This window comes from Roseibacillus persicicus (assembly GCF_014651675.1).
Lineage (GTDB): Bacteria > Verrucomicrobiota > Verrucomicrobiia > Verrucomicrobiales > Akkermansiaceae > Roseibacillus > Roseibacillus persicicus.
This window is the reverse complement of the sequence record NZ_BMXI01000011.1, coordinates 1-57,671: the sequence shown is the minus strand read 5'-3', so window position 1 is coordinate 57,671 and position 57,671 is coordinate 1. Positions and strand designations below refer to the sequence as shown.

Sequence of the window (57,671 nt, the reverse complement as noted above, 5' to 3'; positions counted from 1 at the left end):
CCCCTACCTGGTTCTCCCCAGCGAGCAGGCCAACGACAACGGCGAGCGCCCCGTCAATATGCATGAGAAAAACATCGTCTGGCTCAACGCCGCCGACAGCTCATGGCTCGACATTCCCGACAGTCTGAATCCGGAAGATGGACCGCAAATCACTTACACTTGGGGCAGCCCCAAGAAGGGTCAAATCAGCGGAGCTCTCGTGAAGCTTCCGGCGGGCTTCACTGGAACAATCCAGAATAGCGGCACGGTCTTTCGCGCGGTCGTCATCCAGGGAGCCCCCGATCTGCAGCTAGCGGATTCTGCTGAATCCGTAACCTTGCTCACCGGCAGCTACTTTGCTTCAGCGAAGGGTGCCACCCACCAAGTGACGGGCGAGAGCGAGAAAGAAACTCTGCTCTATATTCGAAGCAACGGTAGCTTCAAAGTGACTCAGAACGAGAACTAGGCGCTGGACCTAAGCCAAGGCTCCCAGCTGCGCGGCCCGCACTTTGGCTCGTTCGAGAAAGGTCGCCGCGATGGGCTTGAGTTGACCTTGCCAGAGCGCGCCCACCACCATGGGCTGAAAGTCGGGGAGGCTCATGGAGCGGACGCCCTTGGGCAGCTTGTCACCGGGAACCGCCACGCCCACCCCGGCTCCAAATCCGCGCCCGACGTAGTCAATGACGGTGTCAAGCGAACTGACCTCCACGGTGACGGGCCAGTCCACATTGCGCGAGTCGAACTCCTCCTGCATCATCTTGCTGAGCAGTTCGTGGGGCGGCAATCCAATGAGCGGCAGCTTGCCGATTTTCCCCTTTTTCCAATCATCATCCTCTAACAGCTCCTCGAATTTCTTTCCCTTCTCACTAGTCGGGAGGTGAAAGGCGAGGGGCAGCTTGAGAAGCTCCGCATAGCGCAATCCTTCTGCCAGGCGTCCATGCAAAACGGTCACCGCAATATCGACCTTTTGATTGGTCAGGAGATTGTGCACATCGGTTGGTTCGGACTCTAACAAGGTCAACTTCATACCCGGCATTTCCGCCCGCAACTCGCCTAACAGGTCAGGCAAATGATTGCGCAATACGGAAGCAGAAGCGGCAATGCGCAGGTGACGGCTCTGCTCCCCTTTCAACTGCTCTTCCACTTCATCAAGGCGGGAGAAGAACGGATAGGCAAAGTCATAGAGTCGCTCCCCCTCGGGCGTGAGGGCGAAAGGACGGCGGTTGAAGAGCTTCACCCCCAGCTCCTTTTCCAACTGTAGAATCTGTCCACTCACGGCAGGCTGCTGAATCCCGTAGGGCATCTTGCGCACGGCGGCGGTGATGCCTTCATACTTGGCAACGTAGAAGAAAAGCTCCAGATGATGAACATTCATCCATCGATTCAATCAATAATAGCCCCCTCGGGAAAGCCCAGAGAAAGGCACCCTGCTCCAATTGACTCCGGGCGCGCTCGGAGATTGCAACCCCATGCAAACTCGCTAAGGATAGCCCTCGCTTGAAAGTCGCACTCATCCACTATCATCTTCGAACAGGAGGAGTGACCCGGGTGATCAGCAATCAGTCGGCCGCACTCACCGCCCTGGGAATCGACCACCTCATTCTGTCGGCCGGGCCTGCGCCCGCCAATGTTCCCCATCGCCGGATTGAGGAACTGGACTACCAAATCTCGCCGGACCGAATTTCTAACAGCCTCTTCCACCTCCTTTTGGCCGCTTGTGAAAGGCACTTCGGCGGCCCACCCGACTTGTGGCATCTCCACAATCCGACCTTGGGAAAAAGCACTCACTTTCCCGCCCTCGTAAAGGACCTCGCCGAGAGCCAGACTCCCTTGATTCTCCAGCCCCACGACTTCGCCGAGGACAACCGGCCCTCCAACTATCCCAGGCTCACCGGCGATGATCTCTATCCCGTGGCACCGCAGATCCACTACGCCTTCATCAACAGTCGTGATCAAGGACTGCTCGAGAATGCGGGCCTGCCACCGACCAACAGTCACCTTCTCCCCAACGCGGTTGTTGGAGAGGGGTTGCCGAAGGATAGCGCGAATTCCCCCTCCGAGAACCTGGTCCTTTACCCCGTCCGAGGCATACGGCGGAAGAACTTGGGCGAGGTCGTTCTCCTCGCGGCCTTGGCTCCGGCGGGCACCCGTTTCGCGGTCTCGCTCGCGCCCGAGAATGAGGTTTGGCAAGATGTGCACGACCACTGGGAGCAGTTTTCCCAACAGAGAAATCTGCCAGTGGACTTCAACGTCACCGACCGTATTCCTCCTGTCGAGGGCGCGGGAGCGGACTACCAGACTTGGCTCGAGCATGCCTCACATCTGCTCACCACTTCCGTGGCGGAGGGCTTTGGTCTCGCGTTCTTGGAGCCGATTCTCAAAGGAAAGCCTCTTTTGGGTCGAGACCTCCCCGAGATCACCGACGACTTTCATCAGGAAGGAATTCAACCCGGCCGCCTCTATCAGAACATCCCCATCCCGCTCTCCGCCCTCGACCTCCCCACGCTGCGGAGACTGCTGCGAGAACGTCTGTTAGAGAGCTATCAGCAATATGGGCAAAGCTTCCACGATGACCAATTGGAGGAGGCTTGGCAGACTCTCACGGAGGGAGACTCGGTCGATTTCGGTAAACTTCCCGAGCCCTTTCAAGAAGAGATCATTCAGCAAGCCCTCGCCGGAAAGGCAGACTACCTCGACGACTTGCGCATCTGGCTGATGGAGACTCTCGCCGAGACCGAGCCCACCGCCCGACCCGAGCAATTGGGCAGCTATTCCTTGCAAAGGTCGCAAGCGGACCTTGAGGCACTCTATCAAACGGCGAGCTCAGCTCCCGCAGGACCGCCTTCGTGGTTGAACAAAGAGGAAGTCTTGAAACAATATCTCTCCCCCACCCGTTTTCACTTTTTGCGAAGTTAAGAACATTTCGACGCAAAAACTTCGTGCCCTTCGCGGGCTAAACGATTGAAATCCCAAAACCTATGAAACTCGATACCATTTGTCTTCACGGCGGACATACCCCTGATTCCGACACCCGCTCCCGCGCGGTGCCAGTCTATCGCACCTCGGCCTTCACCTTCGACTCCACCGAGCACGCGGCCAATCTCTTTGCCCTGCGCGAACTGGGCAACATCTACACCCGTCTGATGAACCCCACCAACGACGTGTTGGAGAAAAGGGTCTGTCTGTTAGAAGGCGCTCCCGAGATGGGGGGCCTGGCGCACGCCTCGGGCACGGCCGCCATTTTCAACACCATCATCAACCTCGCGGAGGCCGGTGACAACATCGTCTCCGCCCGCAATCTCTACGGCGGCAGCTACACCCAGTTCAAAGACATCCTGCCCAAGCTCGGCATCGAAGTGCGCCTGGTGGACTCTAACAACCCGGAAAACTTCAAGGCCGCAGCGGACGAGAAGACCCGCGCCTTTTTCACCGAAACCGTTTCCAACCCCGCACTGGAGGTCGCCGACATGCAGGCCATCGCAGACGCGGCTCACTCCGAGGGCGTGCCCCTCATCGTCGACAGCACCTTCACCACCCCCGCCTTGATGCGCCCGCTCGAACACGGTGCGGACATCGTGATCCACTCCCTCACCAAATGGATGGGCGGACATGGCACCGGAATCGGAGGCATCGTGGTCGACTCCGGGAAGTTCAACTGGGCTGCCGGCAAGCACCCGCTTTACGACAATCCCGACACCTCCTACCACGGCCTTCGATGGGGTCACGACCTGCCGGAGCCTTTGCTTCCCCTCGCCTTCATCCTGCGCATGCGCACCGTGCCGATGCGAAATCTCGGCGCTTGCCTCTCGCCCGACAACGCTTGGATGTTCCTGCAGGGAATCGAGACTCTCCCCCTACGCATGGAACGCCATTGCGAGAATGCAAACGCCGTTGCCAAGCACCTCGCCTCCCACGACCTCGTCGACTGGGTGCGCTTCCCGGGCTTGGAAGGCGACTCGCAGTTTGCCAAAAACGAGAAGTATCTCGACGGCAAGGGTGGCCCGATGGTGGTCTTCGGAATCAAAGGCGGCGCCGAAGCCGGCAAGAAATTCATCGAAGCGCTCGAGCTGCACTCGCACGTGGCGAACGTCGGTGATGCCAAGTCGCTGGCCATTCACCCCGCCACCACCACCCACAGCCAGCTCAGCGCCGAGCAACAACTCGAGGGTGGCATCGCCCCCGAACTCATTCGCTTGAGCGTCGGCATCGAGCATATCGACGACATCCTCGCCGATATCGATCAGGCTCTGACCAAGGCGACGGCCTAAGCTGAGACCTCTTTCGAAAGGCCCGGAATCTCATGATTCCGGGCCTTTTTTGTGGCTTGGTTGGAATAGAATGCGCCTTAGAATGCTCCCACTCTAATGGACACTTCGCGATTCACTTTTCTCTTGCTCCTTTGGGCGCTGGCCTCTTCCTGCGCCTTCGCCGCCGAGCCCTTACCAGCCATCCCGAAATCCGACCGTATTCTGAATCTGGAGGAGGTGCGCAACTTTTGGATCAACTCCCTCAAGAACAAGTCCATTCCCAAAAAGCCCACCAACCTGCATCCCGAGCGCAGGGCGAAGTGGGAAAAGGCTCTCAAACAACGGGACAACCAAATCCAGAGCATCCGGGACGGCCATTACGATACCGCCGCGCTGAAAGCCCAGTTAACTCACAATTTGGCGGCCTACCTGGCCAAAAAAGATGAGAAGAGCGCGACCATCACTCGCTCGCAATTGAACGAATTGAACCTACATCTCGAAAAACTGAAGACCCTCCGCTTGCAACAGGAAGCAGCCCGCAAGGCCATCGCCACCGCGGAAGAAGTCGAGACTCTACGAGCCAAAGTCTCCAGCCTGGAGTCCGAAATCTCGCAGCTCTCCAGCTCCTGCCAGCATTAGAGGGTCTTATTTCTAAACAAAAAAAACCGAAGTCCCGGGCCTATCCCAGAACTTCGGTGAAACCCTTGCGGGCAAAAATCGAGGGGCCTTTCGACCCCATGCTGTTAGAGCGATCCGTCGGTCACCGCACCTTGGCTGGCGGTGGCGGTCAGCTTGGCAAACTTGGCTAGGACACCACGCTTGTAGTGCGGCTCGGGCTGAACCCACCTGGCCTTGCGGGCAGCCATTTCTTCTTCGCTGACCTTCATGTCGATGCGATTACTGACGGCATCGATGGTGATCTCGTCCCCTTCTTCCAAAAGGCCAATGGGACCTCCGTCGAAGGCTTCGGGAGTGATGTGACCGGCAACGAATCCGTGGCTTCCACCCGAGAATCGTCCGTCAGTGATCAACGCTACGCTATCTCCCAATCCGCGGCCCATGACGGCAGCAGTGGGCCCCAGCATCTCGCGCATTCCGGGTCCGCCCTTGGGACCCTCGCGACGAATCACGATCACATCTCCAGCCACGATGGAACCATTCAAAATCGCGGTCATGGCATCTTCTTCGCACTCGAAGACCCGCGCCCGACCAGTGAAGGACTCCCCTTCTTTGCCAGAAATCTTGGCCACTGCACCACCGGGGGCGAGGTTGCCGTAGAGAATGCGCAAGTGACTGTCCTTCTTGATGGGATTGCTGAGCGGACGAACCACATCCTGCCCTTCGGGATACTCCAAAGGCGAGTTTGCCAGGTTCTCGGCAACGGTCTTTCCGGTCACGGTCAGACAGTCTCCATGGAGAAGTCCCGCCTCCAACAGCATCTTCATCAACGGCACGGTGCCACCAATTTTGACGAGCTCGGCCATCACATACTTTCCGCTCGGCTTCAGGTCCGCGAGAACTGGAACGCGCTTCCCAATTTCAGTGAAGTCGTCGATGGACAGCTCCACTTCGGCAGCGTGTGCCATCGCGAGAAGGTGAAGAACGGCATTGGTCGAACCGCCGAGAGCGATGACCACCGTGATGGCGTTCTCGAAAGCCTTGCGAGTCATGATGTCGCGCGGCTTGATGCCTTTTTCCAAAAGGTGCAGCACCGCCGCTCCGGCATCGAAGCAGTCGCGCATCTTGTCGTCGCTGACCGCCGCCTGCGCCGAGCTGTTCGGAAGACTCATACCGAGCGCCTCAATCGCGCTGGCCATGGTGTTGGCGGTATACATCCCGCCACAAGACCCGGCGCCGGGGATGGCGGATTCTTCCACCGCCTGCAACTCCTCATCGGAGTATTCACCGCTGGCGTGCTTGCCCACCGCCTCGAAAACCGAAACGATATCGAGCTCTTTTTCCTCACCTTTCAAGGTCGCGCAACCAGGCAAAATGGTGCCGCCATAGACAAAGACCGACGCGCGATTCATCCGCGCCATCGCCATCACGCAGCCGGGCATGTTCTTGTCACATCCGCCAATCGCCACGTAGCCGTCCATGCCTTCACAGCCCACTACGGTCTCGATGGAATCGGCAATCACCTCGCGGCTGACGAGAGAATACTTCATCCCCTCGGTGCCCATGGAGATGCCGTCGGAAATGGTGATGGTATTGAAAATCACAGACTTGCCGCCCGCCGCATCGACTCCCTTGGCCGATTCCTTGGCGAGCTTATCAATGTGAAAATTACAGGGCGTGACCTGACTCCAAGTCGACGCCACCCCAATCTTTGGCTTCGTGAAGTCGTCCTTCGTAAAACCAACCGGGTACAACATCGCCCGCGAAGGGGCTCGATCCGCACCATCCAATACTTGGGAAGAATACTTCCGCTTGTCCGAGTCGCTCATGAGGCGGGAGAATCCCTTCTTACCTCAATTTCGTCAAGCCAGCTCCTCAGGATGTCGAATCATGGGGAAATTCGCTTTTTCCAAACGAATTGGCTCCTCCACCCACGACACTCCTAAATCTCGCGGACCCTAGTCGTTCAAGTAAGTCTTTTCCCGATAGAAAAAGGCGAAAGGCACATAGGCGACGGCGGTGCCGAACATCAGCCAGGTGAAGAACATGAAGTAAGAAGCGCCTTCCAACTTGGTCTGCCCACCGGCGTAGTCGCTGCGACTCAAGGGGCTGGCGTTGGGGTCGGGCTCCTCTTCGATGATGCCGAGTTCGATTTTCCGCTTCGCCAGCCAGCTGCCCTCAGCATCACGGTTGATTTCTTTCACCCCCACGATGGTTCCCAAATCCCACTGGGTCTTGGATTCCTTATCAGGGCCGTCGGAAGAGATTCGAGCTTTGGACGAACTGAGCAAGGTGTAGCGCAAGGGAGCACCCCACGGATCCTTGATCTCCGCCAGAAGAGCCTTCCCTTCCTCGGCGCTGGGCAGTCTTTCGTTCTCCGCAAAGGCGGCCTCGATCTGAGCCAATCCTTCCCCCAGCTCCTCGGTCACGGGCGAACCGATCGATTCCTCGCCCATCACGAGATCATCGGCGGTTCCGACTTTGCCATCGAAGCCCGGGTGAGGCTTCTTATCGACCAGCTCGACCTCGTCGATGAGGATGAAGCTGTTGATCCATGAGGTCGCCTTGTTTCCGACAAAGACGGAAAGCAAGAAGACCGCCATCACCATGGACTTCATGGTCTTGGGAGCCTGGGTGTATGAGAATTCCAAAGCCACGATGGAGACCATCACCTCAGACGCGGTGATGATAACGAAGGCCAACAACTGCCAGGCAATGGACGGACGCTCGCCGGCGTCAATCCACGTCTGAATCAACGCCACCAAGCCAAATGAGGCAGCCATCACGAACAGGCCGATGCCGATTTTCCGCAAAGGAGTGAGCTTGAAGACCTTGTTCACCGCCGGATAGACCAGGAAGGTAAAGAGCGGGATGAAGGTCAGAATCAAAATCGGATTGAGCGCCTGAATCTGGGACTCCAGCCAAGTCACTCCCAAGAAATCGCGGTCCATCTGCGCGGCCTGAAAGACCCAGGACGAACCCGTCTGATCAAAGAGCGCCCAGAAAGCGGCGATGAAGATATAGAGCGGAATCAACTTTCCCAAAGCGGTGAGACCTTCCTTCGAGGTCAGCTCGCGGAAGAACTCTTTCCCCCCAGGAGGAACGTGGATGAACTTGTGGCGGCCCAGCCAGAAAAGCAGAGTCGCCAGCGCCATCAGGACCCCCGGGACGCCGAAGGCCCAGTGGGGACCATACCACTCTAACAGCCACGGCGTCATCAGGGTCGAAACGAAGGAGCCCAGATTGATTGAGAAGTAGAACCAGTTGTAAATCTTGGTCAGGAGATGGGAATTCGTTTTGCCGAACTGGTCGCCCACGTGAGCGGAGACACAGGGCTTAATCCCGCCCGAGCCAATCGTAATCAGAAGCAAACCCGCGAAGAGCCAAGTGGTAGAACTGCCCACCATCCCCATGCAGGCCAAGGCCGCATGACCGAGGCAGTAGACGATGGAGAGCAGAATGATGGTGCGGTATTTTCCCAAGAAGACATCGCTCAAGAGAGCACCTAACAAGGGGGTGAAGTAAACCCAGGCCACAAAGTCATGATAATGCGCAGTGGCCTCGGTTTGGCTCATCGGGGTTCCCCCATTCCCGTCCATGAGAAAGAGATACTTGGTCATGAAGATCACCAGAATGGTCCGCATGCCGTAAAACGAGAAACGTTCGGCAGCCTCGTTGCTGATGATGTAGGGAATACCCGGCGGCATTCCGACGTGGTCCCCGGGCTTGGTTTCGTACTTGGACATAATCGCTTGCGCAAAGTGAATCGCAAACACCCCGAAAACGCGATGGCTTTTTGCTCCAGTTGTTGTCCAGCCCGGAAAAGTTGACATTTCAGTCAGAATTCGAACTCTTGGGCAGTTACAATCTAACGATAATCCATGAAGCCCCCTATTCTCGCCCTCACCCTCGCGACCCTCCCGCTTTTTGCACAATTTCAGCCCACCGAAGAGGTTCGTCCTCTAACAGAAGAAGAGAGCGTGCTCGGTCACAATGGCCTCCGCTATCAAGTTGACCGCGATTGGGCGAAAGTGGATCGCGAGCAAGCGCCCGTAGTGAATGCCCACGCCATGGTCGCCAGTGACGACGGCTTTTTCTACCTCGTGACCGATCATCCCAAGAATGCGGTCCTGGTCTTTCAACCTGATGGCACCTACGTCCGCAGCTTTGGTGAAGGCCTCAAGGGCGGTCACGGCATCGACCTGGTGAAGGACGGCGACCGCGAGTTGATCATCCATGTCGATTGCGGCTGGGAATTCAGCGCGGAAGGCAAGGCTACCAAGAAAACGGGCTCGGTGAACCTGCTGACCAAGAATGGTGAGCTCGTCCGCACCCTCCCCTCTACGGTGGATTTGGGTCTGGAAAAAGAAGGCACCTATTACGGACCTTGCGATGTCGCGGTCACGGCCGACAACGAGATCATCGTCATCGATGGCTACAGCAGCAACCGGGTCCTGCACTTCACCCTCGATGGCGAACTGGTGCGTCATTGGGGTGGGCGGAAGTCAGGCGAGCACGCTGACATTTCCAACGGACACGGCATCTCCATCGACGATTCCGACCCTGCCAATCCCGTGCTGTGGGTGAGCTCGCGCGAGCAAAACCAATTGAAGCGTTTCACTTTGGAGGGTGACTATCTCGACACCATCGAACTCCCCGGAGCCTACGCCGGACAAGCGGTTTTCCACGGTGATCACATCTACACCGGAGTCTGTTGGTCCAAAGATCCCAAGACCGGCAAAAGACTCAACAAAAGCGGATTCGTCGCCGTCTTGGATCGCAAAACGCACAAGGTCGTCTCCGTCCCGGGAGGCAGCGAGCCACTCTACACCGACAACAAACTCTCCCCCCTATCCCAGGCCCAGTCGGTCTTTCTCCATGTCCATGATCTGATGGTCGACAAGGAAGGCAACATCTACGTGATGGAATGGAACGCCGCATGTCGCTATCCCTTCAAGCTGACCCTGCAGAAATAAGGGCCGGTGGCAGAGCTTTCTATTTGCTAGCAAGCCAACCTAGAGGCGGCGAAGCTGACTCAGGTGACAACGTCTTTTTGCAGTTGCCGCAGGTTATAGATTCGTTGGGGCTTGGGGACAACCTCAAGACCCCTTAACGGACGGGAACCGTCTTCACGTTTGGGCGAGAAATGCTCCCTTGCCGATTGGAAGACTTCTTCAACAAAAGACTTTGAGCCAAGGGCCGCTCCATCGCTGAAATAGCGCACTCGGCAGCGGAGGTAGTCACTGCGCTTGAGTCGACCTCCTTCCTTCATGACCTCTAGAGCCTTCTCGCGCGAGATCCGGACCCGGAAGACATGCGCTTTTCCGCCTTGCTTCTCTTTTTGAAGCTCTTCTTCGCGAGAATTTTCAGTAAATGGCACACCAAAGAGGTAACATCGCCATCTCTCGAGTGCTTCTTTGTTAGAAACCCCGGCCGTATCTGAGTCTGGTGCAAGCTCTACTCCGCCCAAGCTATCGACGCGAAAACTTTGCAGCCACTGCAAGGCATTTTGCGCCAACTTGCCTCCCGCCAAGGCTTCGCCATAGCTGCACCAGCGGTAGTCCTTGGGATCCTGGCAAATCTCCGCCCGCACCGGATTGAGGTCGATGTAGGCGGCCATCGTCTTGATGGCGGCGCCTTTTCCTTCCACCAAAACCGAACGAAAGCGGTCTTCCCAAAGGGTGCCACGACGATTGTGGCGACCGTTGAACCATTGGGTGAAACGCTGTTTGAGAACCTTCATGTAGCGGCTGATATCCCACATTCGGCTGAACCACCTTTCGCGCAATTCCTCAGCTGATTTGTCATTTCCCTGGCCTCGATAGTGGGACAGTTCCCACTCCAATTCCGTCGCAGCCTCATCCCCCAGACAACTGCGAACATGGGCAACTAAACCCGCATCATCGGGCAATTTCGAGTCATCCGGACGCTGCGGAACCTCCACGAGAACGTGAAAGTGATTGGACATCACCGCATAAGAAATCACCCGCAAGCCGTAGAGCTTTTCGTAGAGACGCATGTAACGAACGAACTGCTCTTTCTCCGTCTCCCCCAGCAAAAACTCCCGCCCCACTACCCGGGAAACGCAATGGTAATAGGCTTGGGCATGACCGGGGGGAACTTTGACGCGGGGTCGTCTCATTCCGGAAACCTGCCAAATCTCGCTCGTCGAGTCAATTTTCTTTGGAAAGGGTCAGGCATTTTTATTGATGATAATAAGCTTGGGCATGCCCGGACGGAACTTTGACGCGGGGTCGTCTCATTCCGAAAACCTGCCAAATCTCGCTCGTCGAGTCAATTTTCTTTGGAAAGGGTCAGGCATTTTTATTGTTTTTATTGCGCACTGCCGCCACTAACCAGGCAGTCAATGAACGGGGGTCCAGATAGGCCCCTTGTTTTGCAAAGCAGCCATATCCCACATCCACTCTCGACCTTCCCAATTCTTTCTAATAAGAAGAGGGTGAGCGCCTAATATGAAAAGCATCCCCCTCCTCTCTCTTTTCCTCACCTTTCCCCTCTTCGCCAACCCCGATTGGCAAAACGAAGTCCTTTTCGAAGAAAACAAGCTCCCCGCCCGCGCCACTTCCTACTCCTATCAGACCGAATCCGAAGCTCTCACCGCCGACCGTGACGCCTCCCGCCTTCTTAACCTGAACGGGACTTGGAAATTTCACTACAGCCCCAAGGACACTGAGCGCCCCACGGATTTCTTTGCGAAGGACTTCCCAGGCGAAGGCTTCGTCGATACCCCCGTCCCTTCCAATTGGGAACTTCAGGGCCACGGCCAACCGATCTACACCAACATCGTCTATCCCTTCACTCCCAAGGAGTCCTTCGAAGAGAAATACGATTGGAAAGGCCCCCAGCCCCCGGTCCCTCCCTCCATTCCGCGCGACAACCCCGTTGGCTCCTACTTCCGCGACTTCGAAGTCCCCGCCGACTGGGCCAACGACTCCATCATCCTCCACTTCGGTGGCGTGTCCTCGGCCTTCTACCTCTGGGTCAATGGCGAACAAGTCGGCTACTCCCAAGGCTCGCGGCTTCCTGCTGAATTTGACATCACCGACTACGTTTCCAGTGGCAAGAACCGCCTCGCCGTCCAGGTCTTCCGGTGGTCTGATGGCTCTTACCTCGAAGACCAGGACATGTGGCGCCTCTCGGGCATTCACCGCGAAGTCCTTCTCCTCGCCCAGCCGAAGGTCTCACTCAACGACTTCTTCGTCCGCACCAAATTCGATGACCAGCTCGAAGACGCCACCCTCGAAATCCGCCCCAAGCTCTGGGTCAAAGACACCGCCTCCAAACTCGAAGGCTGGCAAGTCACCGCCCAGCTCTACGACCCCGAAAACACCCCCGTCTTCGAACATCCCCTCGCCACCCCTGCCGCTGACATCTACAAAGAGCGCTGGCCCGCCCGTGACCTCAACCCCTTCGCCCTGCTTAAAGGCGAGGTGAAGGCCCCCAAAAAATGGAACCACGAGACCCCTCACCTTTACACCCTCATCCTTTCCGTCAAAGACGAGACCGGCCGCCTCGTCGAAGCCCGTTCCTAAGCAATTGGCTTCCGCAAAGTCGAATTCAGCGAGAAGAACGAACTCCTCATCAACGGTATGCCCATCAAGCTCATGGGCGTCAATCGCCACGACCACCATCCCGTCCGCGGCAAGGCCCTGACCCGTGAGGACATGGTCGCCGACGTGAAGCTTCTCAAAAGATTCAACTTCAACTCCGTCCGCACCGCCCACTACCCCAACGACCCATACTTCCTCGAGCTTTGCAACGAATACGGTCTCTACGTCATGGACGAGGCCAACATCGAAACGCACCACATCGGGTCCCTCATCCCCACCACTCCTTCCTGGACAGCCTCCCTCATGTCCCGCGTCATCCGCATGGTGGAACGCGACAAAAACCAGCCCTCCATCATCTCGTGGTCCCTCGGCAACGAATCCGGCACTGGACCCGCCTTTGCCGCCGCCGCCAACTGGATTCGCTACTACGATCCTAGTAGATTCGTTCACTACGAAGGAGCCCAGGGCGATATCTTTGACTCCGAATACCGCGAAGAACCCGGCGTCGGTTACACCTCACAACAATGGCCTACTATGGCCAATCCCGACGACGCCGATTACGTCGATGTCATCTCGCGCATGTATCCCAATCTCGTGCAGCTCGTGAACATGTCCGAGAACCCCAAGATCGAGCGCCCCATCATCATGTGCGAATACCTCCACGCCATGGGCAATTCCATCGGCGGGCTCGGCGATTGGTGGGACGAAATCAACGCCCGCCCCAACCTCATCGGCGGCTTCATCTGGGACATGATTGATCAAGGCCTCGAACAAACCCATGAACCCACGGGCCAGAAATACTTTGCCTACGGCGGCGACTTCGGCGACGAGCCCAACAGCGGCAACTTCTGCCTCAACGGCGTCTTCGCCTCCCGCCGCACTCCCAACCCCCATGCCCACGAATGCAAATACGTCTTTCAACCCGTCACGTTCGAAAAGGGCAAGACAAGTAGTGAAATCAGAATCACCAATCGACTCAATTTTACAAATCTCGACCAATTCACGCTCCGCTGTGAGCTTTCCGTCGATGGCTTGATCGACGACACAAAACCTCCGTTGTTCGAAGGACCAGTTGACCTTGGACCAGGAGAGAGCACGACAATCTCAGTCAACGCCATGACCCCCGATTTGAAGCCTGAAAAAGAATATTACTTGAACCTTTCGCTTCATGAAAAATCCGACCGTCCTTGGTGCAAAGCGAACCATCAAGTCGCCCACGAGCAACTACACTTTTCGGGACGGTGGCCCGCTCCTCCCATATCTAACGGTCAACTTCCTGTTCGAACAGAAACCGGCGACACCTTTACCATCACCGGCTCCAAATTTTCCGCCACCATCAACAAAACCACCGGCCACCTCACCTCCTACATACTGAACGGCACCGAACAACTCCTCACCCCCCTCCAGCCTAACTTGACCAGACCCAAAACCGACAACGATGCCCGTGCTGCCAACTCCCAGCGGGTCACCAAAGCCACTACTTTTTGGACAAGCCAGCTCAAGAACCTTAAAACCACCTCCGCCACAGCCGAAGCCCAGAACAACGGTCAGGTCGTCACCATCATCCGCGAGACTCCCAAGGTCCAACTCACTCTCGCTTACACCGTCCACGCCGACGCGACTATCGGCGTCGCCATGGAACTCGTCTCCAACGAAGGCAATCCCGACCTCATCCGCGTCGGCATGACCACTGGCATCCCCTCCGACTACGTCTCCACAACCTACTACGGCAACGGCCCTCACGAAAACTACCCCGACCGCAAACGCTCCGCCATTCTCGGCCTCTACGAATCTCCCACCGACGATCTCTTCCACAACTACGCCTTCCCCCAGGAAAACGGGAACCGCACCGACACTCGTTGGCTCAAACTCACTAACACAGAAAACTCCGGCCTCCAAGTCACCGGCGACCCCGAGTTCGGATTCTCCATCTGGCCCTATTCCGCCGAAAACATCGAACAAGCCACCCACCCCTACGAACTCGAGCCCCAAGGCTTCTACACCCTCAACCTCCACGCCACTCAAACCGGCCTCGGCGGCACCCTCTCCAACATCCTCGACAAATACCTACTCGGCCCCGGCACCTACTCCCTCGATTTCCGAATCACGCCTTCCAACTAGGAACGGAACGCGGCTGCCTCCCCGGATTTTTTCCCAATGTTTTTCTCTCGGAGCCAATTCGGCAAAACTCCACAAACTCGAAGGCGCGACCGGTCGCAGCTACGATCTTCAGCTCTGTAAGAAATCGTTGAAAATCTGCGTCTTAGACCTTGTGAAACATTTGTTACGGACGTTGTTCTGGGTTCCTGCAGTCTGTGTGGCACAGGATTGGAAGGGTTTGGAGGTTCCTGCCAATGCGGGCGACGGAAAGAGCTGGGTCTTGCAGGCGACCTCGGACAGCTTTGACTACGCAATCGGTCCGGTCGGGGAACTTGAGGACTTCGACAAGCGCTGGGATCGGTCCTTTATCAATCGCTGGACGGGGCCGAGCATGACGGAATGGAATGCGGGACATAGCTATGCGACCAACGGGCACCTCGGAATTGCATCGAGTCGGAAGAAAGGTGAAAAGGTCGTTTACACGGGGATTGTGACATCTAAGGAATCCTTTACTTATCCGGTTTATGTGGAAGCGCGGGCGAAGTTGAGCAAGCAGGTTCTGGCGTCGTGCGTGTGGATGTTGAGTGACGATTCGACGGAGGAGATTGATATCATCGAGGCCTATGGCAGCGATCGGCCGGATCAGAAGTGGACCGCGGAACGCCTGCACTTGAGTCATCATGTTTTTATCCGAAAGCCATTTCAGGATTATCAGCCAACGGATGAGGGAAGTTGGTTTGCGAGAGAGGGCACGATATGGGCCGATGATTTCCACCGGGTCGGAGTCTACTGGAGAGATCCCTGGCATCTGGAGTACTATGTGGACGGGAAGTTGGCGCGGACCGTGTCGGGCAAAGACATCATCGATCCCAGAGGATATACGAATGGAAAGGGTCTGACCAAAGCGATGAAAATCATCATCAACCAAGAAGATCAGCAGTGGCGCTATGACCAGGGAATCACTCCGACGGACGAGGAATTGGCGAATGTGGAGAAGAGTATCTTCTGGGTGGACTGGATACGAGTCTACAAACCGGAGGCGAAGAAGGAGTAGGCGGGGGAACGCGTTCGGAGGGAATGAGAGTGACCATTGGACCCTCTCGCCCTTGAGAAGCTCACTCCCCTCTCGCAATCCCAGTCCATCTTTCTGCATGCCCACGATCTGATGATCGACAAGGACGGCAACATCCACGTGATGGAATGGAACGCCGCTTGCCGCTATCCCTTCAAGTCGACCCTGCAGAAATAAAGGGCCGGTGGCAGAGCTTTCTTTTCCAAAGCTTCTCCCATCTGTTAGCCTTGCCCTCCGATGCGGTTCTTTTGGAAACATCTCCGGCGCAAGGCGCGCAACAGCAAGTTGGAAAGCTTGCCGGATCTGTTTGCCATTCGGCACCATCGTGCGCACTTCACTCCGAACAACCTTGCCCACGATGCCAAGGCTTCGCTCAACGTCTCACTCCTCGCCATTCCGCAGGGCATGGCCTATGCCACTATCGCCGGACTGCCCATCGTCAATGGTATCCTGTGCTCGGCAGTTGCCTCTTTGGTCGCTCCAATTTTTGCATCGTCCCGCTTCACCATTCTCGGACCCACCAATGCGACATCCTTCATGCTCTTTTCCAGCCTTGCAGCGGGCACCCTGGGGATAGAGAGCGTACCTTTTCTCGTGATTCTGGTGGGACTGCTTTCGGTGGCAGGATCGCTACTGAAGATGGCCGACCTTCTGCAGTTCATCTCCCGCTCGGTCCTCGTCGGCTACATCACCGGAGCCGCCACCCTCATCATCTTCAACCAGCTCAAGCCCCTCCTCGGCATCTCGGGATACTTTGAGAAAACCGATGGCCGCACCTTCCCTGCTCTCGTCGCGAAAATTGGCGAAAATCTTCAACACGCTTCCTGGCAACCAGCCGTGCTCGGGCTTCTCGCACTCACCCTTTTTCTGGTGCTCCAGCGCTATTTGAAAAAGCTGCCAAACTTTGCGCTCACATTAATCATCACCTCACTGGCGGCTCTGCTTTTCCCACGCGAACAGCTCGTCTTTTTCCAAGATTTTTCCCTCAAAGACCTCTCGCCATCCTTCCCGCAAATCAACGGCTTCCAGGACTTGGTGAACCAGACGTCGGTGCTTCTCCCTATCGCCTTCGCCCTCGCTTTCCTCGCTTCGTTGGAAAACACCGCGATGTCCAAGTCGCTGGCCTCGAAGTCCGGTGATCGCCCCGATGTCAACCAGGACATGTTCTCGGTTGGAATGGCGAATCTCGCTGCCTCGTGTCTCGCCGCGATGCCCGCTTCGGGTTCCTTGATTCGCTCGACGCTCAACTACTCTTCCGGCGCCCGCACTCCCTTCGCTTCCATCTTCTGCGGGGCGATTTGTCTGGGCGCCACCTTCCTCTTCGCGACCATTCCGGTCGTGTCCCAGATTCCCAAAGCGGTGCTGGCCGGCCTCGTCATCGCCATCGCCATCTCTCTGGTCTCCCCAAAAAACATTCGGGTCTGCCTGCGCTCCACCCGCTCTGATGCCTTGGTTCTAGTGACCACCTTTTTGGCCACGCTGCTGACTCCGCTCCACGTCGCCATCTTCATTGGAGTGGCCCTTTCGGTAGCGCTCTTCCTGCGCAAGGCCGCGGTCCCCCAGATGGTGGAGTATGCGGTGCACGACGATGGCGACTTGCGCGAACTGGGTGAAAAAAGACCCCGCCCCAATCCCGAAATCTCCATCGTGCACGTCGAGGGAGATCTCTTCTTTGGCGCCGCCGAACTCTTTCGCTCACAGATTCAGCGGATCGCAGCCGACCCCAATCTCAAGGTCATCATCTTGCGTCTCAAGAACGCGCGGCACCTCGACGCCACCTCCGTGCTGGCCCTCGCCGACCTCATCAAATTCATGCGGGAAAACGACCGCCACGTTCTGGTCTCGGGAACTCCCCGCCCGGTCTATCGGGTGCTTAAGAAATCGGGTGTTCTCGATATTTTGCAGGAAGGGACCAGCAAAGAAGAAGGGACCTCCAACCTTTTCATGTTTGGCCCCTCCAACCCCAACATCTCGACCCGCAATGCCCTCCTCCGCGCGCAGCAACTCCTCGGCACCAAGCAGGCGGACATCTCCATCTTCCACGATGCGAACAAGGACAAATAGTCCCTTCTACTCGGCAGCCGTCCCTCGCAAAAACGCGAGATAACCCTCGCTGCCAGCCGCGATATCCAAGGCGATGATTTCGGGTTCCTCGTAGGGGTGGAGCTCTTGCAAGGCCTTTTCCAAAGCGGGATAGTTTTCGGTGGTGGTTTTTAGAAAGGCCAGCACTTCACTCTCTTCACAGACCTCACCCTTCCACCGATAGATGGACGTCGCGCCGGGCAGCAGATTGACGCACGCCACCAGACCTCGCTCCACCAATTGACGAGTCACGTCACGGGCGCTGGCTTCGTCAGCGAAGGCGGTAAGAACGACAAGGGCATCAGTCATTGCCGACATCACAGTTGAGCGAAGTCCCCACGCCAAGCAGAAAGGCACGACCTGCAGACTTGGAATCACCGCCGCTTTGAGGAAAGCTGCGCCCGCCCATGAAGTCCTCGTTCATCGACAAGCTCCTCTCCCGACTCGATCGCCTTTCTCCCAAGCAGGTTCAGTCGTTGGTAGACCGCTTGCTACGCGACAAAGGCTTCTTGGAATCCGTTTTCGAAGCTCTTCGCGAAGGCGTTCTGATTCTAACACCTGAAGGGCAAGTCACTTTTCTGAATTCAGCCGCAGCCAGACTCTTTGGCCTGGATGCGGAAAGGGCACTCGGAGAACCGCTTTCGAAACTCGTCCGCGGACTGGACTGGAACACTCTCTCAGGAGGAAAGAACCCCTCCGTGGTCTCCCGCGACCTCGAAGTCTTTTACCCCGAGCACCGCTTCCTCAACTTCTACCTCTCCCCCATCGTGGAAGATCTAGAGGGCACCCCACGCCACTTGGGAACCGTGATGCTGGTGCGCGACCTCACCGAAACCCGCCGCACCAATGAAGAGAACCTGGAGTCCGAAAAGCTCAACGCCCTCACTCTCCTCGCCGCCGGTGTGGCGCACGAGATTGGCAATCCGCTCAATTCGCTGGGGATTCACTTGCAGCTATTGGAACGAAAAATCAAAAAGCTCCCGCCCGGCGACAGCGAGCCACTGATGGAACACCTCTCGACCGCTCGCATGGAGATCGGACGCCTCGACACCTTGTTGCAAGAGTTCCTCCACGCCATTCGCCCCGCTCGAGCGGTGATGCAACCTTGCCAACTCAATGAGCTGATTCGCGACACCTTAAAGACCCTGGAGCCCGAGCTGCTCTCTCGCGATGTCAGCGTAAACCTGCACCTGCACGAGAACCTGCCGGAGCTGCCTCTCGATCCCGACCAGATTCGACAGGCGCTCTTCAACCTCATCAAAAATGCCTATCAGGCGGTTCCCGCTTCCGGGGGCGAAGTCACTATCGGCAGCACGATGAGTGAACATGAGATCTTAGTCCGGATCGCGGATAGCGGTGCGGGCATTTCGCCTGAAGTGCTCGGCACTCTCTTCGAGCCCTACTCCACGACCAAGGCAGGCGGGACAGGTCTCGGCCTCCTCATCGTGCGAAGAATTCTGCGCGAACACGGGGGTGAGATCGAAATTCAGTCGGAAGAAGGCGATGGCACGCGCGTGACCCTCCACTTCCCCCGCACCAACAAACGCGCCCGCATGCTCCCCGCGCCAGAGCCCGAGGAAGACGATGTCATCGAAGTCTAGTCAGCCAAAAATTCGAGCTTTGCCTCGTGGAACTTTTCCCTACACTGCACAGCCCATGAAGGACGCACACACCTTCTTCCGGGTCTTGGTTCTGAGCCTTATCTCCACGCTATCAGCTTGGTCTCAGGACAATACCGACCCGTCGAAGCTCGACCCCTCCGACATCTACTTCCAAGGGTGGATGGCCCTTCGCGATGCCGATGAATATCAAAAAGAAGAGGACTACCCCAAGGCCTTTGAAGCAGCCACCCGCTGCAAACGTCTCATTGATACCGTCTCGCTCTATCACCCCCAATGGAAACCCCACCTGATCGAGCGCAAGCAGAAGGAAGCGGTCTCTGTTTTGGAAAAAATTGCCCCCCTCCTCCCCGAAGCCAACCGCACGGGACTGCAGCTTTATCGAGGGGACAAGCAAAAGTCCGCTACCCCGACGACCCCGGGACTAACCCCGGCCGAGATCGTCCAAGCGACCCGGATTCAACGCGAGCTGAAGGAAACCAAAGCCCGCCTCAATCAAATGGACGATGTCCGCAATGCCGATGTCGCCCGTCTGCAGCGGCGCATCAGCGAGCTCACTGCAGAGCGGGATCGCTTGGCTGAGTCGACCTTGAATCTTGAGATCAAAGAGCTGAAGAACCGCATCGATCTGGTGGAAGACGAGAAGAGCATTCTCGCCCGACAGCTCGCCGACACCCGCACCGAACTCAGCGAAGCACGCAAGCGAATGGCTGAACTGGGTGACAAGGAAAAGGAATCGCGCAAGGTCGCCAATCAGCTCAACGCCCTTTTGGAGAAAGAACGCGGCGTCGCCAACGAGGTCATCAACGGTCTCCGCGCGCAACAAAAGAAGCTGAGTCAGGAGCTCACCGAAACCAAGCAGATGCTACTCGCCGAGCGCAAACAATCCGAGCGCTTGGAACGCTTGCTGACCGATGCCCGTGGCGAAGTCGAGACGCTCACCAGTGAGCGAAATCACCTTCTGAAGGAAAGAGACCACCTCGCCGAACTTCTTCAACTGAATCAAGGCGACCGGATTCAACGCCTCATCGAGCAAAACATGACCCTCGCCCGCAATCTGCGCGAAGCGGAAGAAGCGATGAAGAATCTGGCCGAGAACAGCGACGCCAAGACCGAGGAGCTCCTCAATGCCGAACGCGATTTGGCAATGGCCAAGTCGCAGATTATCGAGCAGCGCCAAGAAAGCGACTCCGAGCTGCAGCGCCGCTTGGGCTTGGAGCGCAAATTGAAAGAGGCTTACGAAGAACTCAAGGCCCGCGAGTCTCTCGCCGACATGGACTCCGACCTTCTCGAGGAGAACCGCGAGCTTCGTTCGGTGGTAGAGAAACTTTTGGTCACGCAAAAGCGTCGCCGCGAGGAAGCTGAGATGTTGATGAAAATCGCAAAGGAGAAGCAAGACGACCCCGACTTTGCGCAAGCAGTCGAGCAACTCGTCGGCGAAGAACTGACTTTGACGGCCGACGAACAGGTTTTGGTGGAGGCAAGTCGCTCCGACGGCCAGTTCACCCTCCCGACTGGTCGCAATGATCCCGAGCAGGTTCAGCTCAGCAACGCCCAGCTCCGGCGCTACATCTCCGCGCTGGGAACTGCGATTGAGAAGGCTTACGCCCGGGGAAAAACCGAGGTTGCCCTCGATCTCTGCGAACAGCTGCTCGACGAGCACCCCGGTCACGTTCCCACCATGCTGGACCAGGGGGTCATTAGCTTGAAGATGGCTCTTCCCGAGCAAGCCATCGATTCCTTCAACAACGCGATCACAATGCAAATCGCGCCCCTCCCCTACGCCCACTTCATGAAGGGCGTCGCCTATCATTCCCTGGGCCGCTTTGCGGAAGCGCAAAAGGAATATGAGATTGCGATCCAACTCAACCCCTCCAACGCCGAGGCACACAATCGTCTTGGTGGGATCCACGGCCAGATGGGACGCCTCGGCGAGGCTCGCGAACACTTCGAGATGGCCCATCGTTTGGACAAAACCAAGCTGGAGCCCCTCTTCAACCTGTCCGCCCTTCACCGCAATATGGGCGAAGAGGACGCGGCCCTGAACTACTATCGCCAGTTCCGCAAATTCGGTGGCCAACCGAATCCAGAGTTCGAAAAGCTTTTGGCGAAAGCCCAGCGCGAGGCCGCCCCTGAAGAGGCGGAAGCGGAGGGCGCTCCGGTGATTGCCCTGCCCGAGGGGGAACAGGCGGAGACCTCCACCACGATAGTCGCGGAGCCCAATTAACAGAAAAACCGAATGCCCGGGCCCGACTGCCCCGGCTTTCTTCTTTCATGTCCAGCCCCCCAGTAGCGCTCACTATCGCCGGTTTCGACACCTCGGCGGGCGCCGGTCTGCAGGCTGATCTACTGACTTTTCACAATTACGGCTTTCACCCCCTCACGGCCATGACTTCCCTGGTGGTGGAGACCCCTTTGGAAGTCACCGCCACGCGCCCCGTGAGCGCCACCGACTTGGAAAACCAGGTTCACCTCCTTCTCCATACCTACCCCATCGCAACAATCAAGATCGGTCTCCTGGCGCATCCGGACCAAGTCCTAGTCTTGGCCAAATTGCTGAAAAACCTCGATCTCCCAATCGTGCTCGATCCCGTGGGAATCTCTTCCACCGGGTCAGCCATGCAAATGGCTGGCACCTCCGAGGCCTTGGCTGAGCATCTCGCTCCCCTCGCCTCTCTCATTACTCCCAACTTGCCCGAGGCCCTCTCCCTTTCCCAAGAGCCCACGAACACCGCCCCCAAGGAGCTCGCCCGCCGTCTATCCAGACAGTTGCGCTGCGCGGTTCTCCTCACCGGTGGTCATCATGGCGAAGGTGACGAAATCTCGGACTTTCTGGTTTGGGAAGAAGGCGAGGCCACTTTCCGCGCCTCCCGCCTGTCCAGCCCAGCCTCGCTCCATGGAACCGGCTGCGTCCTTTCGTCCGCAATATCCGCCGAATTGGGCTTGGGACGGGGACTGGAAAAAGCAGTCGCAAGTGGTCGGGACTATCTGCGAAGCTCGTTGGCGCATTATCACAGCTTCCCCTCGCAAGAACCCCTGCTGGCTCTCAATCATCACCTCCGATCAAGCCACGACGAATGATTGCTTCCCCTCCGGTCTCGCGCTAGCTTTTTGAACTGGAAGGCGATGTTGAGTCGCTTATCCATGAGAACCGATGATGTTTTTGCGACTCTTTACAGCCCTGCTTTTCTTGCTAACTGTTTGTGTAACAGCTCAGGAAGAAGATGCAGCCATCGTCGAAGCCAATCGGGCCGAGACCTGGTTTGCCGAGGCCGATCGTGTGTATGAATACGGAAAGGCCCAACAATTGGAGAGCAACTTCTCCGAAGCCGCGAGGGCTTTTGCCGCCTGCATTCCCATGTTCGAGCGCTTCGCAAACACCTACCCCAAGGACCCCGATGCCCCGAAAGCCGTCTATCGCGCCGGAGTTGCCGAACTCTTGATTGGCCGACGCGAACGGGCGGAGACCAAATTCGTAAGTACCCTGATGATGACCAAGAAGAGGGGGCAAACAGCTGCCGCCGCCGCTTTTCGATTGGGAGCATTGGCTTACAACGACGAATACTACAAGACCGCCCTGCCTCACTTCTCGGTTGCCGCCAGCCAAACCGATAAAGCGGATCTGCGGCACAAGGCCTTGAACTACGAAGCCCGCTGTCTCCTGCAAACCCAGCGGATTCCGGAAGCGGAAAAGGTTCTTTCCAAGCTAGTCAACGACCCTGATGAGCCCAACGACTACCGCGACCAGGCTCGCCTTGCCCTCGCCCACATCGCAGCCACCTCCAACCGCTTGCAGGAGGCCTTCGAGCTCTACCTCACTCTTGCCGAGATTCAAACCGTCGAACCCGCCCTTCTCGGTATCAAAGCTCAAGCCATCGTCCACGGCGGAATGACCGCGATGCGCCTGGGAAATACCGACCAGGGGCTTGAGATGCTCAACACCGCCTTGAAGACCATCGGATTGCCCGATGAGTCCAAAGCCGAGGCCCAGCTGATGCTGATGCAGCACGAATTCGCCGCCGAGAACTACAATCGCGTGCAGGAGTTGTTCCGACTCGGACCGTTCCGTGCCGCCCGTCCCGAGACTACGGCGGAGACCCTTCTCTACGCAGGGCGCTCTTCCGCCAAGCTCGGTCAGCACAATGCCGCGGTGGAGATGTTCTTGGGAGTGGACCGCGCTGTTCCCAATACCAAGATGGCCTACGAAGCCAGCTACCGGAAGCTCCTCTCATTCTACGAGATGCGTGGCACGAACCTCCCGGAACTCACCGCCTCCTTTGTCGAACTTTATAAAGACAAATACCCCAAGAGCCCCTGGATTCAGCAGGCTCGGGTGATGCGGGCGGAGACCTATTTCAGCTTCGAGGATTACGCCAATGCAACCGCCGCTTGGGAGAGGGTGAACTTTTCCCGACTTCCCAAGAATCTCCAAGGTCCCTGCCTGTTCAAGAGTGGCTGGGCTCTGGTCGAGAATGGCGACTACAACAGCGCCATCGGAATTCTCTCCGAGTTCATCTCACGCTATCCGGATTCGGAGGACTACTACGCGGCCATCGCCAAGCGTGCCCAATCCTACCTCGAAGTCGGCGACCGCATTTCCGCTTTGACAGACTGCGAGCGCATTTTGGAACGCAAGGAGGAAGCTCCCGCACTGGCAGCGTTCGCCCTCCAGCTTTCCGGCCGCCTCTACCGTCTCGAACGCCGGAATGACAAGATGTTGGAGGCCTACCAGACTCTCCTGAAGGATTACGACAGCCTGAGCCAAGACACGGTGGCTCGCGCCAATTACAACATCGGCTTGGGATACTTTGACGAGGGCGACTTCGAGACATCATTGGTCTATTTGAACAAGGCCCGCAACTTGGTGCCCGAGTTTTACGAAGACCCGGCCGGCACCACCATCGCGCTCTGTCACTATCGCCTGAAAGACGCGGAAGAGCTTCGCAAGGCCGTGGCCCGGCTCTATGCAATCAACCCCGAGAAGCAACTCCCCCGCCGTCTTCTGGTGTGGCTTGGCCTGCAGATGTATGAAAAGTCCAACTTCCCTGCCGCCGACTATTACCTCTCGCTAGTCACCGCCAAGGACGAGCCCGGAAGCACGGAATTGGGCATCTGGAAAGCTTTGGCCAAATCACGACTTGAGGTTCCCGGACAAGAATTGCGGGCCCTCGAAGCCATCGAGACCGTCCTCGCAACCGAGAACGATGCCTTCTGGCGCTGCGACGCCTTTTTGGACAAAGCCAATGGCCTCATCGCGCTGGGTCGCTGGGATGAGGCGGAAATTGCCGCTCACCGGGGTCTCGATCTCGAGCCCCAGGGAACTGTGAAGGCCGGTCTCCATCTTGCGATTGGCGACATTTCGCTGGCGCGTGCCGATTACAGCGCGGCAGCCTCCTCCTACGTGCGGGCAGCCGAGTTCTTCCTCAACGATGCGGTGATTCAACCTTTGGCCCTCTACAAGGCCGCCTGGTGCCTCAACAAGGCTGGCGATAGTCAAGCAGCCGAAGCTTTCGAGGAACGCCTCCGACTGGACCACCCCGACTGGAAGGCCCCCCATAGTTTTAAAATCAAGCCCGGCTCAGCCCTGAATCACAATACGGCCGAACAGCCCGAACCAGTTCCCCAGAACGAGGAAGAAGCGGCTCTTCCCGCCGGCATCCTTCCTGTCAGCAACTGACATTTTTCACTTTCGTCATGCACGCCAGCGCCTTCCAAGAGGCCATTTCAGCCATTGTCCAACGGGATTCCCGTTTCGATCCCGATGCCTATTTCTTTCTCAAGGAAGCCCTCGACTTCACCGTCAAGCGCTCCAAGGAAGAGAACGAGGGCGAGAACAGGCATGTCTCGGGTCCTGAATTGCTGGCAGGCTTCCGCGATTTCGCCCTGGAGCAATTCGGCCCGATGGCAGCAACCCTCCTCCGCGAGTGGGGGGTGCGGCGATGCACCCATGTGGGAGAAATGGTCTTCGCTCTGATTGGCGAACAAGTCTTCGGAAAACAGGATTCCGATACTCTCGAGGACTTTGGCGACATCTTTGATTTCGAAGAGGCTTTTGTCCTGCCCTTTCTTCCACAGGAGAACATCCACCACCCGGCGGCTTAACCTTTCTTGACAAGCAGCCCCTCCAGACCGACTTCCCTTTCCCGATTATGAGCTCTACCCCTGCCACCAAAAAGGCCAAACGCGTCAATGTCCGTCGTCCCGAAGTGATGGAACTGGTGCAAGCAGAAGTTGAAAAGCACTACCGCTCGGCGGTGGTCGAGAAGCTCAAAAAGCTGGGCGGCACCCTCACTATCAAGGACACCACCATCCGCCTCGCCCAACAATTTGGTTTTTGCTATGGGGTCGAGCGCGCCATCGACTTGGCCTATGCTTCCCGCCGCGTCTTTCCCGAGCAAAACATCTACCTCATCGGTGAGATCATTCACAATCCCGAGGTCAATCGCCAGCTCGCCCAGATGGATATCAAGACTCTTCCCTGGAAAGAGATGAACGAGCAGTATGAGGCTCTGACCGAAGAAGACGTGGTCATCGTGCCCGCCTTCGGAGCTCCCAGCGAGTTCATGGACAAGTTGGCAGAGAAAGGGTGCTACATCATCGACACCACCTGTGGTGACGTGATGAAGGTTTGGCGGCGGGTCCGCACCTACGCCAAGTCCGGCGTGACTTCCATTATCCACGGGAAAAAGGGCCATGAAGAAACCCGTGCCACGGCTTCCCGGGCCTTGGGCGAAGCAGGCAATGGCCACTACCTCATCATTCTCACTCTGGCGGAAACCGACTACGTGTGCAAATACCTCTCCGACGGAGGCGACCGGGACGAGTTCTTCGCTCGCTTTGCAGGCGCAACCTCACCGGGCTTCGATCCTGATATTCACCTCACACAAGTTGGAGTGGCCAATCAGACCACGATGCTGAAATCCGAGACCGAGGAAATCCAGAAGCGCGTCCGTGATGCCATCATGAAACGTGATGGCGACGACTCCAACTTTCTCGTTTTCGACACCATTTGCGGTGCCACCCAGGAGCGACAGGACGCCCTCTTTGAGATGCTGACCGCCCCCATGGATGTTCTTTTGGTCGTGGGCGGATACAACTCGTCCAACACCAGTCACCTGGTGGAAATCGGACAGGAAGAGCTGCCGACTTTCTTCATCCAGGATGCCGACTGCCTTTCCTCTCTCGAGACCATCGCCCATTACGATTTGGAGCAAAAGACCGAGATTCAGTCAGCCTACCCCAACAAGCTGCTCTCGAAAGAACCCACCGTCATCGGAGTGACCGCCGGAGCGTCTTGCCCATCCAACCTCATCGAAGCCACCATCCTGAGAGCCTTCGAGCTGCGTGGCATTTCGCGTGATGAGGTTTACGCCGCCTAAGAAAAAACTTCGAACAACCTGTCAACGCTTTCAGTCCAAAAACCTACTCTCCCATGATGCGTATCCTCTTATTCCTCTCCCTCTTCTCGACTCTCGCGGCCAAGGAGTTCGAGATCACCTCGATTGCAGCCAAGGTCAACGGACACGCCATTACCAAGAAAGAGGTTGAATCTCTTCTGGCTCCCCGACGGGAGGTCCTCCAGACCATGTATCCCCGCCAGGGTGAGGTCTATCAGCGACGCCTCAAGGAATTCCGCGACAACATTCTGGAGCAACTCATCAACAATGAACTGCTCCTCTCGGAAGTCGAAGGCCGGGCCAGCATCCCCGACCACGTCGTCGAACAAGAAATTGCCCGCATCGTCCGTGAGGACTACGATGGCAAGGAAAAGGAGTTCAACGCTTTCCTGCGCGAGAATGGATTGACCCGACGGGGTTTCCGCGAACAACAGCGGGAGCAGATTCTCGTGCAAGCCTATCGCTCCCAGCAGTTCAGCGACATCGCGCCCCCCACCGAGAGCGAAATCAAGGCAAAGTATAACGAGCGAAAAATCGCCATGCGGGACCGCACCAAGGACACCATCGATTTCCAAAAAATCTTTTTAGTCTCCCGTGACCGGCTCGACCCCAACGTCACTCCCGAGCGGCAACTTGCTTTGGCGGAAAAGATTTTCCTCGAGCTCAAAGGCGGCGCCGACTTCACGGAGATGGCTAAAAAGCATTCCGACGGGGCATTTGCAGACAAAGGCGGCCTCTGGGAAAACACCCCCCGAACCGACCTTTCTCTCTCATTTGGAGATGCCCTCTTTGAAGAGTCCAAGGCGGGAGATTTAGTCGGCCCCCTCAAGGACCCGGCAGGCTTCACGATCGTGAAAATTCTCAAGATCAACTATGGCCCCACTCCTCCCTTGTCGAACAAGGACGTCCGCGAGCGGATGAAGAAGGAAGTCGATATCGAGAAGCGGACCGAGAAGTATGACGCGTGGATCAAGTCGCTGAAGGCGCACGCGATGATCGAACGGAAAATGTGAAGGAAATTGGCTCTGCCGGTTCTTTTTCGTTTTTCATCGCTTCGATTTCCGTTTTGCTCACCTCGTGCCCACCGAAACAGTTTCTCTCGCTTCCGCCCGCTACGACATTCTCGTCGAAACAGGCTCCCTCCAAAGACTGGGGCAACATGTTAAAATTGCCGGACTCAGCGGGAAGGCCGCCATTATCTCCGACGATAATGTTGGCCCCCTCTATCTCGACACCGCCCTCAGCTCTCTAACAGAAGCGGGCTACGCGGTCACTACTCACCTCTTCCCCGCAGGCGAGGCCTCCAAGTCAATGACCCGGGCAGACGAGCTCTGCCGCAGCCTTGTGCAAGCCGGACACGACCGTTCATCATTCGTCGTCGCACTCGGTGGTGGCGTCACCGGTGACCTAGCGGGTTTCGTCGCGGCAATCTACTACCGGGGCGTTCCAGTCGTCCAAGTCCCAACCACCATCGTCTCCCAGGTCGACTCATCCGTCGGCGGCAAAACAGGGGTGAATACTCCTGAAGGAAAAAACCTCCTTGGCTCCTTCCACCAGCCTTCCCTCGTTCTCATTGACCCCGCAACTCTCACCTCCCTCCCACCTCGCGAATACCGCGAAGGCTTTGCCGAGGTGATCAAACATGCCGCCATTCGCGATGCCGCCATGTTGGCCGAACTGGAAGCGCTCAATCCCGACGACGTCCCTCCTCCACCCGAGCTTCTTCTCCGCAACCTTGCAATCAAAGCACGCATCGTGGAAGACGACGAAAAGGAGACCTCCGGAACCCGCGCGCTCCTCAACTTTGGCCACACCATTGGTCACGCCATTGAGGCCTCCGTTCCCTACGGACAGCTTTTACACGGCGAAGCCATTTCGCTGGGGATCCGCTCCGCCCTGTATCTCTCCGAGAAACACTCGTCCCTCGGCGCAAGCGACCGCGACCGCATCCTCGCACTCCTCAAGCAATTCCAGCTCCCTCTCACTTTGCCAACCGGGCTCACGACGAGTTCTCTTGTGGAAAAGATGAACCGCGACAAAAAGTTCTCGGGCGGACAACGCACCTTCGTCCTCCTCTCCGAAGCCGGAAAGGCACACACCAGCAAGGAAGTGACTCCCGAATCGGTTGAAGAAGCAATTGAACTGCTCCGGACCCCCTGCTGAGAAAAGGAAGTTCTCAGAATCGACTTCCCCCACCCTACCTCGTCGTTGAGGTAGGAAAAAAACAAGAAGTGCAACTGACCGGATTTTTCGAGAAGGAAGGGACCCGAGAGAAGATCCCAAAATGGTTCAATAAGAACAACCCGCTACAACTCAAACAGTTTAAGGATGACAAACTACCCAACGATCCCAAAGCTATCAAACCCATGGCTGGAGTATTTTCTCAACTCGAAGGCATTCGGCGATTGGGAGCTACTGACGGTTGAAGAAGGCTTATATCTTTAAAAAAAATCAGGCTCCATCCGGGTGCGCAGAGTCCCAACCGCAACTGCAAAATTGGTTATCAAAACTCGCCGGCGGGCAGGTTTAGGAGCTGACCCACATCAACTTGCGCAAACAGACTTTGCGGCCATATTGCGAAGTGCCAGCCGACTTGACCCTCATCTTCCCCCACCAACTCTTCGCCGAACATCCCTCACTGGAGAAGAAACGACCGGTCTATCTGCTGGAAGACCCCCTGCTATATGGCATCGACCGCCATCAGCCTCTTCCGGAGCTCCATCCTTTCAAGGCCGTCCTTCACCGGGCATCGCTCTTGGCCTTTCAGGAACGCTTGGAAAAGGAAGGCTTCGAGGTGCAACTGGTGTCTCTCCCGACTTCCCCGGCGACGACTGAATACCAATTGGAGAAACTTCCTCTCGCACAACTGACCCGGATTCACCTCGCTGAAGTTTCGGACTATCTCATTGAGCGAAGACTCATACGATTCGCGAAGCGAAACGACATTGAGCTCGTCACCAGTCCCTCGCCCAACTTCCTGTCTCCTTCCGAATTTCTCGAACGAGAGTTTCCCGAAGGGAAAAAGCCCTTCATGGCTCGATTCTATCAGCACCAGCGTCAACGAATGGACATCCTCATGGAAGGAAGCGAACCCGCAGGCGGCCAATACTCATTCGATGAGGACAACCGCAAAAAGCTGCCGAAGGATCACCCGGTTCCCGACGCTCCTGCCTGTAAACCCAACGCCTTTGTCAAAGAAGCGGCAAAGTGGGCCGACAATCGCTTTGGGAAGAGTGAGGTTCCTCGCGAATCTCTTCCCTACCCCGTAACCCACCGCGACGCCGAAGCTTGGCTGGAACAATTTCTCACGGAACGTTTTCAAGAGTTTGGCCCCTATGAAGACGCCATCTCCACCCAGCAACGCACACTCTTTCACTCCGTTCTCACCCCCATGTTGAACATCGGCTTGCTGTCGCCGGAGCAAGTGGTCGAGCGCGCTTTGAAGGTTGGGAAAGAGAAAGAAATTCCTCTCAACTCCCTCGAAGGCTTTATCCGTCAGGTCATCGGCTGGCGCGAGTTCATGAAGGCGATGTATGACCAAAAAGGCGTCGAAATGCGCAATCGGAATTTCTGGAATTTCAATCGCTCCATGCCCCAGGCCTTCTATGACGGCACTACAGGAATTCCCCCCGTCGACGATGCCATTCGCCATGCGCGGGAGACCGGATACTGCCACCACATTGAGAGACTGATGGTGCTGGGAAACTTCATGTTGCTCTGCCGCATCGACCCCGATGACGTCTACCGCTGGTTCATGGAGCTCTTTATCGACGCTTACGATTGGGTGATGGTCCCCAATGTCTACGGGATGTCCCAATTCGCCGACGGTGGCCTATTCACCACCAAACCCTATCTCTCCGGTTCCAACTACATTTGCAAAATGTCCGACTACAAGAAGAGCAAAGATTGGGCTCCCATCTGGGATGGGCTTTACTGGACCTTCATTGATGACCACCTCGACATTTTTGCCAAAAACCACCGCCTCTCCATGATGGCGAGAACTTGCGAACGAATGAGCCCCGACAAGAAAGCCGAGCACCGTCAGAATGCCGAAAGTTTTCTCCAGCAGCTCAAGTGAAGATCTCTAAGCTGAGGCCTCGAAACCGAAATCCTCAATCAGTCCCTCTCCGTCGGCGGCCTCGGTGGCCAGATCGTCGCAGCGCTCATTCTCGGCATGGCCAGCATGGCCTTTCACCCAATGCCAAGTGACCTCATGCTTGGCCCGGAGGCGGTCCAACTCCTGCCAAAGGTCGGCGTTCGCCAGTTTCTCGCCTTTGCCGCGCTTCCAGCCCTTCTTCTTCCAGCCCTCGATCCACTTCTTGTTGTTGGCGTCGACCAGATACTTGGAATCGGAATAGATCTCAACAGAACAGGGCTTGGTCAAAGCAGCCAGACCAGCCATCGCCGCCCTTAACTCCATCCTATTGTTAGTGGTGAGACGATATCCCTGACTCAACTCTTTGGTAAAAGTTCCACTCTTCAAAATGGTTCCATATCCACCTCGACCGGGATTTCCCCGACACGAACCATCTGTATAAATCTCTACTTTCGTCATTCCTATTCCTTCCCATCCCAGGGACGTGCATTCCGCTGAGCCTGCTCCCCCTTGAACCAGAGCTGCCAACTTTCCAAGGTAAAGCGGGCCCGTCCCGAAGTTTGCAGCTTGGCAGAAAGCTCCTCGAGTCGAATCAACTCCGCATCCACTTCACTCTGCGACCAAACCCGATTCCAGTCTGGTTCATTCTCTTTTAGCAGGAGAGCATCTGCGCCCAGCTTACGGGCCCAATCCTGATAACTCCCCACCCAATCATTCTGCTCCGAAAATTCCTGCCCGGCAAAAGCCTCGAAAAATTGCACCGCGCCCCAGTCTCCATTCTCCCAATTCTTAAGAGCCTTTCCGAGCTGCACCATTGCAATCTCCGGTTGGCCCGAACACTCTTCGTCCAAGGTGAAGGGCTCCAAGTCATCCCATTCGCCCAACAATCCTTCCAACGCCACTTGAGTTCCGGCTTCCAAGCCTGCCGAGCCCAATCGCTTCCTCAAGTCGTCGAAGACCTGCCGCGAGTCTCCCGCCCGCCCATCTAACAGAGCCGAGAGACCCGCCTCATACCCAGCCCAAGATGAAGTCGGCTCGGGCACTTTTTTCTGACGGAACAACTTGAGATAATTCAGTTCTGCCTCATTAAATTTCCCTGCCTGCAGCGCGTTCCTCGCCCGCTGATACGTCTTCGCGATTCGCATCGCATCAGTCTGGCCGTTGTCCTCTGGAACCACCTCACTGGCTTCCACCACCTCCTCCGGAGCTTCCGAGGATCGTCCTTTGAGCGCCAGAGCTCCGAGCCCGATTAACCCTAACAAAACGAAGACTACAATCCACACCATGCCCCCGTTGCCCCCGCGCTTCCGCTTCACTCCCAAGGGCGTGACCTGTGGTTGGGCCTCCCCCTTCAAGGCCCGCTGAAGCGCAGCGGTGACATCGTCATAACTCGCGGTGCGCTCCTCCCTGCGAAACGCCATCATCTGCGAAACCAGGTCTGACGTCGACTGGCTGACGCTCGGAGCCACCTTTCGTAAGGGAAGAGTCTGCCTCTTGGCTTCCAAAAGGGTTTTGGTATTCGTCGACGTCGACTCAATCGGCGGCTTTCCAGCCAGAGCATGGTAGAGGGTAGCCCCCAAGGCATAAATATCGCTTCGGAAGTCCTCCACCCCCGCCTCCAAAGCCTCGGGCGGAGCATAAAAGGGAGTGGCAAAAATCTCCTGAGCCCGCGCGAGCCCCGATTGCGTGACCAGAGAAAGCCCGAAATCCACAATCTTTGCCGTTCCCTCGCTGTCGACCAATATGTTGCCGGGCTTGATATCGCGGTGGATCAAGCCGGAGGCCTTTGCCGCCTTCAGACCAGCCGTGACCTGAAGCGCAATCTTGAGGACTTCTCGCTCGGGCAAACCAAGACCAGTCTCCAAACGCTTCTCCAAGCTCTCGCCCGCAATGAGCTCCATCGCGATATAGAACCGTTCAAAGGCCCGACCAACCGAGTAGACCCGCACCACATTGGGATGGCTAACCAAGGCGGTCAGCTCGGCCTCCCGCTCGAATTGAGCCGTACGGTATTCGTCACTGGAGTATTCTTCATTGAGAACCTTGAGAGCAACCTCCCGCCCGAGCGTTTGGTCCTGCGCAACGAACAAAACGCTCATTCCCCCGTAGGCCAATCTCTGTTGGAGACGGTAACTTCCGAAAGCAATCTTCACCCGCACCTCGGCCCCACAATTCGGGCATGCAACACGATTGAACGGACCGGCGGCGGTCACGTCCATTTCGCCACTGCACTCGGAGCATACTGCGATATCGGCCATTCGAGGGGGCAAGGATGCCCGAGAAATAGTTTCTAGCAAAGAGCTAAGGCCGTATTTCAACCCCTTCGGCTGAGCTCGCAGCAATGAGCCGAAAATCCGGCCCCAAAAGCCGTCATCCAATAGTGGAGATCCGAATCCGGAGCGTCTAACAGACGGGTCTCGAGCCCCATCATGACGCTCGGGCTACTGCAATTGCCAAAGTCCCTCATCACCGCCCGCGTCTCGGGGAGGTCGTGCGAAACCACTCCTTCCACCACCTCAACGACATCCCGCCCGCCTGAATGAGACAACACGGCGTCAGGGTCACCACTCCGCTGAGCCCACAGCTTGGCCACCGCCTCACCGGCCAGCTTGGGGACGGTGCGATGCAGCTGGTTTTTCAAAAAACCTCCGCTGTTGACGAACCGTATTTTCTCGCGCTGCGCAGGCTCGTGCTGCGTCGCGAATCGCCCGGCCTGCCACTGCCCCTCCCTCGCCCGGCCAGCACCCGACCAAATCGCGGAGGCCGAAGCATCGCCAAACAAGGCGGTACTAATCAAGACCCCGGGTTCATCATTCATAAAGAAGGCGAGCGAGCACGCCTCCACAGCCACTGTCGCCACCACCGCATCCGGATTCGCGCTCAAGAATCCCTGAGCGGCCCGAAACATCGGAATCGCGGCCCCACAGCCAAAGCCATTCACGTCCTGCAGAAAGGCCGTTTTTGAGAGCCCCGCTTGTTCGGCAAGGTAGCTGGAAAGCCCCGGACAGAGATATCCAGTGCAGGAACAGACAAAAAGCGCGTCCAGCTCTGAAGCCTTCACGCCCGCTTGGTCCAGCGCCTTGCGCAGGCTCGCCACCCCCAGACGTGGTGCCTCGCGTTCGTAATGATTGTTCAACTCCTCCGCCCCCATGGAGAACAACTCCAACGGATCGGGCAGAACAAAGGAGCGTCGTGAAATCCCTGAATCTCCGCAAAGAACCTTTTCCAACAAAGAATAGGATCGCGGCTGGAGGGACCTCACCCCTTCCGCCTCCCGGATTCGATGCCAGACTTCTTCTTGTTCATAGACGTGGGGGGGAGTGGCCTTTGCGACCGATTGGAGGAACATCATGTGAGAATTCGATTGAGAAAGGCAAAAGGAAGGAGACCGGGCTTGGCTGCCGCGGCGAGCACCTCCTGAGCGGGTGGAGCCAGTATGGCGCGGTGGAGACCTTTGGCGAGGGTGATTCGACGATTGAATCGCTGCGCGAGCTTGCGATGAACCTGCTCACGAGCTGACTCCCAATTCACCCCCCCCTCGGAATAGCTCTTCAGAGGCTGCAGCGCACACTCGGCGGCTTCGAAGGCCATCGACATTCCATTTCCAGTAAAGGGCGGAATCATCCGCTCGGCATCACCGATTGCAAGAATCTCCGGATCGTGCCCCTGTGCTCCAAAGTCAATGCCCGCAATCCCACTCACCGAGGTATCATCAGCAGAAACATCGCGCAATCTCTCTGCCAACTCATCAAGACCAGAAGCAGCGAGATAGGCTATCATTCGTTCACTCCCCTTTCCGCCCAAATCTCTTCGCTTTCGGAAAAGACCACAAACATTGACCCGCCCATCTTCCACCGGCGTCAGTCCCACGTAGCCTCCATCACCCAGATGCATCTCCAAACCCGAACGAGTCTCTAGACCCAAAAAATGAGCTTTCAGCCCCAACCATTCGCTTTCCTTTTGCAAGCGCCGCCCTGCCGCCCAGACCCTACCCGGGCGCGGCTCAGGCACAGCACGATCGCGGAGGGAAACTTCTCCACCGAGCGAAACAAAACGAGACCTCATCCTTTCGTCCATAGTCCAGCGCGAAAGGGCTCGAACCGGACGTTCCATACTGGTGTCTGCAATCAGACGCCCCTTCAGCCACCATGTCATCTCCTCGTGAACCTTTGCTCCCTCGAAGAGTTCAGACAAGCCCAGCGCGCCCAAGGTCTCATCGCTCACTCCATTGACAAATTCCCCGCAAAGCCGGTGCCGGGGGTAACTTCCCGCTTCCCGCAAGACCACCGGAACATCGAATCGCCGCAGACCTACCGCGAGGGACAACCCCGCGATCCCGCCCCCCACTATCTCGATGGAATGTTTGCTCAAAATCCTAGCGAACATTCACCGGAAAACCATCCGGTCAATTGAAAACCCCTTCCCGCACCGCAACCGATCGCAATCCACCTCGCAAAGTCACCCTTTCCATCCATCGCCACCCGTCTATCAGGCCCAACTTGCGGGGTAGTTCGCCTTTCTCAAAACCAGCTCGAATACTCACAATCATATCGTGCCGCGTGACTTCGTTAACGAACGGGAACAAGGTATAGCCCTCTGCTAGCGCCAAGGGAGATCGCAAGGGTTCCGCGAATACCAAGCACTGCCGCGAGGCGAGAAGCTCCCCCAGGCGTTGCAGCTGATCGTCCTCAAAGTGATGCAAAATCAAGCTCCCAACAACAATCGGGGCGCGGTCATCGCCAAGGGTCTCGAAGAAATTCCCTTGGGCCCAGGAGATCCCAGAGTTCAGCTTTGCCGGCTTGGGCTGCAAATCATAGCCTCCGCAATCCCACCCCTTTTCAGCCAAAGCCTGCAACAACTCGCCGTGCCCCGCTCCCAGCTCGGCAATAGCCCCGGCGGATGCTCGGCGCGCGAGTTCGCGGACAATCCAACGCTCATTCCCCATCAAAACGTTGATGAGCCGCAAATCCCGCCGGCTACGGACGGCCCGCGGGTCGCTCCCGTCCAACTCATCGAGTATCTCCGGCACCACCTCCCGCTTCATCGTTTTTTCTTTTTCAATTCCGCCTGGGTGTGCTCCGCCCGACGGATGGGATCAAAGACTTCGGCCGCACCCGCCATCTTGACTTCGTAAACAAAAGTCATCAGCTCCCCCAGACGACCCGTGGGAAAACCTTTGTCTTTGAACCACATGAGATATTCGTCCGGCAAGGCCACCAGCAGCAGGCCCTTGTATTTGCCAAAAGGCATTCGGTAGACGCACAGATCTTCGTAGATCTGGCGCCACTGCTCTCTATCGATCTCGGCGAACTCCATCTCCACACAACTTGGCCCGTCTGGAGGAAAAGAAAAGCCTTCACCATCCCGAACGTCCAACCCGGGAACTGGAACTGAAAGAACTGCGCCCTACCGAACTGGAACGACTGGATGAACCAAAGGAAGAGGAGCGGCCAAAGGACGACGATGAACTGATGCGGGAACGACGGGCGGCTGCTCGTTGCGCAGCAGCTGCAGCTTGGGCCCGGCGTCGACGTCGAGCTTCCTCAGCCTCGGCGGCGGCAATAGCTCGCCGAGCCTCCACGATGGCAAATCCCGCGTGGCGAATACAATCGTGATACTCCCCTCGCACAATGGCACGATTGGCTGATTCAATCGCCATCAATCCGGGAGTTCCCGAGACTCGGACGCCGTATCGCCCTTTCCAATGCACCGCGCTGCGCAGGGCTCCTTCCGCTTGGGAAATCCGGGTCATGGCCTCCCGCGCCAGTTGAAGCTCCTCACGGATCACCATACTGGCCTCAGCCAACTCCTCACGAATCCCAGCCAGCTCCTCATTCACCGCGCGCCAATCACCGTGAGTGCCCTGCAACTCGGCATCGGCCTTCGCCAGCTGCGAGGTAATTTTCTCGACATGTCCCATCGCCTTCTGCAGCCGGTTGCTATCGGTTACCCCATCAGTCTGAGCGGCATGAACGAGCCGTTGGGTTTCCTCCTCCGCCGAACGTGCCTGCCTCAGGGTCGCCACGGTGTTGTCATAAATGACCAAATCATTGTCGACCTCACCCCGGACCACGGTCAATCGCTCCGAGAGCTGAAGCAAAGAATCTGCCGCAGCAAAGGGGTTGTTATCTTTTCCAGTAGCCTCCACCGCGGAGCGAGCTTGGTCCCGTTGCGCTTCCGCCTCGACAAAGAGCGCAACGGTAGCCGCCATCACCCGCCGATCCGAGACCGGAGCCTCCAGGTCCTTGCAAGTTCGCAGCAGCTTTTCCAACAAAAGTTCATTCTCATCGGAAAGAGCCGCAAGGGCGGATTTCCGCTCCTTCACTTCCGAGCACAATGTCTCTCGCGAAGCGACAACTGCGCTGCCCTCCCGCAACAAATCCCGTGACTCGAGCAGACGGGCAGACCGATGACAGGCGCTCGCCTCCTCCAAGATCTCCGCCACCCGCTGAGCCCGTCTTTTGAGAACCACGGGAGCATCTGCGTAAGAAGCATCCTCCCCGCCGCTGAGGTCGACTAACAATGCCGATGAGGAAAAATCAACACGCAGCGACTCAACCAACGCGACAATTTCACGCTCATGATTTGCAGTGAATTCATGATTGGATTTCAGTTCGCGATGCTGCTGCTCAAAAACGCGAAAAGACTCCTCGGAATCGGTCACCAACTCGCGGGTGCTGGCAAGAAACCCTGCAGCCTGGTCGAGAAAAGCCTCTGCCGCCCCCGGCTCCCCCGCATCCAGAGCTGCCAAGGCGGCCTCGCGTTGGGCACGCCCTTCCGCCAAGTGGGTATCCGGATTTCTCTCGGGGCTTTCGCTCAGCACGCGGTCAGCGGCCACCCCCAACCTCTGCCCCAAGGACGAACGGGCCTGCCGCACTTGGGTCGCAGCGGCATCAAGGGCCGGCTTAATCTCCTTCTCGGCCCTGCGACCTTCGGCCAACGACTGTTCGACCCGCTCCGCAAAGGCCATCAAGGACTCAACAAATGAGGAGATGGAATCGCCCGCCGACTGTTGCATTCCGGCGAAACACAACGCTTCAGCCCTCTCACTCAAAAGGTCCATTTCCCTCTCGATCCAAGAGGTTTGCCGACCCAAATGCGCGAGATCGCGCTCATCCCGTTTAACCTGTTCCCAGCGTTGCTCACGGAAGGCAACCACCCCTGCAATCAAGGCTGAAGCTTCGCTCACCATCCGTTCACCGACCGCTATCGGTCCCCGCAACGCGGCAACCGGATCACCATCGGCCAGCTCGGTTCCCTCTGCCAACTCACTTTCCATCACTGGAATCCATTGCGAGAAAAGATTGTCCAATAGTAGCCAGCCGTCGGACTCCCAATCGTCAATCGTTCCCTCCAGCCGCTCCAAACGAACAATTTCCAGCGCAAGCTTTTCCCTTCGGCTTACAATACTGGTCCATGCATCGTCGACCTCTTGCAGAGCTTCGCGTCCCTCTTGGAGCGCCGCCTGCAGCCGTTCCTGCCACTGGGACAGCTCGAGGGAAAAATCCTGACTAATCGCTGCACCCAAGCGTTCTTCTGGCGCACCCGGCAACGGTGGGGGCAAGGAAGGATCACAGACGACCTCGGAATCCAGAAGCTCAATCGCCTTTTCATAACCTCCCCGACTTACCAAATTACGGGCCCCGGGAAGTGGGCTGCGGGGTTCAATCAGACGCGCTCCCTGCTCGATCAGATCCTGCACATAGGACGAAATCACGAAGGCCCGATCCACAGCGGCAAGACCTTGCTGGCTTCTCGCCAAAGTATCCCCCCGGTAGCCTCTGGCATCGAGTTGGTCCGCCGGACCCACCACGAGGGCAGCCCAATCGAGCATCTCCATCAACTGATCGGAAACCTCACCCATTTCGTCCCTCCTTTTCTGCAGCAGCGCTTCCGCCCTTTCCTTAATCTTCCGGCGACGACGATTTCCCGCCAGTCCACCCACCAGCAAAAGCCCGCCAACCCCAGCTCCCGCCGCGCCGGTGAGAACCTCCCGCTGCTGCTTCATCTCGGCGGCCCGAGCCAAAGTCCTTTCCCGAACCAGGCGAAAGTCAGAGTCCTGTCTCACCAAGCGCTCCGCACCCTCCTGAGCTCGATCCAGCAATGTGCGGTAGGCTGACTCCCCCTTCCGATGGACTTCCTCTGCTGCCTTCAGCTCTGCGAAAAGTCCTTCTCGCGATGACAGGCCGCGGTCATTTTCCGAATGAATCTCGAGCTCCTTCAGCTTTTGCTCCAGGCGTTCCATCTCACGGGGAGCCTCATTGTAGTCCTGTAGGAGGAGCCTGAACTTTCTCATCTCATCCTCGGTTGAAAGCGCTTGATAGCGCGCGGACTCGACGTTCCCCCGGGTCAGGAAGGTTCTCGCTTGCTGAAGTTGCGCGCGCCAAATTCCGGTCTCCTTTCGAACCAAGTCCCCCTCTTGCAAAGTGGATTCCTTGCGGAAGCGCTCCAACTCCCGTTCCACCTGTTTCAAGTTCTGCTCTGCCCGCGCAATGGTGGCCTCGACGGCCTGGCGCCGGACCTTCGCCTCTTCCGCTGCCGCAGCGGCCATCCGCTTTTCCTGCTGCAGGCGAGACTGTAAGCGCCCCTCGATACTCGTCACGGTATCCCGCACCGCGTCCGCTATTCTTCCTCCATTTCTCATCGCACTGATCGCGGCGGCATCCAGCCGGCCGGACCAGCGATTCCCTCCCAAGCCTCGCTTTTCATATTGATCGCCTCCGAAATAAGAGAACTTTCGCTCGGCAAGATAAATCACAAAGAAGACCCCGTTGCGCTCACCGGTAGACTGATCTCGCAAACTTCCAAAACCTGTCTTCCCCAACAAATCAGACTCCAGGGCCTGCTCCACCGCGTCGATTCCAGTCTTGGAGCGGTAGCGCTCCCCTCGAGCCGATTCCATCAGAAGAATGACCCAGTTCTGACCATTCTGGTCCAACCACTTCTCGAGACTCGCAAGCTCTGCATCCGACAAATTCACCTCTCCCTTCACATAGAGATGCTGGTCGGGCGCCCACTGCTCGACGAGGGCGGTGCCTTGCGGCAGCAACAGAGCCGTTTCACTCGCTAACAGGAGCGGGAGGCCCATGAGCAGAATAAGAATCCCAAAAAGTCTCAGTCGCATAGTAGCCTTCTAACCAAGGACGTCTGGTCCGACAAGAATTCCACGCGCGAGAGATTGGAGTTGCCCCGACATCGGCAAAGACGTTTCCTCTCAAGGATGAACACACGCGGCAAGTTAGTCGTTCGGATATTGGCCGGGATCGGAGCCCTCCTGAGTCTCTATCTTCTCACCATGAAACTGAACGGGCAGATCTCGTCGATCTCCGGATGTGGTTCCGGCGGAGGTTGCGCCAATGTGCTTGGCTCGCGATGGTCGCAGTTTTTCGGGATTCCAGTCAGTGCTTTTTCCAGCGCTCTTTACTTGACCATTCTCGGCCTCACGTTTCGCTTCAACGCGACCTTGGCACGGTCAGCCAGCATCCTCCTCTTTGGAGCTGCCGCTTGGTTTATGGGGCTGCAATTCTTCTACTTGAAAACCTTTTGCCCATGGTGCCTCGCTACCCACCTGACAGGAATTCTCACTGCAACCGCCCTCCTCCTTCACCACGGGGATGAGAAAAAGAAATCATCCATTCATCAATGGACGGTCGGCTTGGGAGGGATTGCTATTCTGGTGGCGGGACAACTCTTCGGCCCCGTTCCGGACACCCATTTGATCACCGAGGAAAAACAACCCTCCGAACCTAAAGAAACCTCCCAAGCGGAAACGGGAGAACGAATGGTCAGCTTCCCCAACAGCGAGACAGCAGTTCCGCTCAAAGACCTCCCTCATATCGGGCCGATCGACGCCCCTCATGTGCTGATCAAATACTTCGATTACACCTGCAATTCTTGTCGCGACATGCACGGGGACCTTGGAAAGCTTCAGGCAAGCTATCCCGAAGAAATCACGGTCGTCTATCTCCCTGTTCCACTCAACCGTTCCTGCAATCCCCACCTCAGTTCGCGGGTGAAGGACCACGAAGGAGCTTGCGAGTTGGCCCGGCTGTCGCTGGCAGTGTGGAAAACCAATCCTGAACTTTGGGAACAGGTCCACAATGGCCTATTCTCCCGCCCGGTGCTCTCGCCCGCCATTGCAAGAGGTCACATTGAGCAACGGGTGGACAAAGTGCAGCTGGAAGAGGCCTTGAAAGATCCTTGGATTGCGGAGCGCCTCACAAGCAACATGAAGACCTATCAGACCATGGTTATCGCTACGGATCGCATGCCCAAGCTGGTGATGGAAGGCGGCTCTGTGATGCATGGCATCAGCAGAACCACCGAGGACTTCGTCAAAACGATTCGAGAGAAACTGAAGCTGTAAAGTGTCGCTGCCTATCGAAGGCCCTGAGGACCTGCGGCCTTGGGCTTTTCGAACTCGAGGTAAGTGATTCCTGTCGTCCGACTGTCTTCGCCGTAGGACTGCACTTTCATGGTCTTGATCGAGTATTCCCCTCCACCAACGCGCATGATATCGGTCACCTCAAAGACTTTGATACACTTGCCGTCAGCGCGATATCCGTTGATTCGCATTAGGGCTCCAGACGCCTTGTGCACCCAGACATCGACCGTTTTGTAAAGTCCGGCAGCCTTGGGATTGACGAGTCGCACTTTCCAAGCATCACGACCAATGCCGAGATTCTCCTCTCCCAACACAGTGGAGTTCGGCCAATAAAGGAACGACATCGCAAGGTCCTCATAGGTCAAGTCGGTCCCCATCACCGGCTGGGTGATACGCTTTTTGTCGAAGCGCTTGATGCTGTTCCCGACCCCTTCAAAGAGATCATACTCATCGTCAGTCAACTTGAGCTGAAACTTTTTCCAAACCTTTCCCTCCAATACCTGAAACTCAATTCCTTCATTCTCGTGAAGAAAGAGGGCGATATTGGTCTTGGCATTGTTCTTCCGCAGGACCCCCGTCAAACTCGTATCTTGCAAAGTGGCCACATAACGGGCCGTTCTTAAAATGTCATCGGCGTCGGGTTGTTGGGCGGCAGCACCCAGAATACTCGACAAAAACAGGAGGGAGGTAAGGAAGAATGTTTTCATGGCTATTTTTTCCACAGTTCCCCCATGGGACACCCAAAAGCAACTGCGTATTCAGACAAGTGAGCGGAAAAAAGAGGCCGTTTCGTCTATTTTTCCCTGTCCTCGGCTGGAAACCGTCAAACCTTGCCCGTTCAAAACCAGAACCTTTCGAAGAAAGAGGCCATCACCTTTCCCTCGCCGACCCAGCCCATTTCCTACAACTCAGCATTGGCAGGCAAGACGGCAAATCGCTTTCGAGCAACAATTTCGATACACATTTTTCTGCTTAGTCACTTGCACTCCGCTCGGTTCAAACCAAACTCCGCCCATGAGCCAACTCTCACAATCGGTCAGTATCCACCCCTATTTCAAAATCAACGCGGGACAGGAAGACGCCTTCGAGGCCCTTATCGCAGACTTCGTCGAACGGACTAGCACCGAGGAAACTTGCCTCTACTATGATTTCAGCATCTCCGGGGACCAAGCCTACTGCCGGGAAGCCTATGTCGACGCAGCGGCTGTTCTTCGCCACCTGGAGAACGTGGGATCATGCATCGAAGCAGCAGGAGAGATCTCCGAGATGTACCGCCTCGAATTCCACGGACCCGCGGACCAGATCGATCAGTTGCGAGGACCTTTGGCGGACTTACCTGCAGAGTTCTACGTCTGGAAAAACGGAATCGACCGTTAGGCCGCTCAAATAAAAATCCATCCGGCCTCGCACTTCCGGGCCATCGCTTCCTTGAGTCGGCAAAACGCATCTCACGAGAGGGCATACTGCATGATTTCCTTTCGCGACCTTCCCCGAAATTCTCGGGTTTTCGGATAAAGGCGCGTTGGCACTCGCTTTGCAAAAGAGAGCGCATCCATGAATGCGACCACTCCCTCCCTGCCCCCGAACCTCGTCTACTCCCACGACGGGGACTCCGGGTTTCGCCGCAAGGGAGCGGGCCGTGGCTTTGCCTACTACGACAAAAAGGGAAAACTCGTCAAAGACCCTGAGATCAAGCAGAGGCTGCAAGCCCTCGCCATCCCGCCTGCTTATCAGGAGGTCTGGTTTTGCGAAAATCCGCAGGGTCACCTGCAGGCCACCGGTATCGATGAACGCGGTCGCAAGCAATACCGCTACCATCCCGATTGGACCGCCTGGCGCGACCGGCAAAAGTTCGATTCTCTTCTCCCCTTCGCCAAAACCCTCCCCAAGATTCGAAACGCGGTCCGGGCTCACCTCGACTGCGACAGCCTTTCCAAGGATTCGGTCATTGCGGCCGTGGTCCGCCTGCTCGACAAAACCGCCCTCCGCATCGGCAATGAGGTCTATCAGCAGGAAAACGGCACCACCGGATTGACCACCTTGAAGAGTCGACACGTCGAAACCCATGACGGCTACCTTCAACTCAACTTTCGGGCCAAGGGAGGCGAACGCAGGGAGTTTGAGCTCTACCTACCCACCATCGCCTCGGTGGTGGAAAAGCTAGACGACTTGCCGGGACAGCGTCTTTTTCAATATCGCCATGCGGACGACGAAACGCTCCATCCCATCACCTCAACCGACATCAACGAGTGGCTGAAGGAAGTGTCAAATCTGGACATCAGCGCGAAAGACTTCCGCACTTGGCGGGCGAGTCAGCTCACCTTGAGCCACCTGCTGCAACATGAACCCGCGAAGAACAAGGCGGAGACCATTAAACAAGAAAACAGCGCGCTCAAGGCCACCTCGCTCGAACTCGGTCACCGTCCGCCAGTGTGCCGCAAGCACTATGTTCACCCCATGATTCTGGAAGCCCATCGGGAGGGGGCCTTGCAGGACTACTTGTCCCCCAAGCGTCGCCTGAACGGGTTGAGCACGGCTGAGAACAAGCTCTTGTCCTTTCTCACCAAGATCGCCTAGCCAACGAACAACCCGGAAAACCTAATTCCACTCTCACTCTCGAGTCTTGCGCACCAAGCTTTCGAAGTATGGCGGAATGATGGTATCGAACGTCATCTCCTTTTTGGAAAAGGGATGAATCAGGGTCAAGGACGCGGAATGCAGGGCCAGGCGCGGTCGCTTGCGGGCAGGTCCCTTGCTCTTCTGAGCAGGCTTGGGCGTTTCCGCTTCGGGCTTCTCGCCGCGATATTTCTTATCTCCCACCACAGGGCAACCAATGTCGGAGAGATGAACGCGGATTTGGTTCTTCCGGCCTGTTAGCAGGTCGATTTCCAACAGGCTATTCCCCTGCCCTTGTTTGATGACCTTGTAGGCCGTTTTGGCCAGCTTGCCCTTCTTCTGGTCGGTGGTGGAGTAGACCTTGTGAATGGCGTTTTCGGTCAGATAGGAAGTCACCACCCCTTCGCGCTCGGGGGGCTCCCCATCGACGACGGCATAATAGGTTTTCTTAAAGTCGTGCCACTGGTCCTGCAGAAAATGCTTCGCCTTCTCGCTTTTGGCAAAGACGAGCACTCCGGAGGTGTCACGGTCCAGGCGGTGCACGATGAAGATCCGGTGGGGGGACTTGGGGTTCCCCTTCCGGACGTAGTCATTGAGCAGGTAGAAGGCGGTATTCTCGCGCACCTTTTCGCTGCTCACCGTCAGGAGCCCGCTCACCTTTTCCACCACCAGAATATCGCGATCTTCATAGAGAAAGGTGATGCCCTTGGGGTGGTATTTCTTGGGCGGGCGTTTGAAATTCTTGTCGTTGTCGGACATCGTGTGGGCGGAGTGATAGCAGAAGCTCTCTCTCCGGCGCGAGGAGATTCCCGCAGCCGCCCCCAATAAGGCTCGCTTTTCTCGCTAAAATTCCCGATAGCCTGCCTTTCGTTATGGCCAATCCCTTTCTCGCACTCGGTGTTACTGAAGACTTTATCCAAGGATTAGAGGAACTCGGTATTCGCAAGCCGACCCCGATTCAGCGCAAGGCCATCCCCCATCTCATCGAGGACGGCCGCGACTACATCGCCCAGGCCCAGACCGGAACGGGCAAAACCGCAGCCTTCGGGCTCCCCCTTTTGGCGAAAATGGACCCCAAGGACAAAAGCATCCAGGGCCTCGTCGTCGCCCCCACCCGCGAGCTGGCCAAGCAGATTGGCAAACAGCTGTTCCGCTACACGAAATACTCCGCCAAGGTCTTTGTCGAAGTCGTCAGCGGCGGGGACAATATCGACCGCCAATGCGCCGCTCTCAAGCGTCCCACCCAGATTGTGGTGGCCACCCCGGGCCGTCTTCTCGACCTCATTGAGCGAAAGGCGCTCGACCTCTCCGCGGTCAAATATCTTGTTCTGGATGAAGCTGACGAGATGCTGAGCATGGGCTTTCAAAAGCAGCTCGACCAAGTCTTCAAGTTGACCCCCGCCCGCAAAGGGACCTGGCTGTTCTCGGCGACCTTCCCGCCGAAAGTAGAAGCCCTCGTGAACAACAATCTCTCCGCCAAAGCGCCCTTCCAAAAGGTGGACCAAAAAGACGTCGTCAATCGCAATATCGACCATCGCTATGCCGTGATGGAGCACGCCGAAAAAGACGACTTCATTATCGACTTCCTTGAGGCCCAGGGCGAGGAAAGAGGTCTAATCTTTTGTCGAACCAAGGCCGGTTCGGTCGCTTTGGGCAATCAACTGCGCAAACGGGGTTTCAAGGTGGAAGTCCTGCAGGGCGATCTGACCCAGTTGGAGCGCGATAAGGTGATGCGAGCCTTCAAGAAGGAGCGGGTGCAATTCCTCATCGCTACCGACGTGGCCGCGCGGGGCATCGATGTCGCCGACTTGTCCTTTGTCCTCCATCATCAACTGCCCGACCAAGTGGAGTACTACACCCACCGCAGCGGCAGAACCGCACGGGCGGGAAAGACTGGCCTGTCCCTCGTTCTTTTGGAGCCCAAGCAGCGTCCCCGTCTCAAGCGCCTGTCCACCGAACTCAGCATCGAGTTTAAGACATTCCATTAACATTGGATTACTTTAAATAGTAATCAACTGTTACCGATTCCATATCTAACGAATATTGAATCAATTTGCCAATAGCGGCATAAAGGTCTTGTTCACCCACAAGACCATGCGCACGAAAACCACCCTTTTTGCGATAGGACTCAGCAGTTCCATCACCCTTTCCGGCCAGGATCAACAGGTGCTGCTGGATACAATGGACTTCGCCGACTATCAGGTCTCTCAACTGGACTTTGGAGATTTCGCAAACCCAGACGACAACTCCTTCGTTGATGGCTCGGGATTCTACGGTGCAGGAGAAAGTGGCAACCCTGGTTCCTATTTCCAGCTACTTCACTATCACGATATTATTCGCGAAATTGAAGACAACCCGGTCGGCGAGAGTTTCAATACCGAAGTGCAATCCTTCGCGGTAAACAACGACGTCAGCTATATCCCAACCGTCGATGGTCCCTTGGGTGATCTCACCTTCAGCGTTGATTATCGCACAACCGCAACCGAGTACTTCTCGATGACTTTCGTAATCGATAACGCGAGTCAGAATACGGGACGAATCTATTACGTGGACGACTCCCAACTCATCGCTGACGGGCAGTGGCATACCGCGACTTTCGCAGGAATTAGCGATGCCGATACTCCCCATGTCTCCTTCTCTGGTGCCGACGCCATTCAGTTCGGATTCGGTATCTACTCGGATGCCTATGTGGAGTATGAGCCAGTGGAACTCTACTTCGACTTTGATAACTTTCAGGTAACCAACGTGATTCCCGAGCCATCTACCGCGCTTCTGGCCACTCTGGCTCTCGGAGGCCTCCTCGGTCGACGCCAGCGCTCTTAAGTTTATCCGCGAAAAAGGCCTTTCTACGAGCCGGACCACTCTGACTTGTAAATCCACCCTCGTCACTGGGTGCTTGGGACTGGAAAATGGAATCGGTAGCCTGATTTCTGATGCGACTTGATGGAGGTCCAGCCTGAGAGGCTCAGTCGGCTGCGCTCAGGTTCAGCGACCTTGAAAAAGGAAAACTCAGCTGTCCCGATTCGTCATTGGGTCGCGAATCCTTGGTATGCCGTGAGACCCGAGAGGTCTTGGGGTGCAAAACCTATTCACCCACTGACTCCATTTGAAATTTCGCGCCAACACGATCCTCAGTCCAGCCAAGAAGCTGGCCCTGACCTGTCTCGGGACCGCCCTGACAGCCCCCCTTCTCGCCGACCAACCCAACGTTCTCATTCTTTACTATGATGACCTGGGCTACACCAATGTCGGCTCCTACGACACCTCGCAAACATCCTACACCCCCAATCTGGATGCTTTGGCGGCAAGCGGGATGAGCTTCACCGCCGGCCACTCCGCCGACGCGGTCTGCACCCCCTCGCGCTACGCGCTCCTGACGGGACGCTACTGCTGGCGCACCTCCTTGAAGACTCGCGTCATCGGGGGATACTCCAAGCCCCTCATCGCGCAAGATCGGCTGACGATTGGCAAGATGTTCCAGTCCTTGGGCTACAAGACCGCGATGGTGGGAAAGTGGCACATTGGCATGCAGTTCTACAGCCCGACTGGCACGGAGGTGGACCTGGGAAATGATGCCGATGTTTTGGGGACTAACCTGACCTCCGCCAGCGATGATGAAATCGACTTTTCCAAACCACTCACCCGAACCCCGAGCAGCACCGGCTTTGACTACTTCTTCGGGACCTCGGCCTCCCTCGACATGCCTCCCTATGCATGGATCGAAAATGAGACCATGCTTTCCAAAGGCGGCCTAGTGGTTGGCAGGAACGTCGATTTCTCCCAAGCCACTCCCGCTACCAACTCCGACTATCAGGAAGGCGAGCCCATTGGAGCAGTGAACAACGTGCGTGATGGCGCCTACGACCCCACTTTTGTGGTCTCTGACTACCTTCAGGTGCAAGCCGCCAAAGTGGCCGACTTGCTGAAGGATCGGGCAGCTGATGGAGAGCCCTTTTTCATCTACGTCCCCTTCCCTTCTCCTCACCTTCCTTGGGCGGTGCAAAGTCAATTCAGCGGAACAACTCCCTTCGCCTACGGAGACTACCTGGCCCAATCCGATCACTATGCGGGAGTAATTTTGGATGCCTTGGAGGACCCGGACGGTGACCCCGCGACTGATGACAGCCTGGTGGACAGCACCATCGTCTTCATGAGCAGCGACAATGGCGTGGAGAAGAATGCCATGCGGCAAGGCCTCAACTCGAACCACGACGGCAATGGTCCCTTCCGCGGACTGAAGCTCGACAACTGGGAAGGCGGAACCCGCGTGCCCTTCATCATCCGGTGGCCCGGAAAGACCAGCCCCGGTTCAACCTCCGATCATCCCTGTTGGCAGGGTGATTTTTTCGCCACCATGGCGGAGTATCTGAACTACGACCTCTCCCCCGGAGAAGCACCGGACGCAGAAAGTTTTCTCCCCGTTCTAACAGGCGACCCCATGCCGGCTGCGCGACGGCCGGCCACGATTCAGCATGCCTACAACGGGCAGCTGGCCATTAAGGACAAGGATGGAATCTGGAAGCTTCTCGACGGCACGGGTGGCAATGGTGCCCTTTCCTATGATTCCTCTAACAACGAAATCACCGCAGCAGACTCGGCCGGGATCATCTTTGGAACTCCCCGCCAACTCTTTAACCTTTCGAGCGATGTGGGCGAGGACAACAACCTTCTCCCCTCGACCGATCCCGCGATTTTGGCCAAAGAGCAGGAACTCTATCAGTTGCTCAACGAGATTCGCGGCAACACCACCTACGGAACGGATGGCGACAGCATGGTGCCGCCGATCGACACCGATCAAGACGGTCTACCCAATTACTTCGAGAACGAAAATCCCGGACTCGATCGAGCAGATCCGGCAGATGCTTTGGAGGACTTCGACTCTGATGGTCTCAACAATCGGCAGGAATTTGAAAACGGAGCCAGCTTATTCGATGCCGATACCGATGACGACAGACTATCGGACGGCTGCGAGGTGCTCGTCTACAATTCCTTGCCCGCCAATCCCCACTCCGATGCCGATGGCTTGGCCGACGGGGACGAAGTTCTGATCTGGCACACCAATCCCATTGCAGTCGATACCGATGGCGACGGAGTCAATGATGAAGAGGAGCTGGCGGGATTTTCCAATCCGCGGGTGGCCGAATCGACCCTCAGCCTGGGTGCCCCCGTTACTATTTCCCTCAGTCCATCCGTGCTGCAACAAGCTGGTTCGACGGGGAATGCAAACGATCCCGCAGTGCAAGGAAGCTGGACCGATTCGGGCGAACTCTACGTGCGCGAGCGTGCTTCGGGCGGTAGCCAGCAGAACACCCGCACCGCCCTCTTTCTGAAGTTTGACCTGAGCGAAATCCCCGGTCTCATCACCGAAGCCCGTCTGCGAATCTATCAAACTAACAGGCTCAATGAGCTCCACAGCGACGCCCTCCAATTGGGGCGTGTCACCAGCGACTGGAGTCCCGAAGCGGGCAGCTATCCCCTCTTCCAAGGAACACCAACCACTGATGAGTTCATCTTCGGAAACAATAGCGACTTTGGAACAGCAGTAACCGCCTCGGGGTTCTACAGCGGAACACCGGGAGGGGCGGGAGATGAGAACGGCTTCGATCCCGATGGCCAGCTGACTGCGATGGCCCAATCCTGGCAGAGCGAAATCACGCCAAACTACGGGATGAAGATCTCCTTCTCTTCACAAGCGTTCGTCGGTGCGGCCTTCGCGGAGAACGATTTACCCGGCACTCCCGAAGACGAATCCCTCCAGCTTCTGGTGACCTATGTTCCGGTGGAGAACAAGGACTCCGACGGCGACCAGCTCAATGACGACTACGAACTGGAGGTCTTTGGAGATCTCAATCAAACCGGAGACGGTGATTTCGATCAAGACGGAGTATCTAATTTGTTAGAATGGGCCCTAGGCGGAGACCCCGTTCGCCCTGGCAACTTTCCTGGCCTTTCGCTGGACAAGAATGGCAATCAGCTTTTCGATCTCTCATTCCATCGCGTGGTCGACGCCGGCCTCGGCTTTGAGCTTCAACTTTCAGAAAATCTAGTCGATTGGACTCCCTTTCCTGATTTCTATCAGGAAGCCATTCCCTCACCAGAGAGCGAACTTGGCGACGACTTTGAAAAGATCACTCTCGAGCCAAACCAGCCCTTGCCCGAATATCTCTTCTACCGCCTCAGACTTCACTGGGGCAACTAGCAAGCACGTTTCCCCACTTCATCCTCGCCCTAGCGCTCTTTCTTCTCACTGAACCTGAATAGGAAAAGTGACCCCGTGGTAGTCGACCCGCTCGTAACGAGGGTCCCAGCTGAAAATGCAGATCTCTCTCCGGGTGGGTCTCATGACGATGGTCGATGCGCTCAATAGCTTCCACTTCTCCTGCACCGGATGATAGTAGTGATAGCTCACAGGAACGCTCGTCGACTTCGCCAAGGATGGCGGCACAAAGACCTTTCTCGTCCCCGGCTTGAGAGCCAGCTTTTTGTCACCCAACTGCACGGCAACGTCGAGTTGGCTCAGATTCAAATAGAGGGAGTCACCTCCATTGAACTTGGCCAAATCCTGTACGAGGCAGTGAAAGATCTCCTCCCCCTTCTTTTTGGCGCGAGGGGTCAAGATCACGAGTGCTTTCGTCATACCATCAGGGATGCGAGCTTGGGCCAGAGTCAGGTAGATAGTTTTCTCCGAGTCCTCGGGGTCGGGGGCAGCCTTGACCACTTTGATAATACCGTCTTGTCCAAATTTGACCGGCGCGCTCACCGCCCGTTTCGAAAGAAGAGTATCCGTAATTTTACTGCCACTCATCACCTTGACGGGGTTCTCCAACTTATCTGGGATTTGTGTGGCTACGAACCAAGCAAGGCGTCCCGCGGGCTTGTCCGAAGCGCCCTCTTCCTGCCCGAATGAAGTTCCGCTCGCGACTAGGAAAAGGAGAAGCGATTTGAGCAAAAGCTTGTGCAATGATTTCTTCATAATTTCAATTAAACGTCCTCTTTCTGGAGCCAGCGAAAACTCCTGATTTCGAATTTTCGGCCCAGGCTCCGATTGATTTCAGAGAGCTCCCCGTTGTCTTCAAAGTCGTTGTTCCCATCTAGTACACGGGCGGCGACCTCTGGGTCATCACTGCTGTCCACATACTCGGGGATGCGCTGCACAATAGCCTCGCACCAGGCACGGGCAACTACCGTTCCGTTGGCAGCCAAAGTTTCTCCGTAGGCACGAATGCGGAAGGTGTCATCTCTAACAGTGAGGGTGTTGCCAATTGGTTTCAAGATGTCGGACTGGATCACATAGCCGGGAATTCCAGCAAAGCGGGAACCCTCGGCCGCTTCCGGAGTCTTGAATGAATGCTGACCCAAGTCACTTTCCGTAATCATAAAGCCCGGTCCATTTTTAAAGCGATAATTGATCGAATTCGAATCGGGATTGTGGTCGTCATAGTCAATCGCACTCTGGAGCGCCCCCATAGTCCCCAGCTCATCGTTCGAGAGCCGCCGGTTGATGAACTCGGAGAGATTGAGGAAAGGCCCACGCAGCTTGACCTGCTTGACACACTCTTGAGCCAAGCGCTCCAACTGCTCATCATCCAAGAATCTCACTCCGCTCCAGGCTTGGTTTCCATCACTCCGCGCAACACCGGTTTCTGGATCATCCATTTCTTGCCCGGTCGTCGGGGTATTGAATCGGGAAATTGCGATCTCTTTCCCCTGGGGCAACGCGACCTCACCCAAGCCTCCATTCTCCCGCTTAATCAGCTTCCGTTCCCGAATCCCCATAAAGAGCGCCTTCCAAGCAGGGACCGAGGTGCTGTTCACGTTGAACATGCCATCAATCATCAAATGCTTGGCTGCCAAGAGGTAGCCTTCAGCATCGGCAAAATCCTTTTTGACCTCATCATCTGGAGCCAACTCTGAGGGTCGATAGAGTAGACGACTGTTCGCTAGCGAGTCTCCCTCCACCAGAGAATCGATATTCTCCTGCAAGCTCTTGGCAGCACTGGCGCCAGGCCGAGTTTGATCGGCGAGTGAAGAAACAAAGTAGTCGTCCCAAAGGGCATCGTTGAGCAAGAAGGTGTGATCCCAGTAGTCATTGAAAACCTTGTTGTCGACAGTCTCGGTATTGCTCCAATTCGTTCTCACCTTCGGATCCTGACTCTTCGAGTTGTCGAAAAACTGATACACGTCCTGACGGGGAATCATAGGATGGACGAAGGAGTTGCCAATCCCAGGTCCGGTGATTCCGCTTTGATAGGCGACCGTTTTGCACTCAGCACTATAGAGAGAAGATTTGGCCGCGAAGGGGCGCTGCTCCTTCTGAATCAAGTGTGACCCGTATTCGCCGAGTTTCAGCCAACCCGGGTTGATTCGCATATTGGAAAAGCCCGCCAGACTTCCCACTGGCGCGGTGGGTAGTTCGAGCGCGGGAACTGCCGTGACTTTTTCATAGGGGCTCGCTCCAGACCCGAGAAAACCCAGTCCGCCCAAATGCGGGACAACCTTGGGCATCTCGGCCATCGACATGGGGCCGAAGTTCATTACGTAAGGGTTATCAAGGCGCTGCGTATGGGCGATCGTTGGGTCCTCCGAAATATATTGTGCGCTACCAAAGTAGAATGGTGGGGCCTGGATCCAATTTCGGGAACGCCAATCCGATTCCCACTCAATGCTCTCATACTCAAATTCAGAAAGGCCCTTCAGAACAAGTTGAGCGTAGGCAAAAGGAACTGGCTCCGAGTCCGAGAAGACCCAGCCAGCCAGATTATCTGGTCTGGAAGCAATCGATCCCCGCAACAGGACGGGATCCGGGGTGATGGGGGTCAGCGTCTGACCGACCTGAAACCAATCGTGCTGATACATAGTCGGCATCTTGTCGGTATCATTCCCCCAATAAGGAGAATGACAGAGCGACCCGGGCGTATTCCCCCAGTTGACATTCCCACCCGCATGAGAATGCGCAAAAGTCAGCGAAACCCCCGGCAAATCAGAAGCACTGTAACTGCCAAAAAGGGTGCGGGTGCCACCTATCGCCTGTGGGTCGAAGCCCTCGAAGAGACCGGGATCCTGCCGGGAACTAAACAAGCCTTTGTGTGAGAACAACCGAATCTCCCCCGGCTTGAAGACGATATCCCTACCGTTCGATGACCGGACATAGGACTTGTCTTCCACCGTGGACGTGAAGGTCGTGTTCCCCGACGCCGATGGCGTCAGGGTGCTCCCTAGAAAGAAATTCCCTTCGTAGGGCAGGATCTTATACGCCGCGGTCAGCATTCCCAGCGTGCTATCCGGAATTTCCAGATCCACGTTATAAGGATTCCAAAACGTGAAGATTGGACTGTATACCAAGTAGCAGTCATACTTGCCCCGCGTTTGGGACGGCTCTGACTGCAGACTATAGATGAAAGTCACTTTGGCCAAAATCGGCACTCTCCAATAGTTGTTCGAGCCATCCCAGGTCACCGTGCTCCGTGATATACTATTGGTCGTCACCACCTCGGTCGACGGCTTCGCCCCCGTCCATTCCAGACTGCCTCCCCCTCCACCGGGCGAGACTGTCGCATCACTATCGCTCCGATACATGCGATAGAAGTGCCGCATATTGGTCCACGAGGCGAAATGACGATTCGGTATTTTTGGATTCTTACCCTCCAGATCCGAACTCATGGGACGAATGGACGGCTCCCGGGTATCTCGGGAAGGAGAGAAATCATAGGGCTCCGGCATGGTCGACGATTCCAAGAGCAAGCTTAGATCTTTCTTCAGGTGGCCCGTTCTCACACTTGCGACCACGCCCTCACTATGGGCAGTCAGGTCGAAGAAATGCTCTTTCACCACCTCTCTCTCCACTCCGGCCAAGTCCAGAGAAGCTTGCGAAACCAGCTTGGAACTGAGCTCCGGCTCTTCTTCCAAGTGATCAAATCCTTCAAGGGTACCCACTGCCACTTCAGCTGTTCCACCCTGCGCACTTTCCCATGCATCCTCGGCCAAGTCTCTCGCCTGAGCCGCCAGAGTGAACTTCGCCTTCTGATTCTCTGCCCCAATCCACCATGCCTGACGACCCGTCTCTCCCACCTCCAACAACCGTGCACGAGTAACCCGATCAGGATGCGCGATTGCCGAATCACCCAAACTTCCCTCCCCCACGAGAACCACCGAGTCTTCATCACTCCAGTCCAATGACGAAAGAGGAAGATCGACATCTTCCTTCATATCATCCGGTAGCGAAAGCAACCAGCGGCGAAACATATTGCTTCTCTGAGGCTCGTATGTCTCCTGAATCCTCAACGAGTTGTTTTCTCCCGGCCTGGTGTATTCCGCATTCAACCAGTTTCCCCAAGAATCATAGCTCGCCAGCCAACGAGATTGGGAAAGCCCATCAATCGAGGAAGTCTGCACGTCCTTGTCGAACAAAGAGGATTCTGCACTGACCCGCATGTCTGGTCCCATTTCCTTTTGAAGTTCGCCCAATGCCAAAGTCAAGGCCAGCCGGGCATTGGCACGAGCCTCGGCAAGCGCCAGGTCTTGAGTCGCGGCTCGCAATGTGATGGTTGACAGACTCAACATTCCCACTGCGATCAAGGCCAACAACATCAAACATAAAATGGTAGCTACCAGTGTAAAACCCGGCTCAACAGCCACACTCAATCTTCGTGATACTCGGATAGTCATTTTATTAATAAGTTATCATTCAGAACACACCCTACCGAAGAAAACACTTCTTCAGCCTACCCTCCAAAAATCAGACAATTACTATAGAGCAGGAAAAATACCAAAACCGACAAAAAACTCACTAAAACCAAACAATCTTCAAATCACAACATCACTAGGAGAACCCCATATTAAAACAACAAATACGGAGTTCTAAAATCTTAAGAAAATAGGGCCGCAAACCACTAAATACAAAAAGGTTACAATCCAGAACCACACCTCCCAAGGCTTTTCCAAATCGGACCAAACAACTCGTTATAAGAACCAAAAAAATCCCTGCTCATCAATTAAGACAAGCAGGGATCATTAAACCCAGAACTACCAAGAAAAAATTAGCGCAACCTCAAACCGATTACTCACAAAAAAGATTCATCTCCAACGGGCAGAACCGTAATTTTAATCATTCGACGAAATATACATCGAATCTCTAAAGCTGCTCAATGCTCACACGCATGAACTTCACTTTATCGGTATCTTTCGCGAGGCTCGCTTTGATTACGGGATAATCAGAATCAACCGCAGGGTCAGGCCCCAAAACTTCGACAACTCCCGCTGTAAACCAATCTTCCAGATTGGTAGACCATTCAACTGTATAGCTGATATCAGTTGCGGCAGCGACTGTAGGATAGCTGATTGAGAGCTCGGTTTCGTCGGTGGAAACGACAATCGCAGGTTGGTCGGAAGGATCAGTGGGGTCCGAATTGAGACCGTATTCTGCCAAATTATCGATACCATCACTGTCAGGATCGGCATTAGGTCCAACGATTGCCTCATCATTTTCCCCTGGGAAATAGCTCTCCTGCCAATCAGCGAAGGACGAACCCGAAGCAGACTCGGTCAGCACTCGGATAGAGTCCAAGCCAACATAGTTACCCGCATTAGCCGGATTCGCAGGGTCAGGACCGCTGACCAAAATGTTCAAGGTATAAGATTCACCCGCAGCCAACTCAATACCATCGAAAGTGGTGAAGACCGCTTTCCAGTCGTATTGGAAATTCTCCGTCGCAAGAATTTGTTCGGAACCCAGTGAAGCTTCGGAAGAGTCAAACAGCTCGAGCGTAATGTAGTGCTCTTGAAGACCATTGCCTTGGGCCACCGTCTTCCAAGCGCCCGAGGAACTGAAGCTACGGACATTCAATTCGACATTGCCCATCACAACGGGCTGCGCATCCACCACGAGAGGAACGTCCACTTGCCAATGCGCGCTATTGGTGCTGGTTCTGGGCGCGAAGTGATTCTGAGCATCCGCCGAGTCAAAGAGATCGAGCACGGTAATCGTGCTGTCTGCAACCGAATCAACCGTCAGACTGCCCGGGTCCTGAACTCCATTGACAATAAAGTCCGTGATCGTGGCAGTCGTTCCCGAAACAGACCGACCGGCAAAGACGGTGGCGAGAATTTCATCTCCGGTCACCTCAGGGAAAGTCCACACAGTCGCCGCGTTCGACGGTGCAGTCTCAATCAATGAGGCTGAAGTCTCCCGGGCGATAACCGTGTAAGAATAGGGTGTATCGGGAGTCAACCCGGTGCCCGTAAATGTCGGACTGGCCTGCCACCCGCTATCGGTTGCGAGAGTTGTATTTGAGAAAAGATATTCTACCGGATTGTCACTCACCGCCGTGCTTGCGGTCATGGTGATCTCAGAATCGGAGATCGCGGTAGGAGCCGTAGCGAAAGACATCGGATTCGGGAAAGGAGTCACAGTATCGAGGGGCAGAACATCTTCCACCGAACTCCCCATACGGATTTCGTCAAAAATCTCTGTTTGCCCACCCGCAATCGCCACAATATCAAACACGGACTGGTCCAAATCGACTGCCATCACAGAGAAGGCCTCAGGCAACTCGGCAGCCGCATCCGCAACGCGATAGAGACTCATCACATCATCCGAGCCCACCTCAGCCCATTCGATTTTCCCAACAATCAACACAGTACTATCCCCTACCACAATTCGACCATCGACAGAATCGGCAGTCAGCACACCAGCACTGTAAGTCACTCCGTGAATTCCGATTGCGCTTGTAGCACTTCCATCTCCGTCAAAACTCAAGCCCACTGCATTCCCGCCCGTAGCGATAGCAGGAGGAGTCGTCGCCGGATTCGCGGTAGTGAGACTGGCGTCGCCAAAGACAATTGCCGCGTGAGAGTTCGCTGCATAGCCTCCGGTGCTTCCACCCGGGTTGGCCTTCATCAAGACACTAAACCAAATCGTCGAACCGTCAGCAGTAAGAGCAGCTTGAGACTCTTCTGAGACGCTGCGGCTAGATTCGGACACGCCATATCTTTGCGGACGAACATAGGAGCCGCCCGAAGAATTCAATCGGCTAAAAGACAAGCCCTCCCCTACGGCAGGGATACCACGTCCATTGGCATCGGTATCCGTGCCCAACCAGGCGCCATTCCAGCCACTTCCACCGTTCAGATCCCAGATGGGGTCGCCTGCGTTATAGTCAAAACCTTCGTAAACTACGAGCTCTCCGTTGACTGAAGCAGTCGCCAGCAAAGTGGCAAACCCGATATATCGTGTAATAATCATCCTAATTGTTTGGTATTGAATCGCTCTCTAACTTCCCACTAGAGCTCAGCTTCAGACGTTGCGGCATCTGGTGAACCCTGTAGCGCAATTCCCCCCTTGTGATTGGAGGGCACGCTCGAAGAATTGCTTTTTGTTCCCCTAGGCCGCTACCGAAAACAGCCCCTCGTCTACCCCCCCTACGGGAGCAGATTCTCTTCGCCTGCGAATCACAAATTCCCTCCCATCTTTCAGAAAACGAAGCGAGCAATTCATCCTCGTTTTGACACAAACCTCTCTATTTACAATGAAAACGACTGAAAACTCGGTTGGGGTTTGAGCCTCACAAAACGAAGTGCCGGCCCCTCAAGAAGGTCTCGAATCGCTTGACGAGCAGGTCATTTCCCCACTCACGCAGACAAAAAAAATTCCAAGATTTTCGCCGCCTTGCCCCATTTGGACCTCATTTTGGTGTTCTGCCCATCAAAAAAGAGCTCTCGAAAAGACCACTGGTCCCTCGGTCACGAGCTGGAGATGCAAAGGAACCAAAAGTGGCAAACCCCATTTGGGCTCTTCATCAAAGATTGGGGACATGAGGCGATAAAGCCATCATGTCCCCGATGTTTAATCACCTAAAGATAGGCCTGAAGGGTTACGACCCCCTTCAGGATTCC

At 56.2% G+C, this 57,671-nt stretch carries 42 protein-coding genes (1 of these 42 running past the window's edge); 25 read left to right on the top strand and 17 right to left on the bottom strand.

Annotated features, from left to right (window positions below):
* Positions 1-445: the final stretch of a DUF4437 domain-containing protein gene (locus IE099_RS13230; RefSeq protein ID WP_189570613.1), read on the top strand. The gene continues 485 nt to the left of window position 1, outside the view; the window shows 445 of its 930 coding nt (coding positions 486-930); its start codon lies off the left edge, out of view; it ends in the stop codon at positions 443-445.
* Positions 446-454: 9 nt separating this feature from the next.
* Here the strand turns inward: IE099_RS13230 and IE099_RS13225 are convergent, their stop codons facing one another.
* The gene (locus IE099_RS13225) at positions 455-1,354 is read right to left on the bottom strand and encodes a LysR family transcriptional regulator (protein ID WP_189570611.1); all 900 of its coding nucleotides are present in this window, start codon (positions 1,352-1,354) and stop codon (positions 455-457) included.
* A 122-nt stretch (positions 1,355-1,476) separates the two neighbouring features.
* Between IE099_RS13225 and IE099_RS13220 the strand changes: the two genes are divergently transcribed.
* The 3 genes from IE099_RS13220 (at position 1,477) to IE099_RS13210 (ending at position 4,865) form a co-directional block, all read left to right on the top strand.
* Positions 1,477-2,895 (top strand): glycosyltransferase family 4 protein, encoded by a 1,419-nt coding sequence (locus IE099_RS13220; RefSeq protein WP_189570609.1) that lies wholly within the window; start codon positions 1,477-1,479, stop codon positions 2,893-2,895.
* A gap of 62 nt (positions 2,896-2,957) precedes the next feature.
* On the top strand, positions 2,958-4,247 hold the full coding sequence (locus IE099_RS13215; RefSeq protein ID WP_189570607.1) for an O-acetylhomoserine aminocarboxypropyltransferase/cysteine synthase family protein: 1,290 nt from the start codon (positions 2,958-2,960) through the stop codon (positions 4,245-4,247).
* Positions 4,248-4,343: 96 nt separating this feature from the next.
* Positions 4,344-4,865 (top strand): phage scaffolding protein, encoded by a 522-nt coding sequence (locus IE099_RS13210; RefSeq protein ID WP_189570605.1) that lies wholly within the window; start codon positions 4,344-4,346, stop codon positions 4,863-4,865.
* A gap of 104 nt (positions 4,866-4,969) precedes the next feature.
* Here the strand turns inward: IE099_RS13210 and ilvD are convergent, their stop codons facing one another.
* Together ilvD and IE099_RS13200 are read right to left on the bottom strand one after the other, a co-directional pair.
* Positions 4,970-6,673: a dihydroxy-acid dehydratase gene (gene ilvD, locus IE099_RS13205; protein WP_189570604.1), complete on the bottom strand. Its 1,704-nt coding sequence runs from the start codon at positions 6,671-6,673 to the stop codon at positions 4,970-4,972.
* A gap of 129 nt (positions 6,674-6,802) precedes the next feature.
* Entirely contained in the window at positions 6,803-8,590 is a 1,788-nt protein-coding gene (locus tag IE099_RS13200) for a POT family MFS transporter (RefSeq protein ID WP_189570601.1), read from the bottom strand.
* A gap of 135 nt (positions 8,591-8,725) precedes the next feature.
* On the opposite strand from IE099_RS13200, the gene IE099_RS13195 reads away from it, so the two are divergent.
* Entirely contained in the window at positions 8,726-9,820 is a 1,095-nt protein-coding gene (locus IE099_RS13195; protein ID WP_189570599.1) for an NHL repeat-containing protein, read from the top strand.
* 59 nt (positions 9,821-9,879) lie between these two features.
* Here the strand turns inward: IE099_RS13195 and IE099_RS13190 are convergent, their stop codons facing one another.
* Entirely contained in the window at positions 9,880-10,986 is a 1,107-nt protein-coding gene (locus IE099_RS13190; protein WP_189570597.1) for a transposase, read from the bottom strand.
* A gap of 331 nt (positions 10,987-11,317) precedes the next feature.
* Here IE099_RS13190 and IE099_RS13185 point away from each other — a divergent pair, with 331 nt between their 5' ends.
* The 5 genes from IE099_RS13185 (at position 11,318) to IE099_RS13165 (ending at position 17,651) form a co-directional block, all read left to right on the top strand.
* Positions 11,318-12,397 carry a sugar-binding domain-containing protein gene (locus IE099_RS13185; RefSeq protein WP_189570595.1) on the top strand — a complete coding sequence of 360 codons (1,080 nt, stop codon included), beginning with the start codon at positions 11,318-11,320 and terminating at the stop codon, positions 12,395-12,397.
* Between the two features lie 3 nt (positions 12,398-12,400).
* Positions 12,401-14,536: a glycoside hydrolase family 2 TIM barrel-domain containing protein gene (locus IE099_RS13180; protein WP_268244922.1), complete on the top strand. Its 2,136-nt coding sequence runs from the start codon at positions 12,401-12,403 to the stop codon at positions 14,534-14,536.
* Positions 14,537-14,687: 151 nt separating this feature from the next.
* Complete coding sequence (locus tag IE099_RS13175) at positions 14,688-15,569, top strand: family 16 glycosylhydrolase (RefSeq protein ID WP_189570591.1); 882 nt, start codon at positions 14,688-14,690, stop codon at positions 15,567-15,569.
* A gap of 36 nt (positions 15,570-15,605) precedes the next feature.
* Entirely contained in the window at positions 15,606-15,764 is a 159-nt protein-coding gene (locus IE099_RS13170) for a hypothetical protein (protein ID WP_189570589.1), read from the top strand.
* 60 nt (positions 15,765-15,824) lie between these two features.
* Positions 15,825-17,651: a SulP family inorganic anion transporter gene (locus IE099_RS13165; RefSeq protein ID WP_189570587.1), complete on the top strand. Its 1,827-nt coding sequence runs from the start codon at positions 15,825-15,827 to the stop codon at positions 17,649-17,651.
* Between the two features lie 6 nt (positions 17,652-17,657).
* Here the strand turns inward: IE099_RS13165 and cutA are convergent, their stop codons facing one another.
* Positions 17,658-17,978, bottom strand: coding sequence for a divalent-cation tolerance protein CutA (gene cutA, locus IE099_RS13160; protein WP_229809517.1), 321 nt, complete (start codon positions 17,976-17,978; stop codon positions 17,658-17,660).
* A 98-nt stretch (positions 17,979-18,076) separates the two neighbouring features.
* Between cutA and IE099_RS13155 the strand changes: the two genes are divergently transcribed.
* The 9 genes from IE099_RS13155 (at position 18,077) to IE099_RS13115 (ending at position 30,763) form a co-directional block, all read left to right on the top strand.
* Complete coding sequence (locus IE099_RS13155) at positions 18,077-19,270, top strand: two-component system sensor histidine kinase NtrB (RefSeq protein WP_189570583.1); 1,194 nt, start codon at positions 18,077-18,079, stop codon at positions 19,268-19,270.
* Positions 19,271-19,325: 55 nt separating this feature from the next.
* Positions 19,326-21,515, top strand: coding sequence for a tetratricopeptide repeat protein (locus IE099_RS13150; protein WP_189570581.1), 2,190 nt, complete (start codon positions 19,326-19,328; stop codon positions 21,513-21,515).
* Between the two features lie 47 nt (positions 21,516-21,562).
* Positions 21,563-22,369 (top strand): bifunctional hydroxymethylpyrimidine kinase/phosphomethylpyrimidine kinase, encoded by an 807-nt coding sequence (thiD, locus tag IE099_RS13145; RefSeq protein ID WP_189570580.1) that lies wholly within the window; start codon positions 21,563-21,565, stop codon positions 22,367-22,369.
* A 73-nt stretch (positions 22,370-22,442) separates the two neighbouring features.
* Complete coding sequence (locus IE099_RS13140; RefSeq protein WP_189570577.1) at positions 22,443-24,965, top strand: tetratricopeptide repeat protein; 2,523 nt, start codon at positions 22,443-22,445, stop codon at positions 24,963-24,965.
* A gap of 17 nt (positions 24,966-24,982) precedes the next feature.
* Complete coding sequence (locus IE099_RS13135; protein WP_189570575.1) at positions 24,983-25,390, top strand: Minf_1886 family protein; 408 nt, start codon at positions 24,983-24,985, stop codon at positions 25,388-25,390.
* Positions 25,391-25,437: 47 nt separating this feature from the next.
* On the top strand, positions 25,438-26,667 hold the full coding sequence (locus tag IE099_RS13130; protein WP_189570573.1) for a 4-hydroxy-3-methylbut-2-enyl diphosphate reductase: 1,230 nt from the start codon (positions 25,438-25,440) through the stop codon (positions 26,665-26,667).
* 56 nt (positions 26,668-26,723) lie between these two features.
* Positions 26,724-27,698: a SurA N-terminal domain-containing protein gene (locus IE099_RS13125; RefSeq protein ID WP_194598390.1), complete on the top strand. Its 975-nt coding sequence runs from the start codon at positions 26,724-26,726 to the stop codon at positions 27,696-27,698.
* A gap of 64 nt (positions 27,699-27,762) precedes the next feature.
* The gene (aroB, locus tag IE099_RS13120) at positions 27,763-28,848 is read left to right on the top strand and encodes a 3-dehydroquinate synthase (protein ID WP_189570569.1); all 1,086 of its coding nucleotides are present in this window, start codon (positions 27,763-27,765) and stop codon (positions 28,846-28,848) included.
* Between the two features lie 385 nt (positions 28,849-29,233).
* On the top strand, positions 29,234-30,763 hold the full coding sequence (locus tag IE099_RS13115; protein ID WP_229809516.1) for a cryptochrome/photolyase family protein: 1,530 nt from the start codon (positions 29,234-29,236) through the stop codon (positions 30,761-30,763).
* A gap of 6 nt (positions 30,764-30,769) precedes the next feature.
* Here the strand turns inward: IE099_RS13115 and rnhA are convergent, their stop codons facing one another.
* From rnhA to IE099_RS13080, 7 genes are read right to left on the bottom strand one after another with little or no spacing between them, the layout of a single operon-like run.
* On the bottom strand, positions 30,770-31,240 hold the full coding sequence (gene rnhA, locus IE099_RS13110) for a ribonuclease HI (RefSeq protein ID WP_189570567.1): 471 nt from the start codon (positions 31,238-31,240) through the stop codon (positions 30,770-30,772).
* A 2-nt stretch (positions 31,241-31,242) separates the two neighbouring features.
* The gene (locus IE099_RS13105; RefSeq protein WP_189570565.1) at positions 31,243-33,039 is read right to left on the bottom strand and encodes a serine/threonine-protein kinase; all 1,797 of its coding nucleotides are present in this window, start codon (positions 33,037-33,039) and stop codon (positions 31,243-31,245) included.
* Positions 33,040-33,095: 56 nt separating this feature from the next.
* Positions 33,096-34,133 carry a stilbene synthase gene (locus tag IE099_RS13100; protein WP_229809515.1) on the bottom strand — a complete coding sequence of 346 codons (1,038 nt, stop codon included), beginning with the start codon at positions 34,131-34,133 and terminating at the stop codon, positions 33,096-33,098.
* Positions 34,130-35,167: an NAD(P)/FAD-dependent oxidoreductase gene (locus tag IE099_RS13095; RefSeq protein ID WP_229809514.1), complete on the bottom strand. Its 1,038-nt coding sequence runs from the start codon at positions 35,165-35,167 to the stop codon at positions 34,130-34,132. Before IE099_RS13095 ends, IE099_RS13100 begins: the two co-directional genes overlap by 4 nt.
* Before the next feature lie 19 nt (positions 35,168-35,186).
* Complete coding sequence (locus IE099_RS13090; RefSeq protein ID WP_189570561.1) at positions 35,187-35,825, bottom strand: class I SAM-dependent methyltransferase; 639 nt, start codon at positions 35,823-35,825, stop codon at positions 35,187-35,189.
* Positions 35,822-36,097, bottom strand: coding sequence for a DUF3820 family protein (locus IE099_RS13085; protein WP_189570559.1), 276 nt, complete (start codon positions 36,095-36,097; stop codon positions 35,822-35,824). Before IE099_RS13085 ends, IE099_RS13090 begins: the two co-directional genes overlap by 4 nt.
* Before the next feature lie 40 nt (positions 36,098-36,137).
* On the bottom strand, positions 36,138-39,905 hold the full coding sequence (locus IE099_RS13080; RefSeq protein WP_189570557.1) for a coiled-coil domain-containing protein: 3,768 nt from the start codon (positions 39,903-39,905) through the stop codon (positions 36,138-36,140).
* Positions 39,906-40,001: 96 nt separating this feature from the next.
* On the opposite strand from IE099_RS13080, the gene IE099_RS13075 reads away from it, so the two are divergent.
* Positions 40,002-41,147, top strand: coding sequence for a vitamin K epoxide reductase family protein (locus IE099_RS13075; protein ID WP_189570556.1), 1,146 nt, complete (start codon positions 40,002-40,004; stop codon positions 41,145-41,147).
* Positions 41,148-41,158: 11 nt separating this feature from the next.
* On the opposite strand, the gene IE099_RS13070 is transcribed toward IE099_RS13075, so the two are convergent.
* Positions 41,159-41,872, bottom strand: coding sequence for an outer membrane lipoprotein-sorting protein (locus IE099_RS13070; RefSeq protein WP_189570554.1), 714 nt, complete (start codon positions 41,870-41,872; stop codon positions 41,159-41,161).
* Between the two features lie 307 nt (positions 41,873-42,179).
* Here IE099_RS13070 and IE099_RS13065 point away from each other — a divergent pair, with 307 nt between their 5' ends.
* Together IE099_RS13065 and IE099_RS13060 are read left to right on the top strand one after the other, a co-directional pair.
* Positions 42,180-42,542, top strand: a complete 363-nt coding sequence (locus tag IE099_RS13065; protein WP_189570552.1) for a putative quinol monooxygenase — start codon at positions 42,180-42,182, stop codon at positions 42,540-42,542.
* Positions 42,543-42,719: 177 nt separating this feature from the next.
* On the top strand, positions 42,720-43,742 hold the full coding sequence (locus IE099_RS13060; protein WP_189570549.1) for a DNA topoisomerase IB: 1,023 nt from the start codon (positions 42,720-42,722) through the stop codon (positions 43,740-43,742).
* Positions 43,743-43,775: 33 nt separating this feature from the next.
* Here IE099_RS13060 and IE099_RS13055 read toward each other — a convergent pair whose 3' ends face one another.
* On the bottom strand, positions 43,776-44,540 hold the full coding sequence (locus tag IE099_RS13055; RefSeq protein ID WP_189570547.1) for an RluA family pseudouridine synthase: 765 nt from the start codon (positions 44,538-44,540) through the stop codon (positions 43,776-43,778).
* 113 nt (positions 44,541-44,653) lie between these two features.
* Here IE099_RS13055 and IE099_RS13050 point away from each other — a divergent pair, with 113 nt between their 5' ends.
* From IE099_RS13050 to IE099_RS13040, 3 genes are all read left to right on the top strand, one after another.
* A complete protein-coding gene (locus tag IE099_RS13050) occupies positions 44,654-45,769 on the top strand; it encodes a DEAD/DEAH box helicase (RefSeq protein ID WP_189570545.1) in 1,116 nt (371 codons plus the stop codon).
* A gap of 106 nt (positions 45,770-45,875) precedes the next feature.
* A complete protein-coding gene (locus IE099_RS13045) occupies positions 45,876-46,604 on the top strand; it encodes a PEP-CTERM sorting domain-containing protein (RefSeq protein WP_189570543.1) in 729 nt (242 codons plus the stop codon).
* A gap of 283 nt (positions 46,605-46,887) precedes the next feature.
* Positions 46,888-49,980, top strand: a complete 3,093-nt coding sequence (locus IE099_RS13040) for a sulfatase-like hydrolase/transferase (RefSeq protein ID WP_189570541.1) — start codon at positions 46,888-46,890, stop codon at positions 49,978-49,980.
* A 45-nt stretch (positions 49,981-50,025) separates the two neighbouring features.
* On the opposite strand, the gene IE099_RS13035 is transcribed toward IE099_RS13040, so the two are convergent.
* From IE099_RS13035 to IE099_RS13025, 3 genes are all read right to left on the bottom strand, one after another.
* Positions 50,026-50,754, bottom strand: a complete 729-nt coding sequence (locus IE099_RS13035) for a hypothetical protein (RefSeq protein WP_189570538.1) — start codon at positions 50,752-50,754, stop codon at positions 50,026-50,028.
* Positions 50,755-50,762: 8 nt separating this feature from the next.
* Positions 50,763-54,341: a hypothetical protein gene (locus IE099_RS13030; protein WP_189570537.1), complete on the bottom strand. Its 3,579-nt coding sequence runs from the start codon at positions 54,339-54,341 to the stop codon at positions 50,763-50,765.
* A gap of 571 nt (positions 54,342-54,912) precedes the next feature.
* On the bottom strand, positions 54,913-57,021 hold the full coding sequence (locus tag IE099_RS13025) for a hypothetical protein (protein WP_189570535.1): 2,109 nt from the start codon (positions 57,019-57,021) through the stop codon (positions 54,913-54,915).
* Positions 57,022-57,671 lie beyond the last annotated feature (650 nt).

Excerpts from the sequence above, each read along its gene's own strand:
- IE099_RS13225 (WP_189570611.1), bottom strand. The coding sequence starts at position 1,354 with ATGAATGTTCATCATCTGGAGCTTTTCTTCTACGTTGCCAAGTATGAA.
- IE099_RS13215 (WP_189570607.1), top strand. The coding sequence starts at position 2,958 with ATGAAACTCGATACCATTTGTCTTCACGGCGGACATACCCCTGATTCC.
- IE099_RS13210 (WP_189570605.1), top strand. The coding sequence starts at position 4,344 with ATGGACACTTCGCGATTCACTTTTCTCTTGCTCCTTTGGGCGCTGGCC.
- ilvD (WP_189570604.1), bottom strand. The coding sequence starts at position 6,673 with ATGAGCGACTCGGACAAGCGGAAGTATTCTTCCCAAGTATTGGATGGT.
- IE099_RS13200 (WP_189570601.1), bottom strand. The coding sequence starts at position 8,590 with ATGTCCAAGTACGAAACCAAGCCCGGGGACCACGTCGGAATGCCGCCG.
- IE099_RS13195 (WP_189570599.1), top strand. The coding sequence starts at position 8,726 with ATGAAGCCCCCTATTCTCGCCCTCACCCTCGCGACCCTCCCGCTTTTT.
- IE099_RS13190 (WP_189570597.1), bottom strand. The coding sequence starts at position 10,986 with ATGAGACGACCCCGCGTCAAAGTTCCCCCCGGTCATGCCCAAGCCTAT.
- IE099_RS13185 (WP_189570595.1), top strand. The coding sequence starts at position 11,318 with ATGAAAAGCATCCCCCTCCTCTCTCTTTTCCTCACCTTTCCCCTCTTC.
- IE099_RS13165 (WP_189570587.1), top strand. The coding sequence starts at position 15,825 with ATGCGGTTCTTTTGGAAACATCTCCGGCGCAAGGCGCGCAACAGCAAG.
- cutA (WP_229809517.1), bottom strand. The coding sequence starts at position 17,978 with ATGACTGATGCCCTTGTCGTTCTTACCGCCTTCGCTGACGAAGCCAGC.
- IE099_RS13155 (WP_189570583.1), top strand. The coding sequence starts at position 18,077 with ATGAAGTCCTCGTTCATCGACAAGCTCCTCTCCCGACTCGATCGCCTT.
- IE099_RS13150 (WP_189570581.1), top strand. The coding sequence starts at position 19,326 with ATGAAGGACGCACACACCTTCTTCCGGGTCTTGGTTCTGAGCCTTATC.
- thiD (WP_189570580.1), top strand. The coding sequence starts at position 21,563 with ATGTCCAGCCCCCCAGTAGCGCTCACTATCGCCGGTTTCGACACCTCG.
- IE099_RS13140 (WP_189570577.1), top strand. The coding sequence starts at position 22,443 with ATGATGTTTTTGCGACTCTTTACAGCCCTGCTTTTCTTGCTAACTGTT.
- IE099_RS13135 (WP_189570575.1), top strand. The coding sequence starts at position 24,983 with ATGCACGCCAGCGCCTTCCAAGAGGCCATTTCAGCCATTGTCCAACGG.
- IE099_RS13130 (WP_189570573.1), top strand. The coding sequence starts at position 25,438 with ATGAGCTCTACCCCTGCCACCAAAAAGGCCAAACGCGTCAATGTCCGT.
- IE099_RS13125 (WP_194598390.1), top strand. The coding sequence starts at position 26,724 with ATGCGTATCCTCTTATTCCTCTCCCTCTTCTCGACTCTCGCGGCCAAG.
- rnhA (WP_189570567.1), bottom strand. The coding sequence starts at position 31,240 with ATGACGAAAGTAGAGATTTATACAGATGGTTCGTGTCGGGGAAATCCC.
- IE099_RS13105 (WP_189570565.1), bottom strand. The coding sequence starts at position 33,039 with ATGGCCGATATCGCAGTATGCTCCGAGTGCAGTGGCGAAATGGACGTG.
- IE099_RS13100 (WP_229809515.1), bottom strand. The coding sequence starts at position 34,133 with ATGATGTTCCTCCAATCGGTCGCAAAGGCCACTCCCCCCCACGTCTAT.
- IE099_RS13095 (WP_229809514.1), bottom strand. The coding sequence starts at position 35,167 with ATGTTCGCTAGGATTTTGAGCAAACATTCCATCGAGATAGTGGGGGGC.
- IE099_RS13090 (WP_189570561.1), bottom strand. The coding sequence starts at position 35,825 with ATGAAGCGGGAGGTGGTGCCGGAGATACTCGATGAGTTGGACGGGAGC.
- IE099_RS13085 (WP_189570559.1), bottom strand. The coding sequence starts at position 36,097 with ATGGAGTTCGCCGAGATCGATAGAGAGCAGTGGCGCCAGATCTACGAA.
- IE099_RS13080 (WP_189570557.1), bottom strand. The coding sequence starts at position 39,905 with ATGCGACTGAGACTTTTTGGGATTCTTATTCTGCTCATGGGCCTCCCG.
- IE099_RS13075 (WP_189570556.1), top strand. The coding sequence starts at position 40,002 with ATGAACACACGCGGCAAGTTAGTCGTTCGGATATTGGCCGGGATCGGA.
- IE099_RS13070 (WP_189570554.1), bottom strand. The coding sequence starts at position 41,872 with ATGAAAACATTCTTCCTTACCTCCCTCCTGTTTTTGTCGAGTATTCTG.
- IE099_RS13065 (WP_189570552.1), top strand. The coding sequence starts at position 42,180 with ATGAGCCAACTCTCACAATCGGTCAGTATCCACCCCTATTTCAAAATC.
- IE099_RS13060 (WP_189570549.1), top strand. The coding sequence starts at position 42,720 with ATGAATGCGACCACTCCCTCCCTGCCCCCGAACCTCGTCTACTCCCAC.
- IE099_RS13055 (WP_189570547.1), bottom strand. The coding sequence starts at position 44,540 with ATGTCCGACAACGACAAGAATTTCAAACGCCCGCCCAAGAAATACCAC.
- IE099_RS13050 (WP_189570545.1), top strand. The coding sequence starts at position 44,654 with ATGGCCAATCCCTTTCTCGCACTCGGTGTTACTGAAGACTTTATCCAA.
- IE099_RS13045 (WP_189570543.1), top strand. The coding sequence starts at position 45,876 with ATGCGCACGAAAACCACCCTTTTTGCGATAGGACTCAGCAGTTCCATC.
- IE099_RS13035 (WP_189570538.1), bottom strand. The coding sequence starts at position 50,754 with ATGAAGAAATCATTGCACAAGCTTTTGCTCAAATCGCTTCTCCTTTTC.
- IE099_RS13030 (WP_189570537.1), bottom strand. The coding sequence starts at position 54,341 with ATGTTGAGTCTGTCAACCATCACATTGCGAGCCGCGACTCAAGACCTG.
- IE099_RS13025 (WP_189570535.1), bottom strand. The coding sequence starts at position 57,021 with ATGATTATTACACGATATATCGGGTTTGCCACTTTGCTGGCGACTGCT.